Origin of the sequence: Stenotrophomonas tumulicola, from assembly GCF_014117215.1 — a bacterium.
Classification (GTDB): Bacteria; Pseudomonadota; Gammaproteobacteria; order Xanthomonadales; family Xanthomonadaceae; genus Stenotrophomonas; species Stenotrophomonas tumulicola.
This window is the reverse complement of record NZ_JACGXS010000004.1, coordinates 57,672-114,463: the sequence shown is the minus strand read 5'-3', so window position 1 is coordinate 114,463 and position 56,792 is coordinate 57,672. Positions and strand designations below refer to the sequence as shown.

Sequence of the window (56,792 nt, the reverse complement as noted above, 5' to 3'; positions counted from 1 at the left end):
GATCACGGCGGTGGGCAACCTGGGCGTGGTGTGGTGGCTGGACCATGTGGGCGCTGTCCTGCTCACCCGGCTGGGCGATCCCGAGGCCATGCAGGCCCTGCAGATACAACGACGCATCGTCAGTGCCACCCTGCTGGGCAGCTGCCTGCTGTTCGCCGCGCTGCAGGGCTGGCTGGCCTGGCGGCTGATGCGTCCGGATATCCGCGCTCGATTCCCGGCAGCGGGGCATCGCCCCGCTCTACCCGGCTGACACCAGGCCATGCCCGTCAACCGCGCACAGTGCGGCACGGTGCGCGCCCGTGGCTCGAATACAGCGGGTAAAATGCCGGCATGAACGAGTTCGACCACGTCCGCGCTTACCTCACCGACCTGCAGGACCGCATCTGTGCCGCCATCGAAGGCGTCGACGGCCAGGCCCGTTTCCAGGAAGACGCTTGGCAGCGTGCGGAGGGCGGTGGTGGCCGTACCCGCGTGCTCCGCGACGGCGCCGTGTTTGAACAGGCCGGCATCGGCTTCTCGGACGTTTCCGGCAGCCGCCTGCCGCCCTCCGCGTCCGCCAACCGTCCGGAACTGGCCGGCGCCTCCTGGCGCGCCACCGGGGTGTCGCTGGTATTCCATCCCATCAACCCGCTGGTGCCCACCACCCATGCCAATGTGCGCTTCTTCCAGGCCCAGCGCGATGGACAGACGGTGGCCAGCTGGTTCGGCGGCGGCTTCGACCTGACGCCGTTCTATCCTTTCGACGAAGACGTGCGCCACTGGCATGAGGTGGCGCGCGACCTGTGCGCGCCCTTTGGCCCCGAACGTTATCCCGCGCACAAGCGTTGGTGCGACGAATACTTCTTCCTGCGCCATCGCAACGAAACGCGCGGCGTGGGCGGGCTTTTCTTCGATGACCTGCACGGCGACTTCGACTCCGATTTCGCGTACATGCGGGCCGTCGGCGACGGGTTCCTGCAGGCCTACCTGCCGATCGTGGCACGGCGCAAGGAGGCCCCGCATGGCGAACGCGAACGCGAATTCCAGCTGTATCGCCGCGGCCGCTACGTGGAGTTCAACCTGGTATACGACCGCGGCACGCTGTTCGGCCTGCAGAGCGGTGGCCGCAGCGAAAGCATCCTGATGAGCCTGCCCCCGCGGGCGCGGTGGGAGTATGGCTTCCAGCCCGAACCCGGGAGCGCCGAGGCGCGGCTGGCTGATTATCTGGTGCCGCGCGACTGGGCCTGATGCGACGGTACCGGCCATTGGCTGGCAACCCGTGCCGCAGGGCGAACGGCGCCCCAAATAAAAAGCCCCGCTGACCAGGGGAGGGTCAACGGGGCCGGGGAACGGGCGCTTGGGGAGGAGCCCCCGTTCCGAGATCTGCTCCAGGGGATGGGAGAGATCCATAACAGGCGTTGCGCCTGTTGAGGCTATGGAAGCACTTTCAACATTGATGAATCGTGAAGGTAGCCAATTAATCCCGCTGCCCTCAGTGAAATATTCATCATTTAGTCAGGCAAATGACTCTGCTCAGCTCTTCGTCTCAAAAAAATGAGGTGAATGCGTCTCAATGGGCTTCGTCCCAGTTGATGCCATGCCCGGTATCGACCACCAGCGGAACCCGCAGTTCGGCTGCCTGCGACATGCGCCGCACCACCTCGACCCGAAGTTCATCGATGAAACCGGCCGCGCATTCAAACACCAGTTCATCATGCACCTGCAGGATCATCTTGGCCGGCGCGGCCGAACCACGCAGCCACTGGTCCACGTCCACCATCGCCCGCTTGATGATGTCCGCGGCCGTGCCCTGCATCGGCGCGTTGATCGCCGCGCGCTCCGCACCGGCGCGCAGGCCCTGGTTCCGCGCGTTGATGTCGTTCAGGTACAGGCGACGGCCAAACAGGGTTTCCACGTACCCCTGCTCACGGGCCTGCTGGCGCATCCGCTCCATGAAATCACGCACGCCGGGATAGCGGCTGAAATACAGCGCCACGTAATCCTGCGCCTGGCCACGGTCGATGCCCAGGTTGCGGGCCAGGCCGAACGCGCTCATGCCGTACATCAGGCCGAAGTTGATCGCCTTGGCGGCACGGCGTTCGTTGCTGGTTACTTCTTCCAGCGTCCGCCCGAATACCTCGGCGGCGGTGGCGCGGTGCACGTCGACGCCCTGCTCGAAGGCCCGCACCAGGCCCGGATCTTCGGACAGGTGGGCCATGATGCGCAGTTCGATCTGTGAATAGTCGGCCGCCAGCAGCAGTTGGCCCTCCGGGGCGATGAACGCCCGGCGGATGCGGCGGCCGTCCTCGGTGCGGATCGGGATGTTCTGCAGGTTCGGATCCGAGGAGGACAGGCGGCCGGTGGCCGCGCCGGACTGGTGGTAGCTGGTGTGCACCCGGCCGGTGTCCGGGTTGACCATTTCCGGCAGCTTGTCGGTGTAGGTGCTGCGCAGCTTGGCCAGGCCCCGGTATTCCAGGATCACCCGCGGCAGCTCGTGCTGGTCGGCGATCGCCTCCAGCGCTTCCTCGTTCGTGCTCGGCTGGCCCTTGGGGGTCTTCACCACCGCCGGCAGCTTCAGCTCGTCGAACAGCACCGCCTGCAGTTGCTTGGGCGAATCCAGGTTGAAACTGCGGCCGGCCAGCTCGGTGGCCTTCTGCTGTGCGGCCAGCATCCGCGATGACAGGTCCTGGCTCTGGCGGCGCAGTTCTTCGCTGTCCACCTTTACGCCATTGGCTTCGATGCTGGCCAGCACCGGCACCAGCGGCATCTCGATATCGCGATACACGCTGTCCAGGGTTGGCTCGGCCAGCAGCTGCGGCTGCAGCGCGCGGTGCAGGCGCAGGGTGATGTCGGCGTCCTCGGCGGCATAGCGGCTGGCTTCGTCGATGCCCACCTGCGAGAACGAAATCTGCTTGGCCCCCTTTCCGGCGACATCCTCGAACTTGATGGTGCTGTAGCCCAGGTAACGCAGGGCCAGCGAATCCATGTCGTGGCGGGTGGCGGTGGAATTGAGCACGAAGCTCTCGAGCATGGTGTCGTCGTGGTAGCCCTGCACGTCCACGCCGTGGCGGCGCAACACGTGCAGGTCGTACTTGCCGTGCTGGCCCAGCTTCTTCTTCGCCGGGTCCTGCAGCACCGGGCGCAGCGCGTCCAGCACCTGCTCCAACGGCAGCTGTGCCGGCGCTCCCGGGTAATCGTGGCCGACCGGGACGTAGGCGGCCTTGCCCGGCTCGACCGCCAGGCTGACGCCAACCAGGCGCGCGCGCATCGCGTCCAGCGCGTCGGTTTCGGTATCGAAGCTGACCAGCTCGGCCTGCTGCAGGCGATCCACCCAGGCCTGCAGCTGTTCGATGGTGGACACGGTCTCGTAATCACCCGGTGCGGCCAGCGCCGGGTCCAGCGTGCCGGCGGCCGGCGCCTCGGCACTGCCGCGGGCGAAGCCTGCGGCAGTACCGCGCAGGCTCGGCGTGGCTTCGCTGGCGGTGGCCGGGGCCGGCAACGGGCCACCCAGTTCCTTCAGCGCCTGGGTGAAGCCGTAACGGGTATACAGCTCGGTCAGTACCGGCACGTCCTGCTCGCGCAGGGCCAGGGTGGTCGGTGCGGATTCCAGCGCCACATCGGTGCGGATGGTCACCAGTTCGCGGTTCAGCGGCAGGCGTTCCAGCGCCGCGCGCAGGTTCTCGCCGATCTTGCCCTTCATGGTGGGTGCGGCGGCCATCACCCCGTCCAGGTGCTGGTACTCGGCCAGCCACTTGGCAGCGGTTTTCGGCCCACACTTCTCCACCCCGGGGACGTTGTCCACGGTGTCGCCCATCAGCGCCAGCAGGTCGATGATCTGGTCGGCGCGCACACCGAACTTGTCCATCACCGCCGAATCTGAATCCATGCGGCTGCCGGTCATGGTGTTGACCAGTTCGATGCCCGGGCGCACCAGCTGGGCAAAGTCCTTGTCGCCGGTGGAAATGGTCACCTTCAGGTCCTGCGCCACGCCCTGCAGGGCCAGCGTGCCGATCACATCATCGGCCTCCACTCCAGGGATGCGCAGGATGCTGATGCCCAGCGCTTCGACGATGCGGCACATCGGCTCGACCTGGCTGCGCAGTTCATCGGGCATCGGCGGGCGGTTGGCCTTGTACTGGTCGTACAGGTCGTCGCGGAAGGTCTTGCCCGGCGCATCGACGACGAAGGCAACGAAGGCCGGGCGCTCCTTGAGGGTGGAGCGCAGCATGTTGACCACGCCGAACAGGGCACCGGTGGGTTCGCCCTGCGCATTGGACAAGGGCGGCAGCGCGTGGAACGCGCGATACAGGTAACTGGACCCGTCGATAAGGACTAATCTGCTCATGCGACGATTCTACGCGCCCCTGCCTTCGCGGAGGCTGCACCGTGTTGAGGCATAATCAAGCCTCCCACCCGGCAAAGGACCCCCGTCCATGAAGACCCTGATGCTCGCTCCCACGGCGTTGCTGGCGCTGCTGCTGGGCGGTTGCGCGACGTCTGGCGGTGCCGGCATGCCGCCGGTGGACGTGACCGGTGCCGAGGTCGCCCAACGCACGCTGGACAACGGCGACGTGGTGGAGGAATACCGCGTGTCCGGCCAGCTGCGCATGGTCAAGGTAACGCCGCTGCGCGGCGCCCCGTACTACATGTACGACCAGAATGGCGACGGCCGGATGGACAATGATCGCGACGGCGTGTCGCCGGTGTATTGGAAACTCTACAGCTGGTGAGGAAGAAACGGCGCCGGACGCTTCCTGCGCCCGACGCCGCGTCCCCTCCCCAGGGAACAGGGTGGCGTCAGCGGATGACCAGCACCGGGATCTGGCTGCGCGCCAGTACTTCGGTGGTCTGGCTGCCCAGCAACACCCGGCTGACGCCGCGACGACCATGCGATGTCATCACGATCAGGTCGGATCGATGCTCCTCGGCGCTGTCGATGATGCCGTCCGCTGCATAGCGGTCCAGTACATGCACGCCATTGGCCCGGATGCCTTGTGCCTGCGCCTTGGCCAAGGCCGGTTGCAGGACCTTCTGGGCATTCTCATCGCGGTCGGCCTTGTATTCGGGGCTGTTCATGTAGCCCACGCTCCAGCCCATGGCGTCATACATGCCAACGGCCCAGGGTTCGGACACGGTCACGATGTCGACCTCGGCATCAAGGTCCTTGGCCAGCTCCAGGCCCTTCAGCAGGCCCTTGTCGGCCAGCTCGGAACCGTCGGTAGCGATCAGGATGCGCTTGTACATGGCGGGGCTCCTTCGTGGGGTGCCGGATGGGAACGCCACCATTGCACACTGGATGTGCACGCCGCGCCTTGACCTGGATCAATGCAGTGCAGCATGGGCGTGGCGACCGTCCGTGGCATGATCCGCCCCATGCGCCTGCCCTTGCTGTGCTGCCTCTGCCTTGTCCTGCTGCCGTGGCCGGCCGTTGCCGACGACGCCATCCTGGTCTTTACCCGCACCGCCAGGTTCCGCCATGAATCGATCCCGGTGGCGGTGGACACGCTGCGCACGCTGGCGGCCGGGCAAGGGCTGCGAATCGATCACAGCGAGGACGGGGCGGCATTCACCCCGGCGAACCTCGCGCGGTACCAGGCGGTGGTCTTCGCCAACACCACCGGTGACGTGCTCGACGGTGCCCAGCAGGCTGCCCTGCAGGCGTATGTCGAAGGCGGCGGCGGCTTCCTTGGCCTGCATTCGGCGGCCGATACCGAATACGACTGGCCCTGGTATGGGGAACTGGTAGGTGCCTGGTTCCACAAGCATCCACCGGGGCTGCAGACAGCGCAGGTGATGGTGGCCAATGACGGCCACGACGGCCACGACGGCCAGCGATGGTCCGTCACCGACGAGATCTACAACTACCGCCGCAATCCGCGGCCATTCGTGCAGGTGCTGGCCACGGTGGACGAGTCCAGCTACGAGGGGGGCACCATGGGCGCCGACCATCCCATCGCCTGGTGCCGTCCGATGGGACGTGGCCGCAGCTGGTATACCGGTTTCGGCCACGACGCGGCGGTGTATGCCGATGCCAACGTGCTGGCCCTGCTGCGGCGTGGGCTTGCCTATGCCACCGGCGCAACGGCGGCCTGTTGACCCCCGATCACGCACAGGTCAACGCGTGGTGGTACGTGGTGTGCCGGTGCGTGGGTCGATGTATTCCCGGGTGCGCGAACGGATCCTGCTGGTCGCACCGGATGGCCAGTCCATCGGTTCTGCCGTCGGACTGTTTTCCCTGAGGGAGCGCAACCGCTGCTCCATCTGTGCAACCGACTGCCGGGGCATCGACGATGAACTTCCAGATACATCCGGCGCGCGCAGCATGGCCAGGCGCGTTTCCACTTCGTTCTTGAATTGCCGGCCTTGGATGATCGCGTCGCGTGCAGCGCGCGCCGATGCCTCCTTGGCGGCCTTGTCTGCAGCCTGTCGCTCTGCTGCCTTGCGCGCCTCGGTTTGTGCATGGGCTGCCACGGCCAACGCTGCCGTTGAAGCAACTGATCGCGCGACCCTCTCCGACTCGGTAGCCGCACCTTTCTCCGTAGCGTTCCTGGCCTCGCCACGGGCCTGCTCTGCGGCCCGCGCCTGTGCCTCTGCCATCGCCTGTGCCGTGATGTCGGCTGCCGCAACGGCGGCTTGCTGCTGCACGCGTTGCTCGATGGGTGCCGTATCGATGCGCGCACCGTCCTTGCCACCCGCACCACGCACCATGTTGCGGATATCGACGCTGACCTCCTCCGCATGGTGTCCAAGCAAGCGGCGCCGTTCCGCCTTCGGCATGCCGGCGTCTGCGAGGACCGCATCCCGGTAGCGTTGTTCGCCGGCACGGATCAGTGCTTCGACATCATCGCCCCTCAGTGCCTTCATGCGTTTATGGTAGTCACGCAGCGTGCGTTCCTGCAATTCCGCGACCATCCTGGGGGGTACCGGAGTCGTCTGCGGCAGGCGATGTTTTGCCATGGCCTTCCGCCACGCTTCATCGACGCCCCGCGCCACCAGTTCATGCATGGCATCATTTTCTTCGCTGCTGGTCAGCGACATGACCGAATACACCTTCTCACGCAGCTTCGGAAGCTCAAGTTCGACCACGCGCCGGGGGCCATACGCATCGTCCACGTGTCGTACCAGTTCCTCCAGCGACAACCTGGCCAGCTGCTGGGCCCGCTCCGGAACGACGATGGGCTCGTTGCCGCGGCCTGGTTCGTGGAGCTGTTTCCCGAACCAGCTCCACAGGGACCGCAAGTGGATGTATTCCGCGCTGTCTGGCCACAGGTCCGCCTGTTGCAGTTGCTGGTCCCAGGCCTTGGACGCACCAGAGGCCGCCAGGGCCGCGTAATAGTTCGGGAAGCCTTCGATCTTGGCAGTCAGCAAGCCCTCCCGCACCCGTTCCGGGGTCAGCTCCATCGAGGCAGCCATCAAGGTTTCCAACAACTGGATGAACGCCATGCCGAGCGCCGGATCACCATGGGCACGCGCGCCGACGTTGGGCGGGTACGCGGTGTCTTCGAAAGGTTTCAGCAGGCAATGCGCCACGCGATCGGCAGGGATCTTGCCCGCCTGTACGAGGCGGTCCACCAACAGGAGCCAAGCGTGGTTTGCCTCGGAAGATGCCCTGCCCGCCGGTGAGTCCGCAGCCAGCTCAAGGTCCACCAGCAACTGGCCAAACAGGTCGGGCGACAACAGCTCGTCGCCGAGCGCACTGACGTCCGCCTCCCTGTTGTCCTCCAATGCAGCCGCCAGCCGGCGATTGCAGTCGTGCAGACGCTGCAACGTGCTGAGCCTGGCGGTCACGGCATGGGATTCTGTATCCGGCATGCCTGCCAATGACGCTGTCGCGGTATCGCAGGCCAGGCGGTCATGCGCTGCTTCAAGCGCCTTTTCGTGTTCCTCGCTCACGTCGGTCGCCAACGCGGCGCGCATACCATCGGCCACCTGTTGCCGGACCCGGACGGCACGCTGCGGATCGGCCCTGATCCATCCGGCGATCTGTGCCGCGTCGTATTGCTGCAGCATCGCGTCCCTGCGCTGGATGAGCGTGGACACCATCTGGGTGGCGTCCGGCCACCTGCCTGCGGGCGCATTGGCTGGAACCTGCCAGGATGCGGCGACCACCGCTTCGATCGCCGAGGCGGGAAGCAGCGCAAGCCGGTAGCCCATTTCCGCCATGGCCTCAGCCACGGCGGGTTCCGCAACGGCCGGCGGCCGCAGCATGGCCGCCACGCTGTCCGACTGGAACCCGTAGGGCCAGCGCAGCGTGTCATGCAGCCGGCCTGGGGCGGTACCCATTGCGTCGAAATCCGCAGCATTTTCACTGTAGGCGTCGGGGATGGGAAACAACGACGGCGGTCGCTGCAGCATGGCGATATCAGCGCTGGCCTGCTTGGGCAGCATCGTGCCATCAACCAGGTTGCGGAAACCAAGGGGGCCGCAGGAGCCGAAGTCCACCGTCATGCCGATCGGTTTCCCCTCGCGCTCGACATAGCCGAAGTTTTCCATCCGGAAGTTCAGCTGGTCCCAGTTGTCCAGCCAACGCGAGGCAATGAAATGGCGCACCTGGTCGCAGCGCATATCCGTCGGCAGCATCCGGTTCATCCCCTCCAGCGCCTCGAAACGCTGCTTGTCGGCCTGCGCATGTTCGGCCAGCAGATCCTTGCCCTGTAACTGCCAGAAATGTTCCACCCCGGCACGCCTGAGGACGGCGTCACAGGCGGATACGGCCGCCGCGTGGTCGTCGCGCAGTTGGCCGTAGTGTGCCCTTGCGGTTTCGTCGCCGCCCGCGGCCAGCGCTTCGCAACGGGGCGTCGTCAGGAAATCGCCAAGATCCATGAACGTTGGCTCATATCGGGACGCGAAATGCTGGCTGTTGCCGGGAAGTACGTCGCAGGCATCCATGAGCTGGGCATCCGGCGCCACCAGCCCGGTCAGCTGGAACAGCCTGGACATGGATGCTTCCATCGCGCTGAGTCCGCTGTCGCCGGTGTTCTTCATCCGCCAGGTGGCACCGTCGATATCGACCAGTGCAGCCGGCAGGCTGCCAGGACCGGTCCACGGCCGGGCTGGCCCTGTACGGGTTTCTTCGCCATCGTGCGGTTGATCGAACAGATGCACGACCTCTTGGATTCCCGCCCTGGCTTCGCCAGAAAGCTGTCGCAGCAATGCACTGCGCTGCACGCTGGACATGCCCGGATCCCTTGCTACGACGTCCTCGTACTCATGCTGGATGGCAGATACCAACTGGTCCGCCTCCCGCAATCGCAGGCCGCCGATCTCACGGGTATAAGTATTGCGGGCATCCTGCATCTGTCCTTCCAATGAACGTGCCCGGCATGGCGTGGCCTGGAAGTACGGATTACCGCACAGGCCGTCTGGGCCGCCGCGCTGATACTCATTCAGCACCATGCGGTCCACTGCCGCGGCTTCGGCGTCGGTGATCACCGCTGGCATGTTGGCGTCAACGCTTCTACGCAACAGGGATGACTCCAGCCTGGCCAGTCGCAAGGATGTCGTCGCCTCGCAGGCCTGCTGGACCACGTCACCCAACGCGCAGGGCGGTAGGGTCGCCGTGCCATTGGATGCGGTGACGAATCCTGTCGCGGCCAGGCGGCTACGAGCCAGTTCGCGCATGGCCGCCAGATCGTCCCTGTCGCCCACGTCCACCGCATCCAGAAGGTTGACAAATGCGTTGCCCAGCGCCGGGTGCCGGAAATACCGGGTCGTAGCGGCTGCGTCGTGGGCAGCCGACGCCGGACGGCGTAGATGGTCAGCTACCTCGCTGGCGGCGATGTGATGCTCCCGGACCAGGCCGGTCACCACGTCAAGCCAGCCTTGGTTGGCTTCGATTCCCGCCTGTCGGAGTTCCGCTGTAGCCGTAGGCAGTTGCAGATCAAGCACCAGCCGCGCATGCACGCCTGACGCAAGCAGCGCCGCCGCCGAGCGATGGGTGGCGCCCGTATCGCCCGCCTGCAGTGCCTGCCGTAGGCCATCCATCGCCGCATGGAAGATCCCCAACGTCTTCGTCTGTCGCATGGCATCGGGCGAGCCGGCAATCGGTGGGCAGTCTTCCGCCGATACACGGCGCATGCCTGTGGGTGCCGATGAATGACGAATGCGATCTGCTGCCGCATTGGCCACGCGCAGCCCCCTGGCACCCTCCCCCGCCGCACCGGCAGGAGAAGGTGCTGGCCTGGGATTTCCGTCGGCGAACGGGCCAGGTGATGTCGGCGACAGGTGGCTGACCGGCTGCATGCAGACTCCCTAATTCATATAAGAAGGAAATTCTGCACGCAACCATAGGCATATGCTTTCAGAAATAGGCAAACGCGCCTGTCAGATCACCGTCAGGTTGGCATAGGCCATCACCAGCCACTTGCTGCCGGCCTCGGCGAACTCCACCTGCACGCGTGCATGCGCACCGCTGCCTTCGTAATCGGTGACCATGCCTTCGCCGAACCTGGGATGGGTGACCAGCACGCCCAGCTTCAGCGGCGGTGCTTCCAGTGCTGCATGGCCGCCGCCACGGCTGGCACCCAGCGAAGCCGGCCGCGATACCTGCACCTTCGGCCGCACCTCATTGAGCAGCTCACGCGGGATCTCGCGCAGGAAGCGCGACGGTACGCCATAGTTGTCCTGGCCGTGGATACGCCGCGACTCGGCATAGCAGAGCACCAGCTTCTGACGCGCACGGGTGATGCCCACATAGGCAAGCCGACGCTCCTCTTCCAGCCGTCCACTCTCCTCCAGCGACCGTGCGCTGGGGAACAGGCCGTCTTCCATGCCGGCCAGGAACACCATCGGGAACTCCAGGCCCTTGGCCGAATGCAAGGTCATCAACTGCACCCCTTCCTCGCCCGCCTGTGCCTGGCCCTCGCCCGCCTCCAGTGCCGCATAGGCCAGGAAGGCGACCAGTTCGTCCATGTCTTCGACTTCCTCGATGTCATCGGCACGGCGCACGAAGCGCGAGGCCACCGAGACCAGTTCGTCGAGGTTGTCGGTGCGCGATTCGGAATCCAGCGCGTTGCGGCTTTCCTTGCTCCAGTGCTCACGCAGCAGCGAACGCGCCAGCACATGGTCGATGCGTTCGGCCAGGGTCATGTGCTGGGTCTGTGCATGCAGCTCATTGACCAGCACCAGGAAGCCGGCCAGGGCATTGCGTGCCCGCGCGGCCAAGGCATTGCCCTGGGTCACCAGCATGGTCGCTTCCCACAGCGAAATGCCCTGCGCGCGCGCTTCGCGGCGCACTTCGTCCAGGGTGCGGTCGCCGATGCCACGGGTCGGCGTGTTCACCGCGCGCTCGAAGGCGGCATCGTCATTGCGGTTGGACAACAGCCGCAGGTAAGCCAGCGCATCCTTGATTTCCGCCCGCTCGAAGAAGCGCATGCCACCGTACACGCGGTACGGTACCTGTTCGCTGAGCAGTACTTCTTCCAGCGCGCGCGACTGCGCGTTGCTGCGGTAAAGCACCGCAACCTCGCCATGGCTGCCGCCATCACGCACCCATTGCCGGGCGCGTTCGACGATGTAGCGCGCTTCGTCCATCTCGTTGTAGGCCGCGTACAGATCGATCGGTTCACCATCGCCGCTGTCGGTCCACAGCTCCTTGCCGATACGGTCCGGGTTGTGCGCGATCACCGCGTTGGCGGCACCGAGGATGTTGGCGGTGGAGCGGTAGTTCTGCTCCAGGCGGATGGTCTGTGCGCCCGGGAAGTCACGCAGGAAGCCCTGCACGTTCTCCACCTTCGCACCACGCCAACCGTAGATGGCCTGGTCATCGTCACCGACCACGAATACATGGCCCGAGTCGCCGGCCAACACCCGCACGAAGGCATACTGGATGGCATTGGTATCCTGGAATTCGTCGACTAGGATCTCGCGGAAACGCGCGCGGTAATGCGCCAGCAAGGCCGGGTTGTCGCGCAGCAGTTCATGCGCGCGCAGCAGCAGTTCGGCGAAGTCGACCAGGCCGGCGCGGTCACAGCGCGCCTGGTACTCGATGTAGGCCTGACGCATGGTCTCCAGCCACGCGTCATGCGGCTCCGGCTGGATGTGCTGCGGGCGGCGGCCTTCGTCCTTCTGTTCGTTGATCCACCATGCGACCTGCTTCGGCGGGTACTTGCCGTCGTCCAGCTCCAGCGCCTGCACCACGCGCTTGACCAGCCGCAGCTGGTCGTCCGAATCCATCACCTGGAAGGATTCGGGCAGCTTCGCGTCGGCCCAGTGCAGGCGCAGCAGGCGATTGGCCAGTCCATGGAAGGTACCGATCCATGCGCCACGGCTGCCATGCGGCAGCTGCGCGTCGATGCGGTGGCGCATCTCGCCGGCGGCCTTGTTGGTGAAGGTCACCGCGAAGATGCCGTGGGTGGGCACGCCGAACACTTCGTGCAGCCAGGCGATGCGGTGGGTCAGTACGCGGGTCTTGCCGGAGCCCGCGCCCGCCAGCACCAGGTGGTGGCCAGGAGGGGCGGACACGGCATCGCGCTGGGCCGGGTTCAGGCCATCGAGCAGGTGGGAAACATCCATCCCCCCATTTTACGGCATCGCTGCTTGCCGCTCCCGCACTGCGTGGCACGCGGCGTATTCGGCCTGCTGGCGAAGTTCAGGCACCGCGATGGTTTCCCACAGGCTGCCGATGCGCAGGCTGCCCAGCACGGCGATATCGGCGTGGGGGTTGCCCTCTGCATCGCACAGGCGCGCATCGTGCACCGCCACGTCCAAGCCCAGGCCATGCGGGCCCGGGCGCGCCATTCCCTGGGCAAGCAGCTGGCGCAGCAGGGGATTGCGCAGGCCGGTGCTACCGGTTTCCAGCCCGGTGGCGTTGACCAGGGCGCCCAACGGCCAGTGCCCGGCTTTTCCGCGCACCATGCCCGAAAGCTGCAGCGCGCCATCGGCTTCGACCACGCCGTGCAGGCGTGCACGGTGCACCTGCAGCTGGCCGCTTTGCAGGGCCGCCTGCAGGCGCGCATGCACGCCTGCATCGATGCGGTGGCGATGGGTGTCCCACTGGCGCACCACATGGCGCAGGAAGCGCCGCTGGTCGGCGGCGCCCAGGGACTGCCACAGCGCCTGGCCCAGTGGCCGGATACGTTCCATGACACTCTGCCAGGGAATGCCGGCGGCGGCGGCCTCGCGGGCATGCCGGCGCAGCGCACGCAGGCGTTGCCGAAGGGTCATCGCCAGCAACGGCTGCGGATCGTAGCTGGCCGCTTGCCCATGCGCATGCGGCAAGGGCATCAGCCCATGCCGCGAATAGACATGGATGGCACCGGTCTGTCCGGCGTGCAGCAGGCCCAGCACGCTGTCGACCATGCTCAGCCCGGAGCCGACGATGCCCACTGCGCGCTCACCGGCCAACAGGCGCACGCCTTCGTAATCCCAGGCTTCGGCCACCCGGTCCAATGCCAGCACGTCGGCCCCCGGAACCGGCATCGAACGCACGTTGTTGCCCGTGGCCAGCACCACCTGGCGCGCGCGCCTGCGGCCGCCGTCGGCCAACCGCAGGCACAGCGCATCGTCGTCGCGCTGCATCGCCAGCACCGCTTGCGGCACCACCTGCAGGGTCGCCGGGCCCGCGTCCATGGCCTCGGCCAACCGTTGCTGCAGGTAGGTCGCGAAGTAGTGGCGCGGGACGAAGCGTGCGCCCACCGCAGCGCGGTCTTCCACCGCGAAGGCGCCGGCCTGCATCAGGTAATCGACGAAATCGCCCGGCTCCGCGGGCAACGCGCTCATCCGCGCGGCCGGGACATTGAGCAGGTGCTCCGGCCACGGCGTGGCGTAGGCGATGCCCTGCCCCAATGCGGAAGCCGGCTCGAACAGCAGCACCCGCAGCGGTTGCGTGGCATGGCGCAGTGCCTGCAGTGCCGTCATCACGCCGGCGGCGCCGCCGCCAATGATCGCCAGGTCGGCATCCTGCTGGATCGCTGTATCGGTCATGCGCCGATTGTAGGGGATCGACGTGCGCGGGCGGTGGCGGTGTGATCGCGACCTACATCAACGCGTCCGCCAGCCGCGCGATGCCTTCGCGGCTGCGCCGCCAGGTCGGCCGCTGCCGCCACTGCACCAGGTCCAGCTGGCGCGCGTCACGCAGGTACCCCGCCTCAATCTCCAGCAGCTGCCGTACCAGTCCGGTGTCATAGCAGAGCAGGCCGATCTCGGCATTCAGCGCGAACGAGCGGATATCCAGGTTGATCGAGCCCAGCAGGGCGATGCCATCATCCACGCTGAGGTGCTTGGCATGCAGGAACCGGGGTTCGTACAGGGCGATGCGTACGCCACAGCGCAGCAGCTCATCGTAGTAAGCCTCCTGCGCCCAGGCGGTAAGCCTCTGGTTGTTGCTGGCCGACAGGATCAGCTGTACGTCCACGCCGGACAGCGCGGCGATGCGCAGCGCGCTGAGCGTGGCCTCATCGGGCACGAAGTACGGGGTGACCATCACCAGCCGGCGGCGCGCCAGGTGGATCAAGGCGTTCACCGCGTCGCGCGCATTGCTGTAGGGATAGGCCGGCCCACTGGGCAGCAGCTGGGTGGCGATATCGTCGCCGCATACCGGCACATCGGAAAGCACATCCAGCCGCTGCCCGGTTTCGATGTACCAGTCACTGGCGAATACCGCCTCCAGATGGGCGACCGCGGGACCGCGCACGCGTGCCACCAGTTCGCGGTTGGGATGGCCCGGGACAAAGCCGGCGGCGGCCAGGTTCTGCGAACCGATGTAACCCACTTCGTTGTCGATCACCGCGATCTTGCGGTGGTTGCGCAGGTCCATGCGCCCGCTGCGGCGCCAGCGCAGGCCACCGGGAAGCATCGCGCGGACCTCGATATCGCGCGCAAGCATGCGCTTGCGGTAGGCGCGCAGGCCGCGCTTGGCACCCACTGCATCCAGCAGCACGCGGCAGTGCACGCCCCGCGCGGTGGCGCGCTGCAGTGCCTCCACGATCGCCTCGCCGACCGCATCGTCGAACATGAGGTAGTACAGCAGGTGGACCCGCTCCCGGGCCTGGTCGATGTCGGCGACCAGGGTGTCCAGCGAATCGTCATAGTCGGTCAGCAGGTCCACGGCATTGCCATGCACCGGCATGAAGTCGCCCTGCCGCTCGATCAGCGGTATGACTTCGGCGGTGGCGGTGTCCGCGGGTGCCTGCCAGCGCAACGCGTGCTGCAGCGCCTGTTCTTCACGGATGACCTGGGAGGCCTCTGCCTGTCGGCGCAGCCGTTCGCGCGACAGCCACGGATGGCCGAATGCCAGGTACAGCGGCAGGCCCAGCAGCGGCACGAAGCCGACCAGCAGCAACCAACTGCGCGCGGCACCGGGGGTGGTGCGGGTGGGAATCCACAACAGCGCAGCCAGCCGGATCAGCCAGTCCAGCAGCAGCAACCAGGAGCCCAGCAGCCACTCGAACAGCATCGCGTCGCCCGTCGGGAAGGAGCTTCATTCTGCCACGGGGTGGCCCATGCCCACGGCAGTGCCGTGCCATGCCCGGCAAGCGCACGAAAAAAAACCCGCCTCGCGGCGGGTCTTTTCATCGGGACGATCAGCAATCCGGGCGGATTACTTGATCTTGCCTTCCTTGTACGGGACGTGCTTGCGCACGACCGGATCGTACTTCAGGAATTCCATCTTCCCGGGGGTGTTCTTCTTGTTCTTGTCCGTCGTGTAGAAGTGGCCGGTGCCGGCCGTGGAAATCAGACGGATCTTGTCGCGCTTGCCTGCCATGATCGTTTACTCCTCAGACCTTTTCGCCGCGCGAACGCAGCTCAGCCAGAACGGAGTCGATACCGTTCTTGTCGATGGTGCGCAGTGCATGCGCGGAAACACGAAGCTTCACCCAGCGGTTTTCGCTGGCGACCCAGAAACGGCGTTCGTGCAGGTTGGGCAGGAAACGACGACGGGTTTTGTTGTTGGCGTGCGAGACGTTGTTACCCGTCTGCACTCGCTTGCCGGAAACCTGGCATACGCGGGACATAGCGCACCTCGATAGTAGTTGGTGTCTCCCCGTAGCCCGGGGGACGGCGGCCTCGGCGGTTTCCCACCACACGTCAAGAGAATCAAAGGGTTACGCTGACCTGGGCCGGCCGGAGGACGTGTTCCCGGCACGCGCCGCCCGGCATTGGCCGGACACAGCGAGCCGCGAATTATGCATGGGTTCGGCGATGCATGCAATCCCAAGGGCGCGCCAGGCACGCTTGGTCGTGCTGGCCTGGAACAGCCTCCGCCCCCAGCCGGGGGATTTCCTGCTAAACAAGGCGCCATGAAGCTGCTCGTACTCACCTACGGCACCGAAGGCGACACACGCCCATTGGCCATGTTGTGCCGCGGCCTGATGGATGCCGGCCATGAAGTGCTGCTGCTGGCCGAGGCCGGCACCCTGGTCAGCGCACGGGAGCGGCAGGTGCCGCATGCCGCGCTGGAAGGCGACATCCACCAGAACGTGGTGGCCCTGCTGTCGCGTGGCAACAGCGCGCGGGCCGCCGCCACGGGCCTGGCCCGGATGGCCACCCGCCATGTGGCCGCCTGGATGCGCCAGGCGAACGAGGCCGCCGAGGGCTGCGACGCGATCCTGGCCGGCGGGCTTGCCGCCTTCGTCGGCATGAGCGTAGGCGAACGGCGCAGCCTGCCACTGATCGGCACCGGGATGATCCCGATCACCCCGACCCGCGCCTTTCCCTCGCCATTCCTGCCGCCCCGCTGGACACCCGGCCTGTTCAGCCGTTTCAGCTACCAGGCGGTCAACCAGCTGATCTGGCGCCAGTTCCGTGGTCCGGTCAACCAGGCCCGCGCCGATGTGCTGGGCATGCCCCCTCGCCGCGCGCTGTGGAAGGACGTGCCAATGCTGTACGGCATCTCCCCCAGCCTGGTGCCGCCGCCCGCGGACTGGCCTGCCGACCACCACCTGTGCGGACAATGGCGTGCGGCCGATGCGGCGGCCTGGCAGCCTCCACCGGCGCTGCGCGCCTTCCTCGATGCCGGGGACAAACCGGTCTACGTGGGGTTTGGCAGCATGACCGGCTTCGATCGCGAGCAGGTACTGGGCGCGCTGCTGCGGATGCTCGAGGGGCGCCGGATCCTGCTGTCTCCCGGCTGGTCCGGGCTGCCGGAGCAGCCGTTGCCCGGCAACGTGCATGTGATCGAGCCGGCCCCGCACGAAGCGCTGTTTCCGCTTGCGTCGCTGGTCATCCACCATGGCGGCAGCGGCACGACGCACTCCGCCTGCCGCGCCGGCGTCCCCTCGATGGTGATGCCGTTCGCGGCCGACCAGTTTTTCTGGGCGGACCGACTGCGGCGGCTGCAGGTCGCCCCGCCCGCGTTGTCACCCGGGCATCTGGATCAACAGACGCTGGCGCGCGCCCTGGCCTTCGCTGACCTGCCCGGCACGCGCGCGCATGCCGTCGCGCTGGGCCAACGGATGGCCGCCGAAGACGGCGTCGCCACCGCAGTCGCCGCGCTCGGCACACTGCTTCGGTAACCGGAGGGGCTACCGCCGGTCGGTGGCCATCAGGCTCGCCACCCAGTCCATGAACACCCGCAGCCGCTGGCTGACATGGCGGCTGGGCGGGAACATCACGTGCATCGGCATCGCCTGCAGTTGCCAATCGTCGAACAGCCGCACCAGTTCGCCACGTGCTGCATGCGGGGCGGCCATGTAATCCGGCACGCAGATGATGCCCAGGCCTGCCAGGCCCGCCGCGAGATAGGCGTCGCCGTCGTCGATGGCAATGGCATGGCGCCCCTGCACTTCCAGTTTCTCTTCGCCGCGCTGCAGGGCGAAGCGGCGCGTCCGCCCGGTGCGCGGGCGCAGGAAACCAACGGTCAGGTGATGCGTGCCTTCCAGCTCCTGCGGATGTGTCGGCGTGCCATGTCGCTGCAGGTAGGCAGGCGCGGCATGGACGCCGAAATGCAGCTCGCCGATCGGACGCGCCACCAGCGACAGCACGTCCGGCGTGCCGCCGCGGATCACGCAGTCCACGTTGTCGCCAATCAGATCGACCTCACGGTCGCTCACCCCGATCTGCAGTTCGATGTCCGGATAGCGGGCATGGAATTCCGGCAGCGCCGGAACCAGCAGCAAGCGTGCGAAGGGGCTGGGAACATCGATGCGCAATCGACCACGCGGTACGGACGTGGCCGTGGACAGGCTGCCTTCGGTTTCCTCCAGGTCGGCCAGCAACCGCATGACACGCGGGTAATACGCCTCGCCCTCTGCGGTCAGGTTCACCCGGCGCGTGGTGCGGTTGAGCAGGCGCACGCGCAGGTGGGCCTCCAGTTGCTGGACCAGTTCGGTGACGCGCGTGCGTCCCAACTGCAGGGTATGCGCGGCCTTGGTGAAGCTGCCGGTTTCAACAACGCGGGCGAAGGCCCGCATCGCCTCGAAACGATCCATGCGACTTCCTGCGACGTATTGGTTGGATATGGCGAACAATCTAGGCGTGATCGGCCGCTTTATCCAGCATGGAGTCCGGTCCAGCATGGGCCATCGCTGATGCAGCCCGCATCGGCCCCGATGGAGCCATCCCCATGACCCGTGATGTCGTGTTTCCCACCGGCCGCCAGGCCTTGTATGAGCGCAACCGTTATTCCCCCGCCGTACGTGCCAATGGCCTGCTGTTCGTCTCCGGCCAAGTCGGCAGCCGGGAGGACGGCACGCCCGAACCGGAGCTGGATGCCCAGGTCCGCCGTGCCTTCGAAAACCTCAACGCGGTGCTGGCGGCGGCGGGCTGCACGTTCGATGACGTAGTGGATGTGACGATCTTCATGGTCGACCCGGAGAAGAACTTCGAGAAGGCCTGGGCGATCGTGCCGGAGTATTGGGGCGACGCGCCGCATCCCACCCTGACCGGCGTTGGCGTGACCTGGCTGTACGGGTTCCAGTTCGAGATCAAGGTAGTCGCCAAGCTGCCTGGATGAGCGGCCGTGCCGGCGACGGGCCATGCCCGTCGCCAACCAGGGCAGCAGCGATGGAACAGCGGGTCATGGACCCGCTCTGCGCGCATGCAGCCAGCGGTACAGCACCGGCAGCACCAGCAACGTCAACAGCGTGGACGACACGATGCCGCCGATCACCACGGTGGCCAGTGGCCGCTGCACCTCGGACCCCGCGCCGACATTGAACGCCATCGGCACGAACCCCAGCGATGCCACCAGTGCCGTCATCAGCACCGGACGCAGCCGGCCCAGCGCGCCCTGGCGTATGGCATCCCGCAGCGGCATGCCCTGCCCGCGCAGTTGGCGCACGAAACTGATCATCACCAGTCCATTCAGTACCGCAACGCCCGACAACGCGATGAAGCCGACGCCGGCCGAGATGGAAAGCGGAAGGCCGCGCGCTGCCAGCGCCAGCACGCCACCGGTCAGCGCCAGCGGCACCCCGCTGAACACCACCAGTGCGTCGCGTACCGATCCGAACGCCCAGAACAACAGCGCGAAGATCAGCAGCAGGGTCATCGGCACCACCACCGCCAGCCGCTGGCTGGCCGAGATCAGCTGTTCGAAGCTGCCGCCATAGTCGATCCAGTATCCCACCGGCACCTGCACCTGCGTGCCGATGGCGGCCTGCAGGTCGGCGACGAAGCTTCCCAGGTCGCGGTCGCGGACGTTGGCGGTGACCACGATGCGGCGCTTACCATTGTCGCGGTTGATCTGGTTCGGCCCTTCGCTGGTCTCGATGCGCGCCAGCTCCCGCAGCGGCACCGTGCGCGGCCCGGCACCACTGGCACCCACCGCGCGGCTCAGTTCATCGTCGTTGCCGCTGGACAGGGCCGGCTCCAGCGAGACAGGAAGATCGGCGAGCGCGGCGGGATCCTGTCGCAACGCTTCAGGCAGGCGCACCACGATGTCGAATCGACGGTCGCCCTCGAACAGTTGCCCGGCAACTTCTCCCCCCACGGCCATCGCCACGGTCGACTGCACCTGCCCCGGGTTCAGCCCATAGCCGGCCAATGCCTGGCGGTCCGGCAACACCGTCAGCAGCGGCAAGCCGCTGGTTTCCTCCAGGCGCACGTCGGCTGCGCCGGGTATCGCCGATGCCACCTGCTCGATCCGGCGCCCAACCTGCTGCAACACCTGCAGGTCATCGCCGAAGACCATCACCGCCACGTCCGCGCGCACGCCGGAGATCAGCTCGTTCATGCGCATCTGGATCGGCTGGGTGAACTCGTGGTTGCTGCCGGGTAGTTGTTCCACCGCCGCCTGCAGCTCGCCCAGCAGGGCGGTCCGCGACTTGCGTGGATCGGGCCAGTCACGGCGGTCCTTCATCATCACGAACGTGTCGGCCACCGACGGCGGCATCGGATCGGAGGCGACTTCCGGCGTACCGATCTTGGAGAACACCTTGGTCACCTCAGGAAACTGCAGCAGCCGCCGTTCGATCTGTACCTGCATCCGCACCGACTGGGTCAGGCTGGTGCCGGGGATGCGCATGGCATGCATCGCCACGTCACCCTCGTCCAGGCTGGGAACGAACTCACTGCCCAGGCGGGTCGCCAACAGCCCGCACCCCACCACCAGCACCAGTGCGGCGGCCACCATGACACGGCCACGCGCCAGCACCCGGTCCAGCAGCGCCTGGTAGCGCTTCTGCAACCAGGCCATCAGGCGGTTGTCTTTTTCCTGCACGCGGCCGCCCAGCAGCAGCGCGATCGCCGCCGGCACGAAGGTCAGGCACAGCAGCATCGCACCGGTCAGGGCCAGCACGACGGTGATGGCCATGGGATGGAACATCTTTCCTTCGACACCGGTCAGCGCGAAGATCGGCAGGTAGACGGCGGTGATGATGCCCAGCCCGAACAGGCTGGGCCGGATCACTTCGGCGGTGGCGCTGGCGGTTTCCTTGAAGCGTTCGGCTGCGGTCATGTCGCGACCCAGCGCGTTCTGTCGTTCGCCGAAGCGACGCAGGCAGTTCTCGATGATGATCACCGCACCGTCGACGATCAGGCCGAAATCCAGCGCGCCCAGGCTCATCAGGTTGGCCGAGACGCCGCCGCGCGCCATGCCGGCCAGGGTGAACAGCATCGACAGCGGGATCACCGCGGCCGTGATCAGCGCGGCACGGATGTTGCCCAGCAGCAGGAACAACACCACGATCACCAGCAGCGCGCCTTCCAGCAGGTTCCGCGCAACCGTCTGGATGGTGCGGTCCACCAGTGCGGTACGGTCGTAGCTGGCGGTGACGGTGACGCCGTCAGGCAGGCTGCGCTGTGCCTGCTGCAGTTTTTCCGCCGTCGCGCGGGCAACGTCCCGGCTGTTGGCGCCGACCAGCATCACCACCGTTCCCATCACTACTTCATGCCCATCCTGGGTAGCCGCACCGCTGCGCAGCTCCGCACCCTCGGCCACGGTGGCCACGTCATGCACATGGATCGGCACGCCCTCGCGCCGGTCCAGCACGATGTTTCCGATCTCCTCCAGGTTCGCCACCTGGCCTGGAACGCGTACCAGGAACTGCTGTCCATTGCGCTCGATGTAGCCTGCGCCGACGTTCTGGTTGTTGGCCTGCACCGCGGCCGCGACGTCCTCCAGGGTGAAGCCCAGCGCGCGCAGCCGGGCCGGGTCCGGCGTGATGTGCACCTGGCGCTGGAAACCGCCGATGGTGTTGACCTCGGTGACGCCCGGCACGTTGCGCAGCTGTGGCCGGATGACCCAGTCCTGCAGCGTGCGCAGGTCGGTGGCGGTGTAGGCCGTTCCGTCAGGCTTGCGCGCCTGCGGATCGGCGTCGACGGTGTACATGAAGATTTCGCCCAGGCCGGTGGCGATCGGCCCGAGCTGCGGATCCAGGCCGGCCGGCAGCTGGGACTTCACCTGCTGCAGCCGCTCGGCCACCTGCTGGCGGGCGAAGTAGATATCGGTGCCGTCCTTGAATGCCACGGTGACCTGGGAAAGGCCATAGCGCGACAACGAGCGCACGTGGTCCAGCGCCGGCAACCCGGCCATCGCCGTCTCCACCGCATAGGTGATGCGCTGCTCGCTTTCCAGCGGCGAATAACCCGGCGCGGCGGTGTTGACCTGCACCTGCACGTTGGTGATGTCCGGCGTGGCATCGATCGGCAGCTGCCTGAAACTCCATGCGCCCACCAGCACCAGCAGCAAGGCCAGCGCCAGCATCAGCCAGCGATGTGCGATGGCGCCGTGGACGAACCGCTCCAGCATTCCGGGCGCGGCGAATGGGGAGTTGCGGTCAGTGTTCATGCGCCGCTCCTGCCTTGCCGATGTCGGCCTTCACCGTGTAGCTCTGTTCCACCACCACCTGCTCGCCCGCACGCAGCCCCTCGACGACCGCTGCCTGGCGCGCATCACGTGCCCCCAGGCGTACCGGTCGTGCCTGGTAGGCGTCGCCCTGGCGGACGAACACCACGTCCTTCCCTTCCATGGACTGCACCGCAGCCAGGGGCACCACGATGGCCGCGGGCGTACTGGCCACCACGATGCGTGCGCGCACTGCCGCGCCCGGGCGCCACAGCCCGTCGTGGTTGTCGATGGTGGCGCGCGCCACCGTGCTCTGGCTGGCAGTGGCCGTACCCGGCAATACGCGCTCCAGCGTGGCAGCCTGGCTGGCACCGTCGGTCATGCGGGTGATGGTGACCGGCACGCCTGCGGTGATGTGCTGGGTGTCCGCGCCGAAGATGTGCAGGTCCACCCACAGCTGCGAAAGATCACCGATGTCGAACAGGACCTGGCCTTCGGCGGCCACCGCGCCCAGCTGCACCTGTCGCGACAGCACCACGCCGGAAATGGGAGTGGCAACGCCGTAGGTGGTCAGGCTGAGGTTGCTTTCGATGCTGGCCAGCACCTGGCCGGCACGCACCCGGTCGCCGACGTTCGCGCGCAGCGCACGTACCGGGCCCGGAAAGCGTGCGGTGACCTGCGCGCTGCGGCCATCGACCGGCGCCAGCAGGCCCTGCACGTCATGTTCGTCGGCGATGGTGCCGGGGCCGGCAGGCGCGCTGACGATGCCGGCCAGCCGTGCCTGCGCCTCGGCGATGCGGGTCTGCGCCGGGCCCTGCCGGTCATCGTGCGTATCGCCATCATCGTGCTGGTGTTCGGTTCCTGCTCCTTCGGCGCGAGGGTCCTGGCGGTCGCCGCAGGCAGCGAGGATCGATACCAGCAGCACGGGCAGTGCACTGCGGGCGAGCAAGAAAACAGTGCGCTTCATCATGGTGTTCCTTCGTTCGCGTTGGCGACCAGCGCCTGGCCAGTCAGGCGCTGGATCTCGATCAGGGCGGTCTGCGCGGAGAGCGCAGCGTCCAGCTGTCGCTGTCGTGCCTCGATGCGCATGGCCTGCAGTTGTGCCCACTCCAGGTAGCTGATGGCACCGGCACGCCATGCGGTCGCAGCGGATTCCTCCGCACGTTGCAGTTGCGGCAGCACGTCGCTGCCCATCCGCGTCACTTCCAGCCGCGCCACCTCATAGCGGCCATGCGCCTCGGCCAGGGTGGCGAACAACTGCAGCGCGCGACCTTCGCGTTCCACCGCGCCCATCGCCAGGTCTGCCTGCGCGGCACGTATCTCCGGTTCGGCACGACGGGCGCTGCCCAGCGGCATGCTGATACCGGCGACAATGGCCGCGTCGCTGCCACTGCGGTTGTTGCGCAGGCCCAGCTGCCACGACACATCGGCGCGTTGCTGGCTGCGCGCCAATTGCAGCTGTGCCTCGCGCACGCGTTGTCCACCGGCGATCGCCACCAGCTCCGGCGTACGATCCAGCAGGTCGGCCAGCTGGCCGAGATCCTGCAACGACGGCAGCCGTAGCGGATCACCGCTGACCGCATCGAAATCCACCTCGCGCTCGTTCCACAACGCAGCCAATGACAGGCGCGCCGCACGCGCCACCTGCGTGGCACGGTCCCGGTCCAGCTCGGCCTGCGCCAATGCCGCCTGTGCGGTCATCAGCGTCGATGCGGGCGATGCGCCTGCGTTCAAACGCAGCCGCGCCGCGTCCACCGCGCGCCGGCGTTGCTCGATGTCCTCCTGTGCGATGCGCCACTGCGCCGCGGCAGCAGTGATCGCCAGGTAGCGCCGCGCGACCTCGGCCATCATGTCCAGCCGCAGGATCTCGCGCTGCGGGGCCAATGCATCGATGTTGGCCTGCGCTACCGCGCGGCGCGCATCAAGCTTGCCACCGCGTTCCAGCACGCCTGCCAGCGAAACCGTGGTTTCGGCCGTGTCGAAACCACGGCTTTCATCCGTGCCGAGCAGGTTCTCCATTTCCACGCCGAATACCAGTGGCGGCGCGAAGCCGGCGCTGTCGAAACGGGCCTGTGCAGCCTGGCGCTGCAGTTGCGGCAGGCGCAGGCCGGGATGGATACGGGCGACGCGGTCGATGGCCGCGTCGAGGGTCAAGCGGGCAGGTGGCGACGCGACCTGTGCAAGGGCGCACGGCGCGATCACCAGGGCCGCAAGTGCGGCCAGGTGTTTCCACATGGGAATTCTCCGATGTACTCAGGAAAGATCGGGACAGCCGCGCCGTGCGCGGGAGGGATCAGGCCTGGATCGGAGGACGCAGCGGATTTTCCTGCGGAACGGGGCGCCATCCCGCATCCTGCCCGCTACGCATGGCGGCTGCCGTAGGAACCATCAGCTCCCAGCCCGCCGTCGCAAAGGGCAGCATGCCACCCTGGCCGTGGCAATGGCCGCAATGCACCAGCGCGTGCAGCAGGCGTGCGCTGGCATCTTCATCATCATGGCCGGTCGGCTCGCCGATACCGCCATGCGGTGTCGCGGGATGATCGGCATGCGACAGCTCGTGCAGCTCGCCCAGTGCCGAAGCCAGCGCGCCACCGGCGGTGCCAAGCGCCACCACCACCAGCATCAGCAGGCGGAGCAGCAACGAAGGACGGCGGCGCACGAAGCGGATCATGCCGGCAGGGTAGAGGGTGCGGCGCGCGTTACACAATCGCAGTGCGCGGCTGCCGTCCACCAGGGTGCGTGATGTCGAGCCGGGTGTCGTGAACCGGTGCGCCGCGCAGCAGGGCCTGGCCCCGCTGCGCCAGGAGCCGGGTCAGGCCTTCTTGCGTTCGGCAATGAACGCATGGATCTGCTGTTCCAGCACCGGCAACGGCACCGATCCCTGCTGCAGCACGGCGTCATGGAAAGCCTTGACGTCGAACTTGTCGCCGAGCTCCTGCTCGGCCTGCGCACGCAGGCGCACGATGGCGATCTCACCCAGCTTGTAGCTCAGCGCCTGCCCGGGCCAGGAGATGTAGCGGTCCACCTCGGTGGTCACTTCATGCTCGCTCAGCGCGGTGTGGTCGCGCAGGTAGGCGATCGCCCGGTCACGCGTCCAGCCCTTGCTGTGCACACCGGTATCGATCACCAGCCGCGCCGCACGCCACATCTCGTAGGTGAGGCGACCAAAATCTTCGTAAGGTGTTTCATAGATTCCCATCTCCACGCCCAGCTTCTCGCAATAGAGTCCCCAGCCCTCGCCGTAGGCGGAGATGTAGCTGTTGCGGCGGAACTCCGGCAGCTCGCCCTGCTCGGCCGCCAGTGCCCCCTGCAGCGCGTGGCCCGGATCGGACTCATGCAGCGTGAGCGCCGGCAGGTTGTACAGCGGGCGGGCCGGCAGGTTGTAGGTATTGACCCAATACGTGCCCATGCCACCGCGCCCGGCGGTCCAGAACGGGGCAATGTCCGGCGGTACCGGCACGATGGTGAAGCGCGCACGCGGCAACGTCATGTATTTGCCGATCACCGCATCGACGCGCTTGGATATCCAGGCCGCGCGGTGCAGCAGTTCGTCCGGGGTCTTGGCGTAGAACCGGGGATCGGTACGCAGGAATGTCAGGAACTCGTCGAAGCTGCCCTTGAACCCGACCTGCTGGATGATCGCGTCCATCTCCTTCTGGATGCGCGCCACTTCGCCCAGGCCGATGCGATGGATCTCGTCCGGGGACAGGTCCAGCGTGGTGTATTCGTGGATCTGCTGCTTGTAGAAGGCCTTGCCGCCGGGCATCGCCTCGGCGGCAAGGGTGGTGCGTGCCTGCGGCACGTATTCCTGCACGAAGAAGGTGCGCAACTGCTGGAAGGCCGGGATCACCTTGCCGGCGATGGCCTCGCGTGCCTGGGCCTGCAGTTGTTCCCGCTCAGCCGCCGGGATGCTGGCCGGCAGCTTCCTGAAAGGCGCATACAGCGGTGATTCGGTGGGATCCTTCAGCTCGGCGACGTTGGCGATGGACACCTCGCGTCCATCCAGCACGGCACGCGGCACGCTGAAACCGCGCTTGAGGCCGGCCCGCATGTTGTCGGTCTGCTGGTCGAAGTAGCGCGGCACATCATCCAGGCGCGCGATGTAGTTGCGATGGTCCTGCGCGGTCTTCATGTCGCGCCGGGCCATGAAGGACAGGTTGGACCAGAACGAGGAGTCCGAATTGAACGGCATCTCATAGGTACGCAGGCGCACATCCTGGGCCAGGTTGAACACCTGGTCGCGGTACACCGCGAAGTTGACCTGGTTGACCGGCGCCAGGGCCTTGGCATCGATGCGGTCCAGCTGTGCCAGCACATCGTCCCATACCTTCAAGCGGGCCTGCTGCGCGGCGGGACCGACGTCGGGCATGCGCGCGGCACTTTCCGGCGCATCGCCGTCTTCGCTCGCCTCGCCGCCGCCGGCCTGGCGCCAGGCCCACTCTTTCTCGTAGATCCCCCGGAAGGCGGCATCGGCAGCGCTCTCATTGGCGAGCCCGGCAGGAGCAGCGGCCGCTGCCGGAGGAGCGGCATGGGTGGCGAGAGGCGAGGCAAGGGCGAGCAGCAGGGCAACGGCAAGACGGGTTTTCACGAGTGGCAGGTTCCCGGGATGGCAGGCCACCGATGATGGCACCGTTGGCCAGCGGCGACATGGGTCGAACGTCACCGGACCCGGCCTTTCCCTGCACACCGATCCTTCGGTGGCGCCGGGCCGTGCCCGGCGAGCGCAGTGGCCTTCGCCAAGGCACGGAACCGCCCATGCCACGTGCGATCCGCCGGGCATGGCTCGGCGCTACGGCCTTTGCGTTGCCGCGGCGTCAATGCGTGGCTTTGTCGCGCTTCCAGCCCCGGTGCTTGACGTCCAGGTACAGGCTGTACAGCGCGGTGAACGCCGGAAACAGGTTCTGCAGCACGCCTACCGAATCCTGCTTGGCCGAGAACAGGAAGTAGCTCAGGGTCATCAGGCTGCCGACGACGCTCATGTACCAGAACAGGCGCGGTATGACCGGCTTGCCGGCACGCCGCGAGGCGATGAACTGCACCAGCCAGCGGCCGCCGAACATCACCGCACCGGTATAGCCGATCAGCTTCCAGCCGGTCACATGCAGTCCGGTCCAGTACAGCCAGGCCAGCGGTTGGTCGAGCCAATGCAGCTCCATCAGCACTCTTCCACGGCAGTGCGCTTGCTGCGCACGATCAGCCACGCCACCCCGCGCAGGTCACGGATACCGACCAGTGCACGGCCCAGGTTGTTGTACTTGGAAACACCGGCGGTACGCTGGCGGTGGTTGACCGGCACGCATGCGGTCTTCCATCCGGCGCGCTGCATCAAGGCGGGCAGGTAGCGATGCATGTGGTCGAAGTACGGCAGGTCCAGGAACGCGGCGCGTTCGAACAGCTTGATGCCGCAACCGGTGTCGGGCGTATCGTCGTGCAGGATCCGTGCCCGGATCGCATTGGCCCACCGGCTTGCCCAGCGCTTGCTGCCACTGTCCTGGCGGTGGGTCCGCCAGCCGGCGAACAGGCGCACCTGCGGGTCCGCGGCGGCACGCGCTGCCAGCAGCCTGGGAATGTCGGCCGGGTCGTTCTGGCCGTCGCCGTCGAGCGTTGCGATCCACTCGGCGCGTGCATGCTTGACGCCGGTGCGCACCGCCGTGCTCTGGCCACTCTGGCTGGCGTGGTGCAGCACGCGCAGCTCCGGGGTGGTGGCCTTCAGTTCCTGCAGTACCGACAGCGTGCCATCGCGGGAATGGTCGTCGACGTAGACGATCTCGAATGGAAGGTGGCCGCGCAGCGCGGTGGTGATCTCCGCCACCAGCGGGGCGACGTTGTCGCGTTCGTTGAACACCGGGACGACGACGGACAGTTCGGGATGGCTCATGGGGGACTCAGCCAGGAAAGGGCAGGACAACGAGCGCGCATTTTCCGTAGCCGAGGTTATCCGAAGATGAACCAGGCCGTCCCAGCGTCGGTGTTTTCAGGCTTGCTGGCCAAAATAGTCGCGGCACCACGCTACGACCGGCGGCATCCCCTGTTCGATGGGCATGACCGGTTCGTAGCCGAATGCGTCGCGTGCGCGACGGGTATCGGCCATGGTGCGGACCATGTCCCCCGGTTGCATCGGCTTGTAGACCTTCTGCGCGGGGCGGCCAGCAGCTTGTTCAATCACGGCGATGAACCGCTCCAGTTCCACCGGGGTATGGTTGCCCAGGTTGAACACGCGGTGCGGCACCGTCTCGTCGCTGGGATGCGCGAGGGCCCCAAGGATACCGGCGACGATGTCAGAAACATGTGTGAAGTCGCGCTGCATGCGGCCTTCGTTGAACACGTCGATGGGCCGTCCCGCCAGCACCGCGCGCGCGAACAGCAGCGGCGCCATGTCCGGCCGCCCCCAGGGGCCGTACACGGTGAAGAAGCGCAGGCCGGTCGCATGCAGGCCATACAGCTGCGCGTAGGCATGGGCCATCAGCTCGTTGGCGGCCTTGGTCGCGGCGTACAGCGAACGCGGCTGGTCCACGCGCTGGTCCTCGGAGAACGGCGGTACTGCCGAATCGCCATAGACCGAACTGCTGGAGGCATACAGCAGATGCGCCACGCCGCGGTGCCGGCACAGTTCGAGGATGTTGACGAAGCCGCTGAGGTTGCTGTCGACGTACGCCTGCGGGTTCTGCAGCGAATAGCGCACGCCGGCCTGGGCGGCCAGGTGGATCACCGCCGTCGGCTGGACCTCGTCGAACAATGCGGCCATGCCGCCACGATCGGTCAGGTCAAGGTGGCGCAGGTCCAGCTGCGGGCACAATGCCGCCACGCGGTCCCGCTTGATCTGCGGATCGTAGTAATCGTTGAAGTTGTCCAGGCCAACCACGGCGTGGCCGGCCTGCAACAGTGCCTGCGCCGTGTAGGCACCAATGAACCCCGCTGCACCGGTCAGCACGATCGTCATGCCGGGTCCTTCAGTCGCGGCGCGCGCGCAGCTTTTCCAGCACACCGTCCAGCGTATCCAGGTCGGTGTAATGGATGACCAGCTTGCCCTTGCCGCCACGACCGTGGCTGATCGCCACCTTGGTGCCGAGCGATTCGCTCAGTTCGGTTTCCAGCGAGGCGATGTCGGCCTGCGGCGCCGACCGGGGCGCGGCCTGCGGGCGGTTGCTCGGCACCTTCCCGGCGGCGAAGGCCTGCGCGCGGCGTTCAACTTCGCGCACCGACCAACCTTCATCGGCGGCTTCCTGGGCCAGCTTGCCAGCCAGTTCCGGTGCCAGCGTCAACAACGCACGGGCATGTCCCATCTCCAGCCGGCGCGATTCCAGCAGCACGCGGATCGCCACCGGCAGCTCCAGCAGGCGCAGCAGGTTGGACACCGCCGCGCGCGAGCGGCCGACCGCTTCGGCGGCTTCGGCATGGGTCAGGGTGAATTCACTGATCAGCCGTTGCAGGGCCTCGGCTTCTTCCAGCGGGTTGAGGTCTTCGCGCTGGATGTTCTCGATCAGCGCCATCGCGATGACGGTGCGATCGTCAAGCTCGCGCACCACCACCGGCACTTCGTCCAGCCCGGCCAGCTGCGAAGCGCGCCAGCGACGTTCACCGGCAACGATCTCGTAGCTGCCGCCCGGCAACTGGCGCGCCAGGATCGGCTGGATCACGCCTTGCGACTTGATCGAGTCGGCCAGCTCGGACAGCTTGGCCTGGTCCATCTCGCGCCGCGGCTGGTACTTGCCGGGCTGCAGCTGGCCCACCGCCAGCTTGCGCAATACTTCACCGGGCAGCGGTTCGATCACTGCAGTGGCCTGCACCTGCCTTACCGATGCCTTCGGTCCCAGCAGGGCGTCCAGGCCGCGGCCGAGGCCACGCTTCTTCCCTGCAGCGGGCTTGGTGGTCATCAGGCAGTCTCCACGGCCTTGGCGGCCTTGTTGCGTTCGTTGTTGCGTCGGATGATCTCGCTGGCCAGGCCCAGGTAGGCCACCCCACCGCGCGAACTGCGGTCGTAGCCGACGATGCTCTGCCCATGGCTGGGCGCTTCGGCCAGGCGTACGTTGCGCGGCACGATGGTACGGAACACCAGGTCGCCGAAGTGATCGGTCAACTCCCCGGACACCGCGTTGGCCAGGTTGTTGCGCACATCGAACATGGTGCGCAGCACGCCTTCGATCTCCAACACCGGATTGAGGTCGCCGCGCAGCGCTTCGATGGTTTCCACCAGCGCGCTCAGGCCCTCCAGTGCGTAGTACTCGCACTGCATCGGCACCAGCACCGAATCGGCCGCGGCCAATGCATTCAAGGTCAGCAGCGAAAGCGCCGGTGGACAATCGATGAGGATGTAGTCGTAGTCGTCGCGGACCGGCGCCAATGCGCGTTTCAGGCGCTGCTCACGCTCGCCCTGCCCCATCAGCTGGATCTCGGCGGCGGTCAGGTCGATGTTGCCGGGCAGCAGGTCGTAGCCTTCCGCGGACTTCACCCGGATATCGGCTGCGGTGCTTTCGCCCAGCAACAGGTCGCAGGTCGATGCCTCCAGCTCGCGCTTGTCCACGCCGCTGCCCATGGTCGCGTTGCCCTGCGAATCCAGGTCGACCAGCAGGACCCGCTTGGAAGCCTGGGTCAGGGCGGCAGCCAGGTTGACGGCAGTCGTGGTCTTGCCGACGCCGCCCTTCTGGTTGGCGATGGCGATGATGCGGGCCATGCGGATGAGCCTCGTCGACGGTTGCTGGGGCTGGTCATTATGCGTACAACCGGCCCCGGGCGGAAATCCCGCGTCGCCCCCCGCTTTATCGACAAGGGCAGGCGGGGCGGTTCAAGGACCCGTAACGGTCACCAGATGGCGCTCTCCGGCCAGTCCGGGCACCTGCAGCGGCACGACGTCGCGCACGCTCCAGCCGACCGGCAGCGCGGCGATCTCTTCGTGCGGGTATACGCCTTTCATCGCCAGCAGCACGCCACCGGGGCGCAGCAGGTGGCCACCGACGCGCACGATGCCTTCCAGCGTATCCATCGCGCGCGCGGTCAGCTGGTCGTACTGGCCCGGCTCAGCCAGCGCCTCGGCGCGCGATTCGGCCACCCGGGCGTTGGCCAGCCCCAGCTGGCGCACGGCTTCGCGCATGAAGCGCGCCTTCTTGCCATTGCTTTCCACCAGCGTGACGCGCAATCCCGGGCAGGCGATCGCCAGTGGGATGCCCGGCAGCCCGGGTCCGGTCCCCAGGTCGGCCAGGCTGCCATCGGCCACATGCGGCTGCATGGCCAGCGAATCCAGCAGATGGCGGGTGACCATCTCCTGCGGATCGCGGATCGCGGTGAGGTTGTAGGTCTGGTTCCAACGGTGCAGCAGCGCCAGGTAGCGCAGCAGCGGCGGTGCCAGCCCTGCGGCAAGACCCAGCCCTGCCAGGCCACGCTGCAGCGTGTCGTCGACGCCTGGCGGAAGGTTGTGTTCGCTCATGGAGGCATTATCGCCGGTTTCGCCCGGGCTGGATCGCCTCAACAGGCATGCCAGGCCAGCGCGGCACGGAACAGGTCGGTGGCCTGCCATTCGCGCAGTTGCCAGCGTGCGGCATCGCCCAGGGCCGCATCGCACCATTGCAGGTGCAGGGCGCCATCGGCCGCAGGGGCCAGCTGCAGGCGATGCAGCCCGAACGAGATGCCCTGTCCATGCGCCTTCAACAGCGCCTCCTTGGCGCACCACACACGGAAGAACCAGTGTTCGCGCTCCGGGCCGGACAGGTTCTCCAGCCATGCGATCTCGGCCGGGTGGAAAAAGCGCTGGATGATTTCCAGCATCCGCGGCCGCGGCCGCAGCAGCTCCAGGTCCACCCCCAGCCGCACGCCTTCACCCAGTGCCACCAACAGCACGTTGCCACTGTGGCTCCATCCGGTGCCCAGATGGGATAGCGGACCGGCGAACTCCGGGCGGCCACGGGGATCGCGCACCAGCGGCAACGCCTGCGGCTCCGCGCCCAGCGCTTCGGCCAGCACCTGCCGGGCCTGCGGCTCGCCGCGGTCGCCGGGCGCATGCACGCGCCGCCAGACCGTGACCGGGCCGAAATGCCAGGGGCCGTCGAGGGTGGCTGGCAGGCTCATGGCCCTGCCCGGCCGGAGCGACTGCACGGCGGTTTCACGGGTGAACGCGTCAACTGAAGGCCCTTGAGGAGAGGAGACGCAGCAATGGGCATCATCATCTGGTTGATCGTAGGCGGCATCGTAGGGTGGCTGGCCAGCATCATCATGAAGCGCGATGCCCAGCAGGGCATCATCCTCAACATCGTGGTCGGCATCGTCGGCGCGCTGCTTGCCGGGTTCCTGTTCGGCGGTGGCATCAACGATGCCATCACCCTGCGCACGTTCCTGTTCTCGCTGATCGGCGCGGTGATCCTGCTGGCAATCGTCAACCTGTTCACCCGCAAGAGCATACGCTGAGGCGTCCCTGTAGCGCCGAGCCATGCTCGGCGCTACCCGGGGCTCAGCGCAGCTGCACCCACGCCGGCGCGTGGTCGCTGGGGCGTTCCCAGGTACGCGGCTCGCGATCGATGCCCGAAGCCAGCGACACATCCTTCAGCGCGTCGGAAACCAGGGTCAGGTCGATGCGCAGGCCCAGGTTGCGCCGGAAACCGGCGGCGCGGTAATCCCACCAGCTGAACACCCCCGCCTCGTCATTGTGCAGGCGAAAGCCATCGTGCAGGCCCAGCTGCAGCAGCTTGCCCAACGCACCCCGTTCGGCGGTGGACGTCAGGATGTGGTTTTCATTCCAGACCAGCGGATCATGCACGTCGCGCTCGTCCGGGGCGATGTTGAAGTCACCCAGCACGATGAGCCTGGGGTACTTCTGCAGTTCCGATGCAATCCATGCATGCACCGCTTCCAGCCAGCGCAGCTTGTAGGCGTACTTGTCGGTGCCCACGTCCTGGCCATTGACCACGTACAGGTTGATCACCCGCAGGTCGCCGAAAGTAGCGGCGATGACGCGCTTCTGTTCATCCTCGAAGCCGGGAATACCGATCTGCACGTCCTGCGCCGGCTCGCGCGACAGCAACGCCACGCCGTTGTAGGTCTTCTGTCCGGCAAACACGCTGCGATAACCGGCACCGGCCAGGGCCGCGTCCGGGAACCGGTGGTCCTCCAGCTTGGTTTCCTGGATGCCGACGATGTCCGGACCGAAGTCCTTGAGCCATTGCTCCAGGTGCGGCAGGCGGACATTGAGCGAATTGACGTTCCACGAGGCGATGCGCATATTCGGCTTATCTGGCAGTTTTCATTGATATTTAAAGAATACTCTTCGGAGAGCATCCGCTCCTGGCGCCCAATGCGACCTCCGCCAGCGTCACTGGGCTGTGCGGGCACCCGCCCATGATAAGCCGTCAATACTGCATGGAGCCGCTTCCCGGATGTCCGCGCCGCCCCCCTTCTGTCACCAGCGATGTTTCCAATCATGACAACCCCTGCACCACGCCAGCCAACGACGACGTGGCGCCAGTTGTGGCGCAGCCTGTACACGTTGCATCCCGCTCCATGGCGGTGGCGCATGGGGCTGGTGGCGGCCTTGAGCACGGGCCTGCCACTTGCGGTGTTCACCTTGGCCGGCCACCAGGAGCTCGGATTGATCGCCCTGCTCGGCGGCTTCACCGTTCTGTATGGCGATCGGCTGCGCCTGGGCGAGCGCCTGAAGCTGCTGCCGCTGATTGGCCTGGGCTTCGTGTTGGCATCCATGCTGGGCGTGCTGGGTTCGGTCAATGGATGGCTGCTGGCCATCTGCCTCGTATTCGTCGCGACGCTGGCGTGCACCATCACTTTCAGCATACGGCTTGGGCCGCCCGGCCCGATGTTCTTCGTGTTGGTAGCGGGCCTCAGCGGCCACATGGCGGCATCATCCGCCAACCCCATCGAGCAGCTGATGATCCCGGCGATGGTGGCCGTGGGCGCAGCCGCCGCCGTGCTGGTGGCGGTCTCTCCCTTGCTCCTGCCCTGCGTGCGGCGCACGGAAGGGCCGGCCACGAGACTGGGCAGGCTGTATCCGCGGACGTCATTTGACCGCGAATCGACGCTCATCATGATCCGGGTAATCGCTGCGGTCACCCTTGCCGGCATGATCAGCCTGCCGCTCGGCGTGCATCGCTCCTACTGGGTGGCGCTGGTGGCCGGGGTCGTCCTGCAGGCCAGCCCTGTCATGCACGTAACCATCACCCGTTCCCTCCATCGGGTCCTCGGTACCCTGCTTGGCGTGGGCATCTTCTGGCTGATCCTGCAGGTCCAGCCCATCGGACTGTGGCTGGTGCTCACCATTGCCCTGCTGCAGTTCGCCATCGAAGTCGTGATCACCCGCAACTACGCTTTCGGCCTGCTCTTCATCACTCCCTTGGCATTGGTCATCGCGGCAACGGGACAGGAGGCAGAACCGCTCATCGTGGTCGGCGATCGAGTGATCGACACGCTGCTGGGCACGGCCATTGCCATGGGGTTGCTGCTGGTCGAACACTGGGTGCGCAGCCGCCCGGCCAGTCTCCCCTGAACCGCATCATTCGACGGGAACACAGCGCGCACTACCTGTCATCGCTATTTGATCTATCAATTTGTAACCAGGGATACCGAAGAGCAGACTGATGAATACATAGCCACATTGCCCCCACATCCAACTCCGCGGAGCAGAGCCATGAGTCAAGCCAAGGACAATCCATCGCCATCCGGATCAACCACCGGTTCCGGTGCACCTGCAGCCAGTGACCGCAACTCCCTCACCATCGGGGCCGACGGCCCGATCGTGCTGCACGATGTGCACTTCCTCGAGCAGATGGCGCACTTCAACCGCGAAAAAGTTCCCGAACGCCAGCCGCATGCCAAGGGCGCAGGCGCGTTCGGCGTGTTCGAGACCAGCGAGGACGTTTCCGCATATACCAAGGCGGCCCTGTTCCAGAAGGGCGCTCGCACTGACATGCTGGCGCGTTTCTCCACCGTTGCCGGCGAGTCGGGCAGCCCGGACACCTGGCGTGACGTACGCGGATTTTCATTGAAGTTCTACACCGACGAAGGCAATTACGACCTGGTCGGCAACAATACGCCGGTGTTCTTCGTGCGCGATCCGATGAAATTCCCGCACTTCATCCGCAGCCAGAAGCGTCTTCCCGATTCCGGCCTGCGCGACAACCACATGCAATGGGATTTCTGGACCAGCAATCCGGAGACGGCGCACCAGGTCACCTACCTGATGGGCGAGCGTGGCCTGCCGCGTACCTGGCGGCACATGAATGGCTATGGTTCACATACCTACATGTGGATCAACAGCGCTGGCGAGAAGTTCTGGGTCAAGTACCACTTCCACACCGAGCAGGGAATGGCGTTCTTCAGCAATGCCGAGGCAGCGGAGAAAGCCGGCAACGATGCTGATTTCCATCGCCGGGATCTGTTCGATGCGATCGCCCGCGGCGAGCATCCACGCTGGATCCTGTCGGTGCAGGTGATGCCCTATGCAGAGGCCAGGGATTACCACTTCAATCCGTTCGACCTGACCAAGACGTGGTCACACAAGGATTACCCGTTGATCCGGGTCGGCACCATGACGCTCGACCGCAATCCGGAGAATTTCTTCGCCCAGATCGAACAGGCCGCGTTCTCGCCGGGCAACACGGTGCCGGGGATCGGCCTGTCGCCGGACAAGATGCTGCTGGGCCGTGCGTTTGCCTACAACGATGCGCAACGCAATCGCATCGGCACCAACTTCCACCAGTTGCCGGTCAACCAGCCCAAGGTTCCCGTCAACAGCTACCTGTTCGATGGACAGATGGCCTACCACCATAGCGGCAACGCGCCGGTGTACGCGGCAAACAGCGGCGGCCGCCCGTGGGCCGACCAGACCGGACCGGTGGAGGATGGCTGGGAAGCCGACGGCGAACTGGTCCGCAGCGCCTATACCCTGCATGCACAGGATGATGACTTCACGCAGCCGGGTACCTTGGTCCGCGACGTCTTCAACGACGCCCAGCGCCAAGCGCTGGTCGACCAGGTTGCAGGCAGCCTGCTGGGCGGCGTGCGCAGCCCCGTGCTGGAACGTGCTTTCGACTACTGGAAGAGCATCGATCCTGGCGTGGGCCAACGCATCGAAGACCAGGTGCGTGCTGGCAGTGCACCACGACCGGCCGAGGGCATGGGCGAAGGTTGAGGGCCAGGCACCACGATGCATGGCAGGCGTCCACCCGCACCCGGTGCGGGTGGACCGGCGGTTGCGGGCGGGCCCATCAGTCCGTCCGCTCCACGCCCAGTTGGCTGTCCAGCCAGTCCAGCACGCGCTGCTGCACATCGCGCCCGTGCGCGGTCTCGAAGAACCAGTGCGGACCGCGCGGATAGGTGACCATCTCCACCGGCGTGCCGTTGAACTTCAATGCGCGATGGAACATGTCGCCCTGTGACAGCGGCACCCGCTTGTCCTGCTCGCCATGCAGGATCAGCACCGGCACCTTGACCCGGTCTGCGTAACGGATCGGCGAACGTGCATCGTAGGCGGCACGCTGGGTCACCGGGTCACCGAAGTAGCCGGGCAGATAGTCCGGCGTGTCGGTGGTGAGCGCCATCGCGCCGATGTCGATCACGCCGGCACCGACGATCGCGGTCCTGAAGCGATCGCTGTGCGTTACCGCCCATGCCGACATGTAGCCACCGTAGCTCCAGCCACCCATCGCCAACCGCTGCGGGTCGACCACCCCCTCTTTCTCCAGCATGTCCAGGCCATCGAGGATGTCCTGGAAATCGGCACCGCCCCAGTCGTTGCGGGCCACTTCGGCAAACGCGTGGCCACCGCCTTCGGAACCGCGCGGGTTTGGCAGGAACACCGCATAGCCATGCGTGGCCAGCAACTGTGCCCAGTCGTGCCAGGAACCCAACCACCCCGACCACCACGCCCATGCCGGGCCGCCATGGCCCTGCACCAGGGTCGGCAACGGCGTGCCGGGCGTCCAGCCGGGCGGCGTTACCAGCAGTCCGGTGATGTGCAGCCCATCGCGCGACGACGTCCACTCCAGCTCGCGCACCCGGCCATGCGCCCAGCCGGCTACTTCCGGATGGTGGTCGGTGCGGGCGGCTAGCTTGCCGCCGTCCAGCGTCCATACTTCGGCGGGCTGGTCGTCGCGGATGCCGAGGTAGGCGCTGCGGCCGCCGGGCGACGTGGTGAACGATGCGAACGGGACCTGCGGCCGCGCGACTTCCTTCCAGCCGCCGGTGGCGGCGTCCAGGCGCAGGAACGTGCCACGCACGCCACGCTGGCCAAGGCCGACCACGCTGCGGTCGTCCTGCCAGCGGGCCCTCCACAGCGTGCCATTCCAGTCCGCGCCCAGTACCACGCGATGGCCGCTGTCGATGGCATGCACGGTGATGTCGGCAACCATGCCATGTTCACCCAGATGTCCGTAGAGCAGCCGGGTGCCATCTGGCGACCACTGCAATGCGTGCGCCGAGGCGCGCGGCTCCAGCACCGGGCCGGGCGCGCCATTGTCGGCATCGAAGAGCATCACCCGTGATCGATACCAGTAGTCATTGAGCGTGGTGCCGTCGGAGACCCGCAGCGCCAGCGTGCGACCGTCGGGCGACCAGGCCAGGTCATGCACCTGCATGCCGGGCGGGGTCAGCACGCGGGTATCGCCACCGCGCAGGTCACGCAACCACACGCGCGAGAACTGCACCGTATGCTCGACCTGCACCGCATCGTCCCTCGCCTCCCGCGCCGCGGTGGTGGCCGCGTCGGTTCTGTCGGTCATCAGGTAGGCGATCCGCGTGCCGTCAGGCGACAGCTCGAAGGCACTGACATCCCCGCTGGCGCGCGTCAGCAACGTGGCGGCATGGCCATGCGCGTCCACGCGCCACACCTGCCCGGCGGCCAGGCCGGACGTTGCCTCCGTCGTGGGCAGCGGCCGGTTGGAGATGAAATCCAGGTAGCGGCCATCGGCAGACCAGCGCGGATGCTCATCGCTTGCCGCGTCCGGTGCCTGCAGTTCGTACGGGGTGCCTTTGCCGGTCGCGGGAACACGCCAGACCCGGCTGCGCGGCGGCTTGCCCTGTGCCTGCGGCGTACCGACGGTATAGGCGATCCACTGCCCCGCGCGATCGATCTGTGGATCACCGACCACCCGCAGTGCCATGATCTGCTCCGGTGTCGGCACCACCGGCACCCTCGACGCCGCTCCTGCGGCAGCGAACGCCGGCAGCGTGGTGGTCAGCAACAGGCAGGCGAGGATCCGGTGCAGCGTCGGCATCATGCGGGATGTCCTTGCAGGGTAGGCAACCGTAGATGATGGCGCATCCATTCGGCGCCACGGCGGATCGCGTCGCGCGCCTGGTCGGAAACCGCCATCGCCTCGATGAAGCTGTGCGGCGCACCGGGATACACCTGCGTGCGGGTGTGCACGCCGGCCTCGGCCAGCCGTTGCGCCATATCGGCGTTCTGCTCGGCGAGCACGTCGCGGTCGCCCCACAGCAGCAGGGCGGGTGGCAACGCATGCAACGCGGCCTGCAACGGGGCCGCCAACGGACCGGCCACGCTGTCGGCGTCCGGTCCAAGGTAGGCAGCCCAGAACTCGTCCATCTCCGCGCCGCTGAGCATGTCTTCGGGGGTGCCCAGCGCCTGCCGCGCGATGTCCGACAGTACCGGTGTCCAGGCGCCGTAGTTCAGCACCAGCGCGCGAATGCAGTCATGCCGGCCCGCCTCGCGCAGGCGCAACGTGGTGGCCACGGCAAGATTGGCACCAGCTGAATCGCCAGCCAGCACAAGCCGTCCGGCATCGATGCCGAGGCCTGCGGCCTGCGCACGCAGCCAGTCCAGCGCGATCACCGCCTGGTCCAGCGCGGCAGGGTACGGATGCTCGGGGGCCAGGCTGTAATCGATCGCCACCACCGGCAGGCAGGCGGCATCGGCGTACTCGCGCAGCAGCCGATCATGCGTATCCAGCCCGAACATGCACCAGCCGCCGCCATGCAGGTACACCAGTGCAGGCGATGGCGTGCTGGCGACCGTCTGCGGATGCAGCACGCGCAGACCGAACTCACCGTGCGGCGAGGGAATGCGGACATCCTTGACCTCCCGCATGCGCGGCCCGCCGTCACGCCACGGCCCCCGCGCCTGCGCGGCGATGATCCTGCGCTCGGGCCAGCCCAGCTCGCGCCCGCCACGCAGTCGCGCACCTTCGCGGCAGACGTCTTCGATGAATCGACGGATCTGCGGGTCCAGCGCCTCCAGGCTGCGGCTCATGGGCGGTCCCCTGCATCACCGGCGAAATCGCGCATCCACTCCACCAACGCCTGCTCGCCCCCGGCCTGCAGGCCGGCCAGCAGCTGTGCCAGATCATGCGGTGCTTCGTCCTGGCCGAGCTTGAAGGTGGCGCGGACTTCGCGGACGACGCCACGCAGCGAGCTGACGCCAGCAGCCAGGCGTGCATAGCGCTCGCCCATCTCGGCCAGCGCCCAGGCACGCGGGCGCCCGCCTTCCATCTGGGTGACCAGGGCATCCAGCTCGGCGCGGATATCGTCCTCCTCCTCGCTCACCACCATGTCCAGGTCGAACATGGCACCGGCGTAGTTCCAGCTGGGTGCCTGGGTGCGGTCGTCGAGCCAGCTCGGCGACACATAGGCATGCGGCCCCATCACCAGCGCCTGCGCGCGACCATCACGGCGCAGGCGCGCCACGTGCGGATTGCGCCGCGCCAGATGGCCGCGCAATGCCACGAGCCGGCCCTGCGCATCGCATTCGGCGCGTAGCGGCAGCGGCGTGAAAGCGGCATCCTCGCCGCCGGCGGAGACCAGCCAGGCGAAAGGTTGGGTAGCGAGCAGGCGCAGCACGTCGTGCTGGCTGCGCGCGGCGTAACGGCTGTCACGGACATGCCCCATCAGTGTGCTTCCTCCAATGCAGTGGCCACGGAAACCGCAGGCCAGCGGTCGCGCCATGGCGCGGCGCGTTCAAGTTCGGCGGCCAGTTGCAGCAACAGCGGCTCCTGTCCGCGATCGGCGGCAAACTGCACGCCGATCGGTAAGCTGCCCGCCTGCCCCAGCGGCAACGAGATTGCCGGCGTGCCGGCGAGATTCTGCAACGGGGTGTAGCTGATCCAGTGGAACATCGCCGGCATGAGTTCGTCGAAATCGCGGTCCGGTGCCAGTTCGCCCAGCAGCGGTGGTGGCGTGCGCAGCGTCGGTGTCAGCAGCACATCGAAGCGCTGGTGGAAGGCTTCGAACGCCACCGGCAGCGCCGCCAGCGTGGCATAGGCCTGCTCCAGCTCAGCCACGCCACAGCGTGCGCGATGGTACTGCGCCAGCCCGTGCGTCCACGGTTCCAGTGCCTGCGCGGCGAAGCCATCGCCGCCCTGCGCCGCGGCCAGCTCCACCGCGTCCAGGCCGAGACGCGACCACAGCGTGTACAGCGCCTGCCAGACCCCGCCACCCGGCAGCGGCAGGGATGTCGCCTCGACGTGGTGGCCAAGCGAGGCACACACGCGGCTGGCGTCGTCGAGCACCGCGGCAACCGCGGGATCCGGTGCCAGGCCGGGCAGTGAACCGCCCACCACGCCGATGCGCAGGCGCCCTGGCGACCGACGCAATGCATCGAGGTCCAGCCTTGCGCCCGGATGCGCGACGGCGAATGCCCATGCGGTATCGCGTACGCTGCGCGACATCAGGCTGTCGGCCACGATCAGGTCTTCGATCGCATGCCGCCCGCGCACCGCCACGGTCGCGCCTCGCCCGGGCTTGAGTCCGACCACGCCGCAGGCCGAGGCGGGAATCCGGATCGAGCCTGCGCCGTCGCTGCCATGGGCCAACGGCACGATGCCAGCGGCAAGTGCGGCACCGGCACCGCCACTGGAGCCACCCGGCGAATGCGCCGCGTTCCAGGGATTGTGCGTGACCGGCCCGAGCAGCGGCTCGGTCGATCCCATCAAGCCGAACTCCGGCATCGCGCTCTTGCCGATCGCCACCAGTCCGGCGGCATCGAAGCGCCGGACGAAGGGCGAGGCATCGGTTGCCGGCACGCCGCTGCGCGAGCGCGATCCGCCCCGCGTGGGCATGCCGGGATAACGCAGCGAATCCTTCGGCAGCCACGGCACGCCCGCCATCGGGGCGTTGCGGTCCACGCGCGCGGCACGTTCCAGCGCGCCGTCGAAGTCGGCATGGCTGAGCGCACCCAGCGCAGGGTCGAGATGGGCGGCGCGCACGATGGCCGCTGCAGCAAGCTCGCGCGGCGAGAGCTCGCCACGGCGCACCAGCGCGTGCTGGTCATGCGCGTCCAGGTGGCCCAGCTGCAACGCCTGGGCCAGGGGGAAGGCATCGAGGGTCATGCGTCGGGATCCTGCTGTTGCCGGCGCACGCGCCGTTGGCCATAACCGAGATAAAGGAAGGTACCCACCAGCACGTAGGCCAGCAGGATGGTGGCCGGCAACGTGTCGCCCCGGCGCACCTGCGCGAACATGTCGCCCAGCACCGGCGCCATCATCGCCAGGCACATCACGATGCCCAGCATCGGCACCACGCCGATCCACGTGCGGCCGATCCACACCCCGCCCAACGGTACGCGGAAGCCACCGCGCAGTTCCGGCCGGGTCGAACGCAGCCACATCACCGCGATGCACACCACGATGAAGGCCGAGGCGATGCCCAGGCAGATCAGGTCGCCCAGGATGCTGATCGGCAGCAGCGCGGCCAGCAACGCACTTGCGCTGCCGAACACCGCGCTGGCCAGCCACGGCGTACCCAGTTTTGGATGCACGCGGCTGAAAAAGGCCGGCAGCAGGCCATCGCGCGCGATGCTCAGGCTGATCCGCGAGGCACCATACGCATTGGCCAGCAGCACCGAGCCGAGCCCGGTCAGCGCACCGATCTTGATCAGCGCCGCGAAACCCGGCCAGCCGATGCGGTCCACCGCCAACGCCACCGGATCGGGCACGCCGAGTTCACGGAACGGCACCAGGCCGGTCAGCACCGCGCCGGCAGCGATATAGAGCACGGTGCAGACCACCAGCGAACCCAGGATGCCCACCGGCACGTCGCGGCGGGGCTGGCGCGCCTCGGCGGCGGCCATTGATACCGTCTCGAAGCCGAGATAGGCGAAGAACAGCATCGCCGCCGCGCGCAGCACGCCGGGCCAGCCGTAGGCGAACCCACCTTCGTTGGCCGGCAGGAAGGGCTGCCAGTTCGAAGCGTCGATGAACTGCGACCCGACCGCGATGAAGGCCAGCAGCACCGCGATCTTGATCAGCACCAGCACCAGGTTGGCCAGCGCCGAGCGGCCCACGCCGGCGATCTGTACCGCCGCAGCGGCCAGCACCGCCAGCGCGGCGACGACATTGACGCCGCCACTGAAGGCCAGCTCGGTATGCCCGCCCTGCTGGCTCGCCGTAATGCTGGATATCGCCAACCCCATCGGCACATCCACGTGCAGGTCGCCGAGCAGGCTGGTCAGGTAACCGGAAAATCCGGCCGCCACCGCCGCTGCGGCCAGCAGGTACTCCAGGATCACCATCCACGCCAGCGCCCATGCGGCGCCCTCGCCCAGCGTCACCTGGCAGTACGAGTACGCCGAGCCGGAAACCGGAATCACCGACGACAACTCGGCATAGCACAGGCCAGTGAAGCCGCAGGCCAGCGCGGCCAGCACGAATGCCAGCAGCACCGCCGGCCCGGCGAAACTGGCAGCGGCGGTGCCGGTGACCACGTAGATGCCGGCGCCCAGGATGTTGGCTACCCCCAGCACCAGCAGGCTGCCGGCACCAAGGCGCCGCTGCAGGCCGGCGCGCTCGCCATCGGCCACGACCGCCTCCAGCGACTTGCGGCGGGTAGCGAGTTGCCAACGTCCGATGGCGCGCACTTTCACCACGACCCTGTCGTCCATCGGATCAGTAGCGCCAATGCACGGTCACGCCGTAGGTGCGCGGCCGCACCAACCCTTCACCGGTACCGTTGGTTTCGGTCACGCTGCGGGTGATGCCACGTTTGTCGGTGAGGTTGCTGCCGAACAGGGTGACATCGGTGGTGCCGAAGGTCATCCGGTAGCGCAGGTCGAACAGGTTGTAGTTGCCCTGGCGGTTCGGCTGGATGCCCGGCACGGCGGAGTTGAGGTCACTGATGCCGCCGCCCACGTACTGATGCGAGAGTGACAGCGTCGGCTGGAAGCGGGCATCGAAGCGATAGGTCAACAGATTGCTCACGGTCCAGTCTGCCGATCCCGGCAATTGCGAGCCTGCCGGCGCAATGCCGTAGTAGAGGATGAACAGGTCTTCGTCCAGGCGCGCGTGCTGCCAGGTCGCGGCGGCTTGCCATTCAAAGGAATCCACCGGGCGCCAGGTCGCGGCGAATTCGATGCCACGGCTGTAGGCCTTGCCACCGTTGCTGGCGTAATTGAACAGGTCCGGCGTCTGCAGCCGCAGCTGGATGTCCTTCCAGTCCACGTAGAACAGCGTGGCATCCAGCAGCAGGCGACCATCGGCCCAGCGCGTACGCGTACCAATTTCGTAGTTGACCAGGCTGTCGCTCTTCGAGCCCGAAGGGACCGGATAGGCGCTGAGCCCGGCGGTATTCGGCTCGCCGAAGCGGAAGCCTTCGGAGACCAGGCCGTAGACCATCACGTCCTCATTGGGCTGCCAGCTCAGCGAAACCTTCGGGTTGAAGCCATCCTCTTCGGTCTGCTGCGTGGAAACGATGGGATCGCCTGGATATGTCGAGAAGCCGACCTGGGTCGTGGTGGTGCGTACCTTGTTGCGGAACAGGCGACCACCGATCGTGGCTTTCCATTGCGCGTTGAAGTGGAAGCTGGCTTCACCGAACAGGGCCGCCTCGGAACCGTCGAGGTGGGTGAAGAAGCCGTTGAAGACCTGCCCATCCGGCGCGATCAACGCACCGCTGCCCGGGCCATACAACGCTGAGCGGTCGAAGGCCGCCGCAGCCCCCTCGGCACCGAGCTGCTCGTACACGTCCTTGTCGGAATCGAAGTACATGCCACCGACCAGCCAGTCGACGCGGCCACCCGGCTTGGATGCCATGCGCAGCTCAATGCTCTTGCCACGGCTCTCGCCACCGGAGTCGATGTACAGCGGCGAGGCCAGGTCAAGGCCGAGGTCGGCGTTGTAGGCACCGCGGACGGGGGTGTAGTCGAAGCGCCAGTCCTGCTCCTTCTTCTGGTATGCCAGCAGCGCAGTGAGGTCGGCGAAGCCCAGGTCCTGGTCCAGCCGCAGGCTGTGCACGGCAACCTTGGTGGTGGTGAACTCCGGCAGTGCGGTGTTGCGCTCCAGCTCGCCGAGGCCCGCTATCCTGTAGCTGTTGTCGTCGTTGTCGATGTCCTGCAGCAGGCTCAACCAGGTCAGCGTGGTGCCTTCGTCGGGGGTGAGCACGATCGACAGGCGACCGCCGTCCAGCGTGCTGTCGTTGGATCCTTTCCTGCCGGTTCCGATGTTGTCCAGGAAGCCGGGATCATCGCGATACTGCGCCACCGCGCGCACGGCCAGCAGGTCTTCCCTGATCGGCAGGTTCACCATCGCCTTGGCAGCGAAGCCGACGTCTGCATTCCTGGTCTGGCTCACCGTGGCCTCGGCTGCCGCGTCGAAACCGCTGGCGTCGGCCACGTTGGCGATGTAATTGACCGCACCGCCCATCGAAGCCGAGCCGAACAATGTGCCCTGCGGGCCACGCAACACCTCGACCCGATTGAGATCGAATGCATCGATGTCTGGAATGGCAATGGTCCAACCCGGCTCGGTCAGCGGTATTTCGTTGAGGAAATAGCCGGTGGTCGGCTGGCCCTGCACGTTGCCCGAACTGGTGGCGATGCCACGCATGACCACGTTCGAGACGCCAGGCTGGTAATTGTTGAACACCACGCCCGGCGTACGCTGGATGTAATCCGCCAGCGACTGCGCCCCGATGTCCTGCAACTGCTGGTCGGTGACCGCAGACACCGAGCCGGCGATCTCACGGACGGATTCCTTCAGCTTGCCCGCGGTGACGACGATGGTGTCCAGGGTCCTGGCGGGGTCCCCGTCGGGCGAGGGGGCCGCATCCTGCGCCCAGGCAGGCGCGGTGGCGAACAGGCCAAGGCAACAACAACCGGAGCGGATGGCGCGGGTCAGCTTGCGGACATGGAGCTGCGAAGACATGGGCACGGACCCCTGGTGGCGATGGGCGGAGCCGCCGGCAAATCCCCTGCACGGCGGCAAACATGGCTGGGATGGAGTGAAAGTGAAAACAGCCACCGCTGTCCAGCAGAATCAACGGAGCCGACACTGGCGCCAAGTTGTTGATCGAATTATGGTTATCCTGCTTCAGCCCGAATATGTGGCCGGTATTCCAGATGAATTACGCAGAATCTGCGGGATCGGCCATCAAATAGCGAACAACCTGCGGCGCCGTGCCGCCCCCGGAGTTGCATGATTGCCAAGGCCCTCGACCGCATCGACCTGAAGATCCTCGACGTACTGCAGCAGGACGCACGCATCACCAACCAGGCGCTCGCCGAACGTGTCTCGCTTTCGCCCAGCGCCTGCCTGGCCCGGGTGCGTGCGCTGGAGGCAAGGGAGCTGATCCGCGGCTATCGCGCGCACGTGGCGGTGGACCGTATCCGCTCGGCGACCGTCGTCCTGGCGCTGGTTGCCTTCAAGCAGCACGCGCTGGAAGAGTTCACCGAGTTCGACCGCCGCATCCTCGGCATGCCCGAGGTGGTCGAGGCCAGCCGCATTTCCGGTGCCTACGACTACCTGCTGCGGGTAATCGTCAACGATGTGCACCATTGGAAGGACATCGCCCGCCTGCTGCTCGGTGGCGACTACGGCGTGGAGAAGATCGTGTCGCAGTTCCTGATGGACGAGGTCAAACCCTTCAGCGGCTATCCGCTGGTGGAGGCATCGTCATCGAAGCGGGCCACGGCAGGCCACCAGTAGCGCCGGGCCATGCCCGGCGGGCACCGACATCCCGGCCAGCGGTGCTACCTCCCGTCGGCAGGCACGTCCCATCCGAACAGGTCCAGCGCCTTCTGGAATTCGCGGTCCAGCGGTGCGCGCGCATCCACCCTCCCGCCATCCGGATGTGGAAAACGCAGCCGCTCGGCGTGCAGCAGCATGCGATGCACGCCCTGCATGCGGAAGATGCGGTTATGCCGTCCGTCGCCGTGGCTGGTATCGCCGATCATATGGTGCGACAGATGTTTCAGATGGCGGCGGATCTGCCGGAAGCGACCGGTCTGCGGCTGGCAGCGCAGCAGCGCATAACGCGAAGTAGTGAATCCACCACTGGGAACGGCCAGTTCGCCGGTCGCCAGGCGCTGGAAATCGGTGATCGCCGGCTTCTTCACCGGCTTGCCCGGCCCGCCGTCCAGGTCATGCTCTACCCGCCACGCCTCCTCGGCCGGCCAGCCGCGGCAGACCGTCAGGTAGTCCTTCATCACCTCGCCGCCCATCAACGACTTCCCCAGCGTACTGGCGGTATCGCGGTCGAAGGCCAGCAGCAGGCAACCACTGGTTGCCCGGTCGAGCCGGTGGACCAGGAAGATCGGCCTGCCAAGTTGTTCGCGCAGCCGGTCGGCGAGGAAGTCATCCTCGCCACGGGCCAGCTTGCTGTCGTGGACCATCAGGCCGGCGGGTTTGTCGACCACGGCAAGACGGTCGTCCTGGTGCAGCAGCTGCAGCGGTTCCACCACAGCGGCAACCACCCCCTCGTCGCGGGCCTGTCCATCGGCCACCGATTCGCCCGCCATCACCGCCACCATGCCCGTGCCAACGCGAACGCACCGAGCACTCCGGACAGCCAGCTCCAGGCCGGCGCATCGCCGAGGTACCAGCCCGGCGGTTGCAGCACGTACATCAGCGCGGCAATCGCCAGCAGGCCGACGCCGGTGATTGCGCCGACCGCACGCTTCTGCAGCCGCTGCATGCTCGCATCCAGGGCGGCCAGGTCACGCGAACGCATCGACAGCTCATGGCGTCCTTCCACCTGCTGGCTCAGCCAGGCATGTACCAGCCGCGGCATGTCCGGTGCATGGGTCATGATCTCCGGCACCCGCTTGCCGAGTTCGCGCAGCACCCGGCGCGGGCTGTAGCGCGCGCGCAGGATCTTTGCCAATACCGGCTTGGCCACCGCCCAGATATCGATCTGCGGATCCAGCTGGCGGCCCACGCCCTCGATGTTGAGCAGCGTCTTCTGCAGCAGGATCAGCTGTGGCTGCAGGGTCAGCTGGTAGCGCTGGGCCACGCGGAACAGCTTCAGCAGCACCTCGGCCAACGAAATCTGCGACAACGGGCGGGTGAAGTAGGGTTCGCACACCGAGCGCACGGCAGCTTCCAGCTCGTCGATGCGCACGTGGTCGGGCATCCAGCGTGCCTGCACGTGCAATTCGGCGATGCGCCGGTAATCCCGGTTGAAGATGGCCATGAAATTCTCGGCGAGGTAGTACTGGTCCTCCTGCGAGAGCTGGCCCATGATGCCGAAATCCAGTGCGATGAAGCGCGGATTGGCACGGCGCGCGGGATCCACATCGACCCAGATGTTGCCGGCATGTGCATCGGCATGGAAGAAGTTGTCGCGGAATACCTGGGTGTAGAACACCCGCACGCCCTTGGCAGCCAGTGCGACGCGGTCGATCCCGGCACGATCCAGGGCCTCGATGTCATCCGATGGGATGCCCCATACGCGCTCCAGCGTCAACGCGCGTTCGGCCGTGTGGCTCCAGATGACTTCGGGGACGTACAGGTCATCGGAGTCTTCCCAGAAGCGCCGCAGCACGCTGGCGTTGGCACCTTCGCGCTGCAGGTCCAGTTCCGCCGACAACGTGTTCTCGATTTCGGCGACCACTTCGCGCGGACGGATCTTGTCAGCGCGCGGATGGGTACGCTCGACCAAGGTGGCCAGCGAGTTGAGCAGGGCGATATCGGCAACGATCTGTTTCTCGATGCCCGGGCGCAGTACTTTCACCACCACCTGGCGGCCATCGGCCAGCGTGGCGGCATGCACCTGGGCGATCGAAGCCGAGGCCAGGGGCTCGGTATCGAAGCTGGCGAACGCCTCGCTGACCGGCAGGCCCAGCGCCTGTTCGACAATGCGGCGCGCGGCATCGCCGTCGAAGGGCTGGACCCGGTCCTGCAGCAGGGTCAGCTCGGCGGCCACGTCCGGCGGCACCAGGTCACGGCGGGTAGACAGGATCTGCCCGAACTTGACGAAGATCGGCCCCAGGTCCTGCAAGGCCAGCCGAAGGCGTGCGCCACGCGACTGCACCGCGATATCGGCCGAAGCACGCGGCACGAAAGGCTTGGCCAAGCGCAGCCAGCGCTCCGCCGGGGTGTCCTGCAGCAGGTCGTCCAGGCGGTAGCGCAGGATGATGCGGCCGATGCGGGTGGCCCGCAGCAGCGCCTTCATGCGGCACCCCGCAGACGCTGCAGGCGCGCGGACAGCCGTTCGACATCGTCGCGCAGCACGTCCACGTCGTCATGGAAGGCATCCAGTTCGCCACGCGGCACGACATCGCGCGATTCCTCGGTGACGAACTCAGCCGCGGTGTGGGCCAGGTCCGAAGCGCCACGGCGGGCATGCTGCAGGGCCGCGCGCAGGGTATTGGCCACCTGCACGCCCAGCACTTCGCCGAACACCCGCACGAAGGGCAGCTGCCAGTCCGGGTCGTAACCGGTGGCCAGCTGCTGCAGCCTGCGCGCCAGCTCGGCATCGCCAGCCACGCGGACCCGTCCGGCCTGGCTTCCCTGGCTGCCGCCGCGCGCCTGCGACAGCAACGGCAGTTGCGCCAGCACGCCCGCCAGGCTGCTGTGCACCGCCAGATCGGCTTCACGATGATCCACCGGCCCGACTTCCAGCTGTTCGCCCACGACGCTGATGCGCATGGCCAGGGCAGGCGCCTCCAGGGTGAGGTCGATATGGCGGCCATCCAGCGCAGTCATTGCCTGGCGGGTGTCAGGGTCCAGTGCCAGCGCACGGTTGAGCGCGGCTTGCAGGGCGCGGCCGGCAAGCGGCTTGAGCGATTTGAGCAGGGAGGGAGGCATGCAGCGCATTCTACCGTGGCGGTCCCCGGTTCGAACGTGGCGGTCCCCTGTACCGTGGCAACCCCTTGCATCGTGGCAACCTCTTGTAGCGCCGAGCCATGCTCGGCGAGCGCCAGTGCAACCTGCGCCTGGGTTCCCAACGCCGGGAAAAGCGACGCCGGGCATGGCCCGGCGCTACCGATATCCTGCCCGCGCACGATTCATCCACGCCTCATCCGTCTGGGCGCGCAAGGTCCATGCTATCCAGCGCAACCATCCACCACACAGGACACGACATCCCATGGTCAGGACCCGGGTCGGCATCATCTTCGGCGGCAAATCCTCTGAGCACGAAGTCTCGCTGCAATCAGCGAAGAACATCCTCGATGCGCTGGACCGCAAGCGCTTCGAGCCGGTTCTGGTCGGCATCGACAAACAGGGCCAGTGGCACCTGAGCCAACCGGAGACGTTCCTCGTGCACGCAGACGACCCGAAGCGGATCGCCCTCCACTGTTCCGGCACAGCGCTGTCGGTGCGGCCGGGCGCGGAGGACGCCCAGTTGCAAGCGGTCGACGCAGGTACGGCACTGGGACAGATCGACGTGGTGCTGCCCATCGTGCACGGTCCGCTCGGCGAAGACGGTTCATTGCAGGGTCTGTTGCGCATGGCCAACCTTCCGTTCGTAGGCTCCGGCGTACTCGGCTCCGCCGCCGCGATGGACAAGGATGTGGCCAAGCGGCTGCTGCGTGATGCTGGCCTGCAGGTGGCGCCGTCCATATGCATCCGCCGCCACGAATCCGCAGGCGTCGACTTCGATGCGCTCGTGGCCACGCTGGGCCTGCCACTCTTCGTCAAACCGGCCAACCAAGGTTCGTCGGTGGGCGTCAGCAAGGCCAGCGATGCAGCGCAGTTCGCGGACGCGTTGGCCTTGGCGCTGGAGTATGACCACAAGGTGTTGGTGGAATCGGCCATTGAGGGCCGGGAAATCGAGTGCGCGGTTCTCGGCAACGAGATACCGCAGGCCAGCGTGTGCGGCGAGGTGGTGGTACATGATGAATTCTATGCCTACGACACCAAGTACATCGACAGCGAGGGCGCTGACGTGGTGGTCCCCGCTGCAATTGATGGCGATGTGCAAGCGCGTATCCAGCAGGTCGCTCTGCGTGCCTATCAAGCCTTGGAATGCTCGGGGATGGCACGAGTGGATGTGTTTCTCACCCCGGCAGGCGGCATCGTGGTCAATGAGGTCAATACGCTTCCGGGGTTCACCCGGATCAGCATGTATCCCAAGCTCTGGAACGCCAGTGGAGTCACCTATCCGGCGCTGATCTCAAGGTTGATCGAACTGGCGCTGGAACGCCATCAACAGGACCGCGCGTTGCGCACGGCGGTGGAGTAGCGCAGGCCTGGCGGAGATGCCAGACGGCAGGGCCGGACCTCGGCCGACCCTGCTCAAGCGACGCCGGGCATGGCCCGGCGCTACCCTTCATCGGCGTGGACGTCAGCCGCGCTTGCGGAACATCGAGATCACCGCCAGCACCAGGAACACCACGAACAGGATCCAGGCGATGTTGGTGGCAGCACCGGCGATGCCTGAGAAGCCGAGTACTGCGGCGATGATGGCGATGACGAAAAAGACGATGGCGTAATGCAGCATGGGCGGTCCTCGCGGTTGCGTGCCGGTTTGGCGTTGGGATCATCCTCCCGCGCCACCGGTGTTCATCCGGTGATGGAAAACTCGCCGCGTGATGAAGCCTTCAGCCGGATGAGCCCTTCGTCAATGCCCACCTGCGATACGTAACCGAAATCACGGCGCGCCGGTTCCATGCTGTACCAGTGCGGGGTGCACAGCTGCTCGGCAAGGAAACGGGTCAATGGCGGTTCGCCCGGCAGGCGCAACAGCGGCCACATGCGTTCACAGATCGCCCCGATGCGGTACGCCGTGCGGAAGCTCAACGTCTTCTGCACCGGGGGGGCGCCCACCGCCTCCAGCAGCTTGTTGAGCAGCTCGCGCATTGGCAGCGGCTCGCCGTTGGAAATGAAGTACGCCTTGCCGGCGCAGGCCGCGCCCGGCGCCAGTGCATCCAGCGCGAGGAAGTGCGCCAGCGCGGCATTGTCGATGTAGGTGGTGTCCACCTTGTTGCTGCCGTCGCCGACCAGGCGCAGGCGTCCGCTACGGGCCCGCTGGGCCAGCCGTGGCACCAGTTGCTGATCACCCGGGCCCCAGATCAACCGCGGCCGCAGCGCGACGGTCGCCAGTGTCGCGTCGTTGGCGGCCAGCACGCGCTGTTCGGCGATGGCCTTGGTGGCGGCATACGGTGCCTGCAGGTCGTCGCCGTAAGGCACCTGGTCGGCAGCGAGCCCCTCCACGGGGTGGGTGGCGCGATGGGTCACGCTGGGCGTGGAGGTATAGACCAGTTTCGGTACGCGCTGCGCCCGGCATGCGGCGATGACATTGTCGGTGCCCACCACATTGGCCTGGTGGTAACTCTCGTAACTGCCCCATGCGCCGGCCTTGGCTGCGTTGTGCAGCACCGCGTCCATGCCGGCAACCGCATGCAGCACGGCCTGCGCATCGGCCAGGTCACCCTGGATCTGGCCCACGCCCATCGCCTGCAGTTCCGGATAAAGGCCACGGTTGAAGCTGAGCACCTGATGGCCACGCTCGGCCAGTCCCGCACACAGTGCCTGGCCGAGGAAGCCGCCACCGCCGGTAACGAGGATTTTCATGGGCTCTTCTCCAGCATCGCGCCTGCCCAGGCGGCAAGTTTCTCGCGTCCGATCTTGGCATTGTGGCGGATATCCACCGGGAAGCGCGGGTGCACCAGGAAATGTTCCAGGCCTGCGTCCGGCAGGCGGGCCGCGGCCTTGGCTCGCAGTGCCTGCTGCAGCGCCACCGAGGCGGAATGGCCGGCCGCCAGCTCGATGCACAGCACAGGGACCTGCGCGCCGGCGGGACCGACACCGACCAGCGCGCTGCGCGCCACCCCGGGCACCGTGTTGAACACCGGTTCGAGCTGCTCGGTGTATAGCGGTCCCTGCGCGGTTTCCACGCGCTGGGTCTTGCGCCCGCAGAACCAAAGGCGGCCCTCTGCATCGAAATAGCCAACGTCGCCCATGCGGTGCACGACGCGCTGGCTGCCATCGGCCAGTACCTCGCCGATCTTGGCCGCGGCAGTGGCCTGCGGGCGATTGAAGTAGCTGTCGGTGGCGGTCGGCCCGGCCACGGTGATCTCGCCGACCTCGCCCACCGGCAGTTCGCGCACCTGCGACCAGTCCGGCAGCGGGGCATCGTCGATGGCGATGATGCGTACCTGGTTGGGTGCCACCACCTGGCCGACACAGGTGCCTGCACCGGTTTCGGTGGCGGCACGGGTGGCCTCCAGTTCACGGCCCTCGATGACCGCTACCGGCAGGCACTCGGTGGCACCGTAGGGGGTCCAGAACTGGGCATCCCCGGGCAACAGGCGGCGGATCCTGGCCACCACGTCCGGCGGCACCGGCGCGCCGGCGGAGGTCACCCGCTTCACCCCTGGCAATGGCTGGCCATGATCGGCGAGTACGCGCATCAGGGCCGGCGAACCGAACAACTGGGTCACGCCGTGGCGTTTGATGGCGTCGTGCAGGCGGCGTGGATCGGCGCTGGCCGGGCGCGTCGGGTCCATGTCGGGGATGACCGAGGTCAGCCCCAGCGCCGGGTCGAACAGCGCAAACGGCGGGAAGGTGGGCAGGTCCACGCCGCCGGGCTGCATGCCGAACGCTTCGCGCAGCAGATCCACCTGGCCGATGAAGTGGCGATGGCGGTAGACCACGCCCTTGGGCACGCCGGTGGAGCCGCTGGTGAACAGGATCGCCGCCACGTCTTCGCCATCGGTATCGGCCAGCATCGGGGGCGAGCCGGCGCCTGCACGCTCCAGCGCAGCCAGCGTGGTGCCGCCCCAGCCCAGCTTCCGCCCCACGGTGACCAGGATCTTCGCCGATGGTGACCAGCGCAGCGCCAACCGTGCCACATGGGCCAGCGTGATGCCGATGAAGGCTGCCGGCTGCGCCTCGTCCAGGCACTGCTTCAGTGCACGCTTGTCGATGCCCGGGTCGACCAGCACCGGCACCGCGCCGAGCTTGAACAGCGCGAACATCAGCAGGAAGAACTCCGGCGACGGCCGCACCATCACCACCGTACGTACCCCGCGGCCGATGCCGTAGGCGGCCAGGCCCGCCGCCATCGCATCGCTGCGGGCGTCCAGTTCCCGGTAATCCAGTGTCACGTCATAGGCCGCCATGCCATTGCCGGGTCCGCGGCGGCCAGGACAGCGGATCGCGATCTGGTCCGGGCGTTCACGTGCCAATTCAGGCAGCCGGAAGGCGATATTGCAGGATCGGTTCATCCGTTCATTGTCGCCGCTTCGGAAATTTCTTGCGCGCCGGCCCACATCGTGGAAAATCCGCACTCTCTTTCGATGACGCGATGGCCGCCCGGGGCGGCTTGCCCATGCAACATCCCTGCATGACCTGCGGCGCCTGCTGCACCCAGTACCGCGTTGCCTTCCACTGGATGGAATCGGACGAGGTCACCCCCGGCGGCGTGCCGCACCAGCTGACCGAGGTGCTGGACCCACACCGCCTGTGCATGCGCGGCACCCATTCCAAGCCGGTGCGCTGCGTCGCGCTGGATGCACAGATCGGCGTCTATTCGCGCTGCACCATCCACCCCAACCGGCCCAGCGTGTGCCGCGAGGTGGATGCTTCGTGGGAGTACGGCAAGGCCAGCGCGCAGTGCGACAAAGCGCGTATCGCCTATGGGCTGGACCCGCTGACGCTGGCCGACTGGCGCTGGCGCGACGCGGCCGGCAACGACGACGACCACCCCGACGACAACGGCAACAGCCCATCGCCACAGGCGCCGATCGCCGCCTGAGCGAACCCGTTGTACGGCGAACGCCACAGGCCCCGATCCCCGCCTGGGCAGTGGACCGACCACGGGCCGGTACCCGCCGCAATGCATCGACTGGAGAGCCCCCTTGTTGTTCAAGGGGGCGCGCCAACGGCGCGGGGATAAGGTGGAATGCGTGGGCGAACCCGTTGTACGGCGAACGCCACAGGCTCCGATCCGCGCCTGGGCAGTGGACCGGCCACGGGCCGGTACCCGCCGCAATGCATCGACTGGAGAGCCCCCTTGTTGTTCAAGGGGGCGCGCCAACGGCGCGGGGATAAGGTGGAATGCGTGGGCGAACCCGTTGTACGGCGAACGCCACACGCTCCGATCCCCGCCTGGGCAGTGGACCGACCACGGGCCGGCACCGGCCGCAATGCGTCGACTGGAGAGCCCGCTTGTTGTTCAAGGGGGCGTGCCAACGGCGCGGGGATAAGGTGGAATGCGTGGGCGAACCCGTTGTACGGCGAACGCCACACGCTCCGATCCCCATCTGGGCAGTGGACCGACCACCGCCGGTACCCGCCGCAATGCATCGACTGGAGAGCCCCCTTGTTGTTCAAGGGGGCGCGCCAACGGCGCGGGGATAAGGTGGAATGCGTGGGCGAACCCGTTGTACGGCGAACGCCTTACAACGGGTTCGCATCCAGGAACGCGCGGATCTCCGGCACCAGCACTTCATGCTTGTCTTCCAGCACGTAATGGCCGGCATCCTCGAACGCGTGCACTTCGGCCTGCGGCAACGCCGCCTGGAACCCCGCCAGGAAGTGATGGTCGAACACGAAATCGCGCAGGCCCCAGCCGATGAAGGCGGGCCGGTCCGCATAGGACGGCAGCACCTGGCCCGAGCGTTCCAGCAACGGCCAGGCCTTGTCGGCGGGCGACAGCGGGATGTCCTGCATGAAACGGATGGTGCTGATGCGGTTGGCCCAGTTGTCATACGGGGCGACATAGGCACGGCGCACATCGGCGGGCATCTTCCGCTCCACGCCCAGCCGGGAGGCGCCGCCGGAGAACGCGTTGAAGGTGCGGATGATCCACTCGCCGATCTTCCAGTGCCGGCCCAGCGCGATCTGCCACGGCATCTTCTTCGCTGCCGGCATCGGGAACGCGGCCGTGTTCAACACCACCAGCCGCTTGACCTGTTCGTGGTGGGACAGCGCCCAGCCGAAGCCGATCATGCCGCCCCAATCGTGCACGGCCAGGGTAACCGGGCCGGTGATGCCCAGGTGGCGCAGCAATGCATCCAGATCGTCCACGCGCGATTGCAGGGTGTAGTCGTACTGCGCGTCATCGGGCTTGTCGGACAGACCCATGCCGATATGGTCCGGCACGATGCAGCGGTAGCGATCGGACAGCCCGGCCACCAGCGTGCGCCAGTAATAGCTCCACGACGGATTGCCGTGGACCATCACCACGACCTCGCCATCGCGCGGACCCTCGTCGATGTAGTTCATCGACAGGCCGGGACGCACGTCGAAACGGTGGGTTGTATCCGGATAGCCGGGAAGGTCGCGCATGCGTGGCACCTGTAGAAAGGGCCGGTACTACCGGCCCCTGGGGATCCTTGTGAAGAATCGCTGCTGTCCGTTGCAGGCCAGCAGGGATTTTTACCAGACCACCTCGGCCATCGAGCAGTTCAGGCCCGAGCCGATGCCGAGCAGCGCGATGCGGTCGCCCTTCTTCAGCTTGCCCAGCTGCTTCAGCTTGCTCAGTACGATCGGCACCGAGGCTGGACCGATGTTGCCGTGTTCGCCAAAGATGGTCATCACCTTCTTCGGGTCGATGCCGAAGTTCTTGATGAAGGCGGCAGTGTGCGGCTGGCTGACCTGGTGGATGACGAACTGGTCCAGTTCTTCCACCGCCCAGCCCAGCGCGATCTTGGCGGCCGCGAAGGTCTTCTGTGCCAGCTTGATGCCTTCGATCAGCAACTGCCGGGTGTCGGTGACCATGCGGTCCAGGTTGCCCAGGCACAGCTGGTTCCACTCGGTGGCCGAACGGGTGACGCCGCCCTTGTAGCGCGGGGCATCCGGCACCAGCTCCGAACGGGCCATCACCATCGCCGCGGCACCGGAACCGGTGGTCAGCGCCGCCAGCTCGTTGCGGAAGTCATCGGCGGTCACGTCCGGGGCCGTCATGCGCTCCAGGGTCTTTTCGTAGACCAGGTTCGCGGTCTCGCCATCGACCACCAGGGCATATTCCAGCTCACCCCGCTCGATCATCCTGGCGGCGATGTCCATGCCGTTGATGAAAGCCAGGCAGGCGTTGGCCACGTCGAAGGTCACGCACTCTTCGCCAACGCCCAGGTTGCCCGACACGATGCTGGCCGTGGACGGTTCCAGGTAATCGCGGCTGACCGAGGTATTGATCACCAGGCCCACGCGGTCGGGGCCGATACCGGCGTCCTCCAGGGCCTTGCGGGCCGCCATGGTGGCCGCATCCGATGCCAGCGTGCCCGCATCCCACAGGCGGCGTGCATGGATACCGGCAATGTCGCCCAGCACATCGGTACGGATACCGAGGCGATCCAGGGTCGGCTGCAGGCGTTCGTTGATTTCCTTGGTCGTTAGCGTGTGGGGCGCGTCGACATGCGCCAGGCCGGCGATCGAGACATTCTTGAAGAGCATCGAAGTAGCGCCAGACTCAGGCAAAAGGGGGCGTCATTCTATAACCCCCGCGTCTTCACCGCACCTTTACGGATTCAGCTTCCGCCGTATGGTGGGTTTCAGCGTGGTGGGCACTGGAAGGCAGCGAAGCGCTGGCTGCCATCGGCGGG

Annotated in this window: 50 protein-coding genes (2 of these 50 cut by a window edge); 13 read left to right on the top strand and 37 right to left on the bottom strand. The window is 66.8% G+C overall.

Annotation, left to right across the window (positions count from 1 at the left end):
- Both H4O11_RS09990 and hemF read left to right on the top strand, forming a co-directional pair.
- Positions 1–250 carry the final stretch of a hypothetical protein gene (locus tag H4O11_RS09990; protein WP_182339271.1) on the top strand. The gene continues 335 nt to the left of window position 1, outside the view, so 250 of the gene's 585 nt are visible here — the last part of the coding sequence; the start codon falls outside the window, past its left edge; it ends in the stop codon at positions 248–250.
- A gap of 80 nt (positions 251–330) precedes the next feature.
- Positions 331–1,227 carry an oxygen-dependent coproporphyrinogen oxidase gene (gene hemF / locus H4O11_RS09985; RefSeq protein ID WP_182339270.1) on the top strand — a complete coding sequence of 299 codons (897 nt, stop codon included), beginning with the start codon at positions 331–333 and terminating at the stop codon, positions 1,225–1,227.
- Positions 1,228–1,549: 322 nt separating this feature from the next.
- Here hemF and polA read toward each other — a convergent pair whose 3' ends face one another.
- Complete coding sequence (polA, locus tag H4O11_RS09980) at positions 1,550–4,324, bottom strand: DNA polymerase I (protein WP_182339269.1); 2,775 nt, start codon at positions 4,322–4,324, stop codon at positions 1,550–1,552.
- A gap of 88 nt (positions 4,325–4,412) precedes the next feature.
- Between polA and H4O11_RS09975 the strand changes: the two genes are divergently transcribed.
- Positions 4,413–4,709 carry a DUF2782 domain-containing protein gene (locus H4O11_RS09975; RefSeq protein ID WP_182339268.1) on the top strand — a complete coding sequence of 99 codons (297 nt, stop codon included), beginning with the start codon at positions 4,413–4,415 and terminating at the stop codon, positions 4,707–4,709.
- 67 nt (positions 4,710–4,776) lie between these two features.
- On the opposite strand, the gene H4O11_RS09970 is transcribed toward H4O11_RS09975, so the two are convergent.
- The gene (locus tag H4O11_RS09970; protein WP_182339267.1) at positions 4,777–5,223 is read right to left on the bottom strand and encodes a universal stress protein; all 447 of its coding nucleotides are present in this window, start codon (positions 5,221–5,223) and stop codon (positions 4,777–4,779) included.
- Positions 5,224–5,352: 129 nt separating this feature from the next.
- Here H4O11_RS09970 and H4O11_RS09965 point away from each other — a divergent pair, with 129 nt between their 5' ends.
- Positions 5,353–6,075: a ThuA domain-containing protein gene (locus tag H4O11_RS09965; RefSeq protein WP_182339266.1), complete on the top strand. Its 723-nt coding sequence runs from the start codon at positions 5,353–5,355 to the stop codon at positions 6,073–6,075.
- Positions 6,076–6,093: 18 nt separating this feature from the next.
- Here the strand turns inward: H4O11_RS09965 and H4O11_RS09960 are convergent, their stop codons facing one another.
- The 6 genes from H4O11_RS09960 to rpmB all read right to left on the bottom strand — a co-directional run bounded on the left by H4O11_RS09960 (position 6,094) and on the right by rpmB (position 15,932).
- Positions 6,094–10,002, bottom strand: coding sequence for a hypothetical protein (locus H4O11_RS09960; RefSeq protein ID WP_182339265.1), 3,909 nt, complete (start codon positions 10,000–10,002; stop codon positions 6,094–6,096).
- A gap of 300 nt (positions 10,003–10,302) precedes the next feature.
- Positions 10,303–12,492 carry a DNA helicase II gene (gene uvrD, locus H4O11_RS09955; RefSeq protein ID WP_182339264.1) on the bottom strand — a complete coding sequence of 730 codons (2,190 nt, stop codon included), beginning with the start codon at positions 12,490–12,492 and terminating at the stop codon, positions 10,303–10,305.
- Positions 12,493–12,501: 9 nt separating this feature from the next.
- Positions 12,502–13,902: an FAD/NAD(P)-binding protein gene (locus tag H4O11_RS09950; protein WP_220466680.1), complete on the bottom strand. Its 1,401-nt coding sequence runs from the start codon at positions 13,900–13,902 to the stop codon at positions 12,502–12,504.
- A 52-nt stretch (positions 13,903–13,954) separates the two neighbouring features.
- Positions 13,955–15,373 carry a cardiolipin synthase gene (gene cls, locus H4O11_RS09945; protein ID WP_182339263.1) on the bottom strand — a complete coding sequence of 473 codons (1,419 nt, stop codon included), beginning with the start codon at positions 15,371–15,373 and terminating at the stop codon, positions 13,955–13,957.
- Positions 15,374–15,517: 144 nt separating this feature from the next.
- Positions 15,518–15,685, bottom strand: coding sequence for a 50S ribosomal protein L33 (gene rpmG, locus H4O11_RS09940; protein ID WP_182339464.1), 168 nt, complete (start codon positions 15,683–15,685; stop codon positions 15,518–15,520).
- Between the two features lie 10 nt (positions 15,686–15,695).
- The gene (gene rpmB, locus H4O11_RS09935; protein WP_019185625.1) at positions 15,696–15,932 is read right to left on the bottom strand and encodes a 50S ribosomal protein L28; all 237 of its coding nucleotides are present in this window, start codon (positions 15,930–15,932) and stop codon (positions 15,696–15,698) included.
- A 285-nt stretch (positions 15,933–16,217) separates the two neighbouring features.
- On the opposite strand from rpmB, the gene H4O11_RS09930 reads away from it, so the two are divergent.
- Positions 16,218–17,432, top strand: coding sequence for a glycosyltransferase (locus H4O11_RS09930; protein WP_182339262.1), 1,215 nt, complete (start codon positions 16,218–16,220; stop codon positions 17,430–17,432).
- Positions 17,433–17,441: 9 nt separating this feature from the next.
- Here H4O11_RS09930 and H4O11_RS09925 read toward each other — a convergent pair whose 3' ends face one another.
- Positions 17,442–18,347, bottom strand: coding sequence for a LysR family transcriptional regulator (locus H4O11_RS09925; RefSeq protein WP_182339261.1), 906 nt, complete (start codon positions 18,345–18,347; stop codon positions 17,442–17,444).
- A gap of 134 nt (positions 18,348–18,481) precedes the next feature.
- Here H4O11_RS09925 and H4O11_RS09920 point away from each other — a divergent pair, with 134 nt between their 5' ends.
- Positions 18,482–18,871, top strand: a complete 390-nt coding sequence (locus H4O11_RS09920) for a RidA family protein (RefSeq protein WP_182339260.1) — start codon at positions 18,482–18,484, stop codon at positions 18,869–18,871.
- Positions 18,872–18,934: 63 nt separating this feature from the next.
- Here the strand turns inward: H4O11_RS09920 and H4O11_RS09915 are convergent, their stop codons facing one another.
- The 12 genes from H4O11_RS09915 to H4O11_RS09860 form a co-directional block, all read right to left on the bottom strand.
- Positions 18,935–22,108, bottom strand: coding sequence for an efflux RND transporter permease subunit (locus H4O11_RS09915; protein ID WP_182339463.1), 3,174 nt, complete (start codon positions 22,106–22,108; stop codon positions 18,935–18,937).
- Between the two features lie 28 nt (positions 22,109–22,136).
- The gene (locus H4O11_RS09910; protein WP_182339259.1) at positions 22,137–23,111 is read right to left on the bottom strand and encodes an efflux RND transporter periplasmic adaptor subunit; all 975 of its coding nucleotides are present in this window, start codon (positions 23,109–23,111) and stop codon (positions 22,137–22,139) included.
- Positions 23,111–24,379 carry a TolC family protein gene (locus H4O11_RS09905; RefSeq protein WP_182339258.1) on the bottom strand — a complete coding sequence of 423 codons (1,269 nt, stop codon included), beginning with the start codon at positions 24,377–24,379 and terminating at the stop codon, positions 23,111–23,113. Before H4O11_RS09905 ends, H4O11_RS09910 begins: the two co-directional genes overlap by 1 nt.
- A 58-nt stretch (positions 24,380–24,437) precedes the next feature.
- Positions 24,438–24,803, bottom strand: coding sequence for a hypothetical protein (locus H4O11_RS09900; protein WP_182339257.1), 366 nt, complete (start codon positions 24,801–24,803; stop codon positions 24,438–24,440).
- A gap of 153 nt (positions 24,804–24,956) precedes the next feature.
- The gene (locus H4O11_RS09895; RefSeq protein ID WP_182339256.1) at positions 24,957–26,732 is read right to left on the bottom strand and encodes a DUF885 family protein; all 1,776 of its coding nucleotides are present in this window, start codon (positions 26,730–26,732) and stop codon (positions 24,957–24,959) included.
- 226 nt (positions 26,733–26,958) lie between these two features.
- Positions 26,959–27,300 carry a lipid-A-disaccharide synthase N-terminal domain-containing protein gene (locus H4O11_RS09890; RefSeq protein ID WP_182339255.1) on the bottom strand — a complete coding sequence of 114 codons (342 nt, stop codon included), beginning with the start codon at positions 27,298–27,300 and terminating at the stop codon, positions 26,959–26,961.
- Positions 27,300–28,022, bottom strand: a complete 723-nt coding sequence (locus tag H4O11_RS09885; RefSeq protein ID WP_182339254.1) for a glycosyltransferase family 2 protein — start codon at positions 28,020–28,022, stop codon at positions 27,300–27,302. Before H4O11_RS09885 ends, H4O11_RS09890 begins: the two co-directional genes overlap by 1 nt.
- 96 nt (positions 28,023–28,118) lie before the next feature.
- A complete protein-coding gene (locus H4O11_RS09880; protein WP_182339253.1) occupies positions 28,119–29,084 on the bottom strand; it encodes an NAD-dependent epimerase/dehydratase family protein in 966 nt (321 codons plus the stop codon).
- 10 nt (positions 29,085–29,094) lie between these two features.
- Positions 29,095–30,018 (bottom strand): ParB/RepB/Spo0J family partition protein, encoded by a 924-nt coding sequence (locus tag H4O11_RS09875; protein WP_182339252.1) that lies wholly within the window; start codon positions 30,016–30,018, stop codon positions 29,095–29,097.
- Positions 30,018–30,815 (bottom strand): ParA family protein, encoded by a 798-nt coding sequence (locus H4O11_RS09870; RefSeq protein ID WP_182339251.1) that lies wholly within the window; start codon positions 30,813–30,815, stop codon positions 30,018–30,020. Before H4O11_RS09870 ends, H4O11_RS09875 begins: the two co-directional genes overlap by 1 nt.
- A 111-nt stretch (positions 30,816–30,926) precedes the next feature.
- Entirely contained in the window at positions 30,927–31,565 is a 639-nt protein-coding gene (rsmG, locus tag H4O11_RS09865) for a 16S rRNA (guanine(527)-N(7))-methyltransferase RsmG (RefSeq protein WP_182339250.1), read from the bottom strand.
- Positions 31,566–31,603: 38 nt separating this feature from the next.
- On the bottom strand, positions 31,604–32,203 hold the full coding sequence (locus tag H4O11_RS09860) for a 4'-phosphopantetheinyl transferase family protein (RefSeq protein WP_182339249.1): 600 nt from the start codon (positions 32,201–32,203) through the stop codon (positions 31,604–31,606).
- An 84-nt stretch (positions 32,204–32,287) separates the two neighbouring features.
- Between H4O11_RS09860 and H4O11_RS09855 the strand changes: the two genes are divergently transcribed.
- On the top strand, positions 32,288–32,539 hold the full coding sequence (locus H4O11_RS09855) for a GlsB/YeaQ/YmgE family stress response membrane protein (RefSeq protein ID WP_182339248.1): 252 nt from the start codon (positions 32,288–32,290) through the stop codon (positions 32,537–32,539).
- Between the two features lie 43 nt (positions 32,540–32,582).
- On the opposite strand, the gene xth is transcribed toward H4O11_RS09855, so the two are convergent.
- Positions 32,583–33,350, bottom strand: coding sequence for an exodeoxyribonuclease III (xth, locus tag H4O11_RS09850; RefSeq protein ID WP_182339247.1), 768 nt, complete (start codon positions 33,348–33,350; stop codon positions 32,583–32,585).
- A gap of 198 nt (positions 33,351–33,548) precedes the next feature.
- On the opposite strand from xth, the gene H4O11_RS09845 reads away from it, so the two are divergent.
- The gene (locus tag H4O11_RS09845; RefSeq protein WP_182339246.1) at positions 33,549–34,625 is read left to right on the top strand and encodes an FUSC family protein; all 1,077 of its coding nucleotides are present in this window, start codon (positions 33,549–33,551) and stop codon (positions 34,623–34,625) included.
- Between the two features lie 141 nt (positions 34,626–34,766).
- Complete coding sequence (locus tag H4O11_RS09840; RefSeq protein ID WP_182339245.1) at positions 34,767–36,269, top strand: catalase; 1,503 nt, start codon at positions 34,767–34,769, stop codon at positions 36,267–36,269.
- Positions 36,270–36,345: 76 nt separating this feature from the next.
- On the opposite strand, the gene H4O11_RS09835 is transcribed toward H4O11_RS09840, so the two are convergent.
- The 6 genes from H4O11_RS09835 to H4O11_RS09810 are packed head-to-tail and all read right to left on the bottom strand — an operon-like array spanning position 36,346 to position 45,225.
- Positions 36,346–38,355, bottom strand: coding sequence for an alpha/beta hydrolase family protein (locus H4O11_RS09835; RefSeq protein ID WP_246333409.1), 2,010 nt, complete (start codon positions 38,353–38,355; stop codon positions 36,346–36,348).
- The gene (locus tag H4O11_RS09830; protein WP_182339244.1) at positions 38,352–39,344 is read right to left on the bottom strand and encodes an alpha/beta hydrolase; all 993 of its coding nucleotides are present in this window, start codon (positions 39,342–39,344) and stop codon (positions 38,352–38,354) included. The genes H4O11_RS09835 and H4O11_RS09830 overlap by 4 nt, the downstream gene beginning before the upstream one ends.
- On the bottom strand, positions 39,341–39,979 hold the full coding sequence (locus H4O11_RS09825; protein ID WP_182339243.1) for an FMN-binding negative transcriptional regulator: 639 nt from the start codon (positions 39,977–39,979) through the stop codon (positions 39,341–39,343). The genes H4O11_RS09830 and H4O11_RS09825 overlap by 4 nt, the downstream gene beginning before the upstream one ends.
- Positions 39,979–41,418 (bottom strand): amidase family protein, encoded by a 1,440-nt coding sequence (locus H4O11_RS09820; RefSeq protein ID WP_182339242.1) that lies wholly within the window; start codon positions 41,416–41,418, stop codon positions 39,979–39,981. Before H4O11_RS09820 ends, H4O11_RS09825 begins: the two co-directional genes overlap by 1 nt.
- Positions 41,415–42,968: an amino acid permease gene (locus H4O11_RS09815; protein WP_182339241.1), complete on the bottom strand. Its 1,554-nt coding sequence runs from the start codon at positions 42,966–42,968 to the stop codon at positions 41,415–41,417. The genes H4O11_RS09820 and H4O11_RS09815 overlap by 4 nt, the downstream gene beginning before the upstream one ends.
- A 4-nt stretch (positions 42,969–42,972) precedes the next feature.
- Positions 42,973–45,225 carry a TonB-dependent receptor gene (locus H4O11_RS09810; RefSeq protein ID WP_182339240.1) on the bottom strand — a complete coding sequence of 751 codons (2,253 nt, stop codon included), beginning with the start codon at positions 45,223–45,225 and terminating at the stop codon, positions 42,973–42,975.
- Here H4O11_RS09810 and H4O11_RS09805 point away from each other — a divergent pair.
- Positions 45,224–45,499, top strand: a complete 276-nt coding sequence (locus H4O11_RS09805; RefSeq protein WP_182339239.1) for a hypothetical protein — start codon at positions 45,224–45,226, stop codon at positions 45,497–45,499. The genes H4O11_RS09810 and H4O11_RS09805 overlap by 2 nt on opposite strands.
- Complete coding sequence (locus H4O11_RS09800) at positions 45,496–46,005, top strand: Lrp/AsnC family transcriptional regulator (protein WP_182339238.1); 510 nt, start codon at positions 45,496–45,498, stop codon at positions 46,003–46,005. Before H4O11_RS09805 ends, H4O11_RS09800 begins: the two co-directional genes overlap by 4 nt.
- 44 nt (positions 46,006–46,049) lie before the next feature.
- Here the strand turns inward: H4O11_RS09800 and H4O11_RS09795 are convergent, their stop codons facing one another.
- The 3 genes from H4O11_RS09795 to H4O11_RS09785 are packed head-to-tail and all read right to left on the bottom strand — an operon-like array spanning position 46,050 to position 49,107.
- A complete protein-coding gene (locus H4O11_RS09795; protein WP_425506033.1) occupies positions 46,050–46,829 on the bottom strand; it encodes a pseudouridine synthase in 780 nt (259 codons plus the stop codon).
- Entirely contained in the window at positions 46,817–48,472 is a 1,656-nt protein-coding gene (gene ubiB / locus H4O11_RS09790; protein ID WP_182339237.1) for a ubiquinone biosynthesis regulatory protein kinase UbiB, read from the bottom strand. The genes H4O11_RS09795 and ubiB overlap by 13 nt, the downstream gene beginning before the upstream one ends.
- Positions 48,469–49,107 (bottom strand): ubiquinone biosynthesis accessory factor UbiJ, encoded by a 639-nt coding sequence (locus H4O11_RS09785; protein WP_182339236.1) that lies wholly within the window; start codon positions 49,105–49,107, stop codon positions 48,469–48,471. The genes ubiB and H4O11_RS09785 overlap by 4 nt, the downstream gene beginning before the upstream one ends.
- A gap of 280 nt (positions 49,108–49,387) precedes the next feature.
- Between H4O11_RS09785 and ddlA the strand changes: the two genes are divergently transcribed.
- Positions 49,388–50,485, top strand: a complete 1,098-nt coding sequence (ddlA, locus tag H4O11_RS09780) for a D-alanine--D-alanine ligase (protein ID WP_182339235.1) — start codon at positions 49,388–49,390, stop codon at positions 50,483–50,485.
- Between the two features lie 102 nt (positions 50,486–50,587).
- Here ddlA and H4O11_RS09775 read toward each other — a convergent pair whose 3' ends face one another.
- The 3 genes from H4O11_RS09775 to oleC all read right to left on the bottom strand — a co-directional run bounded on the left by H4O11_RS09775 (position 50,588) and on the right by oleC (position 53,471).
- Positions 50,588–50,743 carry a DUF1328 domain-containing protein gene (locus H4O11_RS09775; protein ID WP_182339234.1) on the bottom strand — a complete coding sequence of 52 codons (156 nt, stop codon included), beginning with the start codon at positions 50,741–50,743 and terminating at the stop codon, positions 50,588–50,590.
- Between the two features lie 62 nt (positions 50,744–50,805).
- Positions 50,806–51,816 (bottom strand): 2-alkyl-3-oxoalkanoate reductase, encoded by a 1,011-nt coding sequence (oleD, locus tag H4O11_RS09770; protein ID WP_182339233.1) that lies wholly within the window; start codon positions 51,814–51,816, stop codon positions 50,806–50,808.
- Complete coding sequence (oleC, locus tag H4O11_RS09765) at positions 51,813–53,471, bottom strand: olefin beta-lactone synthetase (RefSeq protein ID WP_182339232.1); 1,659 nt, start codon at positions 53,469–53,471, stop codon at positions 51,813–51,815. Before oleC ends, oleD begins: the two co-directional genes overlap by 4 nt.
- A gap of 104 nt (positions 53,472–53,575) precedes the next feature.
- Between oleC and H4O11_RS09760 the strand changes: the two genes are divergently transcribed.
- Positions 53,576–54,001 carry a YkgJ family cysteine cluster protein gene (locus H4O11_RS09760; protein ID WP_182339231.1) on the top strand — a complete coding sequence of 142 codons (426 nt, stop codon included), beginning with the start codon at positions 53,576–53,578 and terminating at the stop codon, positions 53,999–54,001.
- Positions 54,002–54,645: 644 nt separating this feature from the next.
- Here H4O11_RS09760 and H4O11_RS09755 read toward each other — a convergent pair.
- From H4O11_RS09755 to H4O11_RS09745, 3 genes are all read right to left on the bottom strand, one after another.
- Positions 54,646–55,536 carry an alpha/beta fold hydrolase gene (locus H4O11_RS09755; protein WP_182339230.1) on the bottom strand — a complete coding sequence of 297 codons (891 nt, stop codon included), beginning with the start codon at positions 55,534–55,536 and terminating at the stop codon, positions 54,646–54,648.
- Positions 55,537–55,626: 90 nt separating this feature from the next.
- Entirely contained in the window at positions 55,627–56,643 is a 1,017-nt protein-coding gene (locus H4O11_RS09750) for a 3-oxoacyl-ACP synthase III (protein WP_182339229.1), read from the bottom strand.
- A gap of 98 nt (positions 56,644–56,741) precedes the next feature.
- Positions 56,742–56,792: the final stretch of a DUF4156 domain-containing protein gene (locus tag H4O11_RS09745; RefSeq protein WP_182339228.1), read on the bottom strand. The gene runs 267 nt beyond the window's last position; 51 of the gene's 318 nt are visible here — the last part of the coding sequence; its start codon lies off the right edge, out of view; the stop codon is at positions 56,742–56,744.

Bases quoted from the DNA above. Each gene is read 5' to 3' on its own strand.
- H4O11_RS09815 (WP_182339241.1), bottom strand. From the start codon at position 42,968: ATGGACGACAGGGTCGTGGTGAAAGTGCGCGCCATCGGACGTTGGCAA.
- H4O11_RS09840 (WP_182339245.1), top strand. From the start codon at position 34,767: ATGAGTCAAGCCAAGGACAATCCATCGCCATCCGGATCAACCACCGGT.
- H4O11_RS09965 (WP_182339266.1), top strand. From the start codon at position 5,353: ATGCGCCTGCCCTTGCTGTGCTGCCTCTGCCTTGTCCTGCTGCCGTGG.
- H4O11_RS09750 (WP_182339229.1), bottom strand. From the start codon at position 56,643: ATGCTCTTCAAGAATGTCTCGATCGCCGGCCTGGCGCATGTCGACGCG.
- H4O11_RS09825 (WP_182339243.1), bottom strand. From the start codon at position 39,979: ATGGGGCATGTCCGTGACAGCCGTTACGCCGCGCGCAGCCAGCACGAC.
- H4O11_RS09760 (WP_182339231.1), top strand. From the start codon at position 53,576: ATGCAACATCCCTGCATGACCTGCGGCGCCTGCTGCACCCAGTACCGC.
- H4O11_RS09930 (WP_182339262.1), top strand. From the start codon at position 16,218: ATGAAGCTGCTCGTACTCACCTACGGCACCGAAGGCGACACACGCCCA.
- oleC (WP_182339232.1), bottom strand. From the start codon at position 53,471: ATGAACCGATCCTGCAATATCGCCTTCCGGCTGCCTGAATTGGCACGT.
- H4O11_RS09885 (WP_182339254.1), bottom strand. From the start codon at position 28,022: ATGAGCCATCCCGAACTGTCCGTCGTCGTCCCGGTGTTCAACGAACGC.
- H4O11_RS09970 (WP_182339267.1), bottom strand. From the start codon at position 5,223: ATGTACAAGCGCATCCTGATCGCTACCGACGGTTCCGAGCTGGCCGAC.
- H4O11_RS09845 (WP_182339246.1), top strand. From the start codon at position 33,549: ATGACAACCCCTGCACCACGCCAGCCAACGACGACGTGGCGCCAGTTG.
- H4O11_RS09775 (WP_182339234.1), bottom strand. From the start codon at position 50,743: ATGCTGCATTACGCCATCGTCTTTTTCGTCATCGCCATCATCGCCGCA.
- H4O11_RS09755 (WP_182339230.1), bottom strand. From the start codon at position 55,536: ATGCGCGACCTTCCCGGCTATCCGGATACAACCCACCGTTTCGACGTG.
- polA (WP_182339269.1), bottom strand. From the start codon at position 4,324: ATGAGCAGATTAGTCCTTATCGACGGGTCCAGTTACCTGTATCGCGCG.
- H4O11_RS09890 (WP_182339255.1), bottom strand. From the start codon at position 27,300: ATGGAGCTGCATTGGCTCGACCAACCGCTGGCCTGGCTGTACTGGACC.
- H4O11_RS09925 (WP_182339261.1), bottom strand. From the start codon at position 18,347: ATGGATCGTTTCGAGGCGATGCGGGCCTTCGCCCGCGTTGTTGAAACC.
- H4O11_RS09835 (WP_246333409.1), bottom strand. From the start codon at position 38,355: ATGATGCCGACGCTGCACCGGATCCTCGCCTGCCTGTTGCTGACCACC.
- H4O11_RS09875 (WP_182339252.1), bottom strand. From the start codon at position 30,018: ATGACCACCAAGCCCGCTGCAGGGAAGAAGCGTGGCCTCGGCCGCGGC.
- H4O11_RS09860 (WP_182339249.1), bottom strand. From the start codon at position 32,203: ATGAGCCTGCCAGCCACCCTCGACGGCCCCTGGCATTTCGGCCCGGTC.
- hemF (WP_182339270.1), top strand. From the start codon at position 331: ATGAACGAGTTCGACCACGTCCGCGCTTACCTCACCGACCTGCAGGAC.
- H4O11_RS09820 (WP_182339242.1), bottom strand. From the start codon at position 41,418: ATGACCCTCGATGCCTTCCCCCTGGCCCAGGCGTTGCAGCTGGGCCAC.
- H4O11_RS09960 (WP_182339265.1), bottom strand. From the start codon at position 10,002: ATGCGACAGACGAAGACGTTGGGGATCTTCCATGCGGCGATGGATGGC.
- cls (WP_182339263.1), bottom strand. From the start codon at position 15,373: ATGCTGTTCGAGTGGCTGCTGGGCTCCTGGTTGCTGCTGCTGGACTGG.
- H4O11_RS09805 (WP_182339239.1), top strand. From the start codon at position 45,224: ATGGGCACGGACCCCTGGTGGCGATGGGCGGAGCCGCCGGCAAATCCC.
- ubiB (WP_182339237.1), bottom strand. From the start codon at position 48,472: ATGAAGGCGCTGCTGCGGGCCACCCGCATCGGCCGCATCATCCTGCGC.
- H4O11_RS09915 (WP_182339463.1), bottom strand. From the start codon at position 22,108: ATGCTGGAGCGGTTCGTCCACGGCGCCATCGCACATCGCTGGCTGATG.
- H4O11_RS09800 (WP_182339238.1), top strand. From the start codon at position 45,496: ATGATTGCCAAGGCCCTCGACCGCATCGACCTGAAGATCCTCGACGTA.
- H4O11_RS09880 (WP_182339253.1), bottom strand. From the start codon at position 29,084: ATGACGATCGTGCTGACCGGTGCAGCGGGGTTCATTGGTGCCTACACG.
- oleD (WP_182339233.1), bottom strand. From the start codon at position 51,816: ATGAAAATCCTCGTTACCGGCGGTGGCGGCTTCCTCGGCCAGGCACTG.
- H4O11_RS09795 (WP_425506033.1), bottom strand. From the start codon at position 46,829: ATGGTGGCGGTGATGGCGGGCGAATCGGTGGCCGATGGACAGGCCCGC.
- H4O11_RS09910 (WP_182339259.1), bottom strand. From the start codon at position 23,111: ATGAAGCGCACTGTTTTCTTGCTCGCCCGCAGTGCACTGCCCGTGCTG.
- ddlA (WP_182339235.1), top strand. From the start codon at position 49,388: ATGGTCAGGACCCGGGTCGGCATCATCTTCGGCGGCAAATCCTCTGAG.
- H4O11_RS09920 (WP_182339260.1), top strand. From the start codon at position 18,482: ATGACCCGTGATGTCGTGTTTCCCACCGGCCGCCAGGCCTTGTATGAG.
- xth (WP_182339247.1), bottom strand. From the start codon at position 33,350: ATGCGCATCGCCTCGTGGAACGTCAATTCGCTCAATGTCCGCCTGCCG.
- H4O11_RS09785 (WP_182339236.1), bottom strand. From the start codon at position 49,107: ATGCCTCCCTCCCTGCTCAAATCGCTCAAGCCGCTTGCCGGCCGCGCC.
- H4O11_RS09950 (WP_220466680.1), bottom strand. From the start codon at position 13,902: ATGACCGATACAGCGATCCAGCAGGATGCCGACCTGGCGATCATTGGC.
- rpmB (WP_019185625.1), bottom strand. From the start codon at position 15,932: ATGTCCCGCGTATGCCAGGTTTCCGGCAAGCGAGTGCAGACGGGTAAC.
- uvrD (WP_182339264.1), bottom strand. From the start codon at position 12,492: ATGGATGTTTCCCACCTGCTCGATGGCCTGAACCCGGCCCAGCGCGAT.
- H4O11_RS09855 (WP_182339248.1), top strand. From the start codon at position 32,288: ATGGGCATCATCATCTGGTTGATCGTAGGCGGCATCGTAGGGTGGCTG.
- H4O11_RS09975 (WP_182339268.1), top strand. From the start codon at position 4,413: ATGAAGACCCTGATGCTCGCTCCCACGGCGTTGCTGGCGCTGCTGCTG.
- H4O11_RS09810 (WP_182339240.1), bottom strand. From the start codon at position 45,225: ATGTCTTCGCAGCTCCATGTCCGCAAGCTGACCCGCGCCATCCGCTCC.
- H4O11_RS09905 (WP_182339258.1), bottom strand. From the start codon at position 24,379: ATGTGGAAACACCTGGCCGCACTTGCGGCCCTGGTGATCGCGCCGTGC.
- H4O11_RS09870 (WP_182339251.1), bottom strand. From the start codon at position 30,815: ATGGCCCGCATCATCGCCATCGCCAACCAGAAGGGCGGCGTCGGCAAG.
- rsmG (WP_182339250.1), bottom strand. From the start codon at position 31,565: ATGAGCGAACACAACCTTCCGCCAGGCGTCGACGACACGCTGCAGCGT.
- H4O11_RS09830 (WP_182339244.1), bottom strand. From the start codon at position 39,344: ATGAGCCGCAGCCTGGAGGCGCTGGACCCGCAGATCCGTCGATTCATC.